At 71.2% G+C, this 56,593-nt stretch carries 48 protein-coding genes and 1 riboswitch (2 of these 49 running past the window's edge); of the genes, 38 read left to right on the top strand and 10 right to left on the bottom strand.

From position 1 onward, the window contains the following. The 3 genes from ACFZA2_RS05615 to ACFZA2_RS05605 all read right to left on the bottom strand — a co-directional run. Positions 1-66, bottom strand: the 5' portion of a protein-coding gene (locus ACFZA2_RS05615; protein ID WP_391401800.1) for a DUF222 domain-containing protein. Its footprint begins 1,284 nt before the window's first position; only the first 66 of its 1,350 coding nucleotides appear in the window; the start codon lies at positions 64-66; the stop codon falls past the left edge of the window. 269 nt (positions 67-335) lie between these two features. After that, positions 336-692, bottom strand: coding sequence for a GntR family transcriptional regulator (locus tag ACFZA2_RS05610; RefSeq protein ID WP_391401797.1), 357 nt, complete (start codon positions 690-692; stop codon positions 336-338). Between the two features lie 3 nt (positions 693-695). Next, a complete protein-coding gene (locus tag ACFZA2_RS05605; RefSeq protein WP_391401794.1) occupies positions 696-2,309 on the bottom strand; it encodes a D-alanyl-D-alanine carboxypeptidase family protein in 1,614 nt (537 codons plus the stop codon). 36 nt (positions 2,310-2,345) lie between these two features. Next, positions 2,346-2,456, top strand: a riboswitch (TPP riboswitch). On the opposite strand from ACFZA2_RS05605, the gene ACFZA2_RS05600 reads away from it, so the two are divergent. From ACFZA2_RS05600 to ACFZA2_RS05585, 4 genes are all read left to right on the top strand, one after another. Further along, positions 2,449-3,087: an ECF transporter S component gene (locus ACFZA2_RS05600; protein ID WP_315994349.1), complete on the top strand. Its 639-nt coding sequence runs from the start codon at positions 2,449-2,451 to the stop codon at positions 3,085-3,087. (Overlaps the previous riboswitch by 8 nt.) Next, entirely contained in the window at positions 3,087-4,535 is a 1,449-nt protein-coding gene (locus ACFZA2_RS05595) for an ABC transporter ATP-binding protein (protein ID WP_391401790.1), read from the top strand. Before ACFZA2_RS05600 ends, ACFZA2_RS05595 begins: the two co-directional genes overlap by 1 nt. Beyond that, complete coding sequence (locus ACFZA2_RS05590; protein ID WP_391401787.1) at positions 4,532-5,326, top strand: energy-coupling factor transporter transmembrane component T family protein; 795 nt, start codon at positions 4,532-4,534, stop codon at positions 5,324-5,326. Before ACFZA2_RS05595 ends, ACFZA2_RS05590 begins: the two co-directional genes overlap by 4 nt. 82 nt (positions 5,327-5,408) lie before the next feature. Beyond that, positions 5,409-6,410: a glycoside hydrolase family 26 protein gene (locus ACFZA2_RS05585; RefSeq protein ID WP_391401784.1), complete on the top strand. Its 1,002-nt coding sequence runs from the start codon at positions 5,409-5,411 to the stop codon at positions 6,408-6,410. A 7-nt stretch (positions 6,411-6,417) separates the two neighbouring features. Here ACFZA2_RS05585 and ACFZA2_RS05580 read toward each other — a convergent pair whose 3' ends face one another. After that, on the bottom strand, positions 6,418-7,644 hold the full coding sequence (locus ACFZA2_RS05580; protein WP_391401781.1) for an ROK family protein: 1,227 nt from the start codon (positions 7,642-7,644) through the stop codon (positions 6,418-6,420). 67 nt (positions 7,645-7,711) lie between these two features. Here ACFZA2_RS05580 and ACFZA2_RS05575 point away from each other — a divergent pair, with 67 nt between their 5' ends. The 9 genes from ACFZA2_RS05575 to ACFZA2_RS05535 all read left to right on the top strand — a co-directional run bounded on the left by ACFZA2_RS05575 (position 7,712) and on the right by ACFZA2_RS05535 (position 21,671). Beyond that, on the top strand, positions 7,712-8,560 hold the full coding sequence (locus tag ACFZA2_RS05575; protein ID WP_391401777.1) for a LacI family DNA-binding transcriptional regulator: 849 nt from the start codon (positions 7,712-7,714) through the stop codon (positions 8,558-8,560). Positions 8,561-8,659: 99 nt separating this feature from the next. Next, positions 8,660-11,851, top strand: a complete 3,192-nt coding sequence (locus tag ACFZA2_RS05570) for a cellulase family glycosylhydrolase (protein ID WP_391401769.1) — start codon at positions 8,660-8,662, stop codon at positions 11,849-11,851. 58 nt (positions 11,852-11,909) lie between these two features. Then, a complete protein-coding gene (locus ACFZA2_RS05565; protein ID WP_391401766.1) occupies positions 11,910-13,208 on the top strand; it encodes an ABC transporter substrate-binding protein in 1,299 nt (432 codons plus the stop codon). Positions 13,209-13,273: 65 nt separating this feature from the next. Then, complete coding sequence (locus ACFZA2_RS05560) at positions 13,274-14,218, top strand: carbohydrate ABC transporter permease (RefSeq protein WP_391401763.1); 945 nt, start codon at positions 13,274-13,276, stop codon at positions 14,216-14,218. Beyond that, positions 14,215-15,120, top strand: a complete 906-nt coding sequence (locus tag ACFZA2_RS05555) for a carbohydrate ABC transporter permease (RefSeq protein WP_391401760.1) — start codon at positions 14,215-14,217, stop codon at positions 15,118-15,120. Before ACFZA2_RS05560 ends, ACFZA2_RS05555 begins: the two co-directional genes overlap by 4 nt. Beyond that, positions 15,117-17,597: a glycoside hydrolase family 2 TIM barrel-domain containing protein gene (locus ACFZA2_RS05550; protein ID WP_391401757.1), complete on the top strand. Its 2,481-nt coding sequence runs from the start codon at positions 15,117-15,119 to the stop codon at positions 17,595-17,597. The genes ACFZA2_RS05555 and ACFZA2_RS05550 overlap by 4 nt, the downstream gene beginning before the upstream one ends. A 50-nt stretch (positions 17,598-17,647) precedes the next feature. Further along, complete coding sequence (locus ACFZA2_RS05545; protein WP_391401754.1) at positions 17,648-18,586, top strand: ROK family protein; 939 nt, start codon at positions 17,648-17,650, stop codon at positions 18,584-18,586. Beyond that, positions 18,583-20,304 carry an ABC transporter ATP-binding protein gene (locus tag ACFZA2_RS05540; RefSeq protein WP_391401751.1) on the top strand — a complete coding sequence of 574 codons (1,722 nt, stop codon included), beginning with the start codon at positions 18,583-18,585 and terminating at the stop codon, positions 20,302-20,304. Before ACFZA2_RS05545 ends, ACFZA2_RS05540 begins: the two co-directional genes overlap by 4 nt. Further along, positions 20,301-21,671, top strand: coding sequence for a carboxylesterase family protein (locus ACFZA2_RS05535; protein WP_391401748.1), 1,371 nt, complete (start codon positions 20,301-20,303; stop codon positions 21,669-21,671). Before ACFZA2_RS05540 ends, ACFZA2_RS05535 begins: the two co-directional genes overlap by 4 nt. A 151-nt stretch (positions 21,672-21,822) precedes the next feature. Here ACFZA2_RS05535 and ACFZA2_RS05530 read toward each other — a convergent pair whose 3' ends face one another. Further along, positions 21,823-22,317: a GNAT family N-acetyltransferase gene (locus tag ACFZA2_RS05530; protein WP_391401745.1), complete on the bottom strand. Its 495-nt coding sequence runs from the start codon at positions 22,315-22,317 to the stop codon at positions 21,823-21,825. A 143-nt stretch (positions 22,318-22,460) separates the two neighbouring features. On the opposite strand from ACFZA2_RS05530, the gene ACFZA2_RS05525 reads away from it, so the two are divergent. From ACFZA2_RS05525 to ACFZA2_RS05510, 4 genes are read left to right on the top strand one after another with little or no spacing between them, the layout of a single operon-like run. Beyond that, positions 22,461-23,429, top strand: coding sequence for a hypothetical protein (locus ACFZA2_RS05525; RefSeq protein WP_391401742.1), 969 nt, complete (start codon positions 22,461-22,463; stop codon positions 23,427-23,429). 46 nt (positions 23,430-23,475) lie between these two features. Then, a complete protein-coding gene (locus tag ACFZA2_RS05520; RefSeq protein WP_391401740.1) occupies positions 23,476-24,237 on the top strand; it encodes an SDR family NAD(P)-dependent oxidoreductase in 762 nt (253 codons plus the stop codon). After that, a complete protein-coding gene (locus ACFZA2_RS05515; RefSeq protein ID WP_391401737.1) occupies positions 24,234-25,010 on the top strand; it encodes an enoyl-CoA hydratase/isomerase family protein in 777 nt (258 codons plus the stop codon). The genes ACFZA2_RS05520 and ACFZA2_RS05515 overlap by 4 nt, the downstream gene beginning before the upstream one ends. Then, positions 25,007-25,837, top strand: coding sequence for an SDR family oxidoreductase (locus ACFZA2_RS05510; protein WP_391401734.1), 831 nt, complete (start codon positions 25,007-25,009; stop codon positions 25,835-25,837). Before ACFZA2_RS05515 ends, ACFZA2_RS05510 begins: the two co-directional genes overlap by 4 nt. A gap of 207 nt (positions 25,838-26,044) precedes the next feature. Here ACFZA2_RS05510 and ACFZA2_RS05505 read toward each other — a convergent pair whose 3' ends face one another. Beyond that, positions 26,045-26,887: a Cof-type HAD-IIB family hydrolase gene (locus ACFZA2_RS05505; RefSeq protein WP_391401731.1), complete on the bottom strand. Its 843-nt coding sequence runs from the start codon at positions 26,885-26,887 to the stop codon at positions 26,045-26,047. A gap of 309 nt (positions 26,888-27,196) precedes the next feature. On the opposite strand from ACFZA2_RS05505, the gene ACFZA2_RS05500 reads away from it, so the two are divergent. From ACFZA2_RS05500 to ACFZA2_RS05465, 8 genes are all read left to right on the top strand, one after another. Beyond that, positions 27,197-29,095 (top strand): beta-glucoside-specific PTS transporter subunit IIABC, encoded by a 1,899-nt coding sequence (locus ACFZA2_RS05500; protein WP_391401729.1) that lies wholly within the window; start codon positions 27,197-27,199, stop codon positions 29,093-29,095. Then, complete coding sequence (locus ACFZA2_RS05495) at positions 29,082-30,533, top strand: family 1 glycosylhydrolase (RefSeq protein ID WP_391401726.1); 1,452 nt, start codon at positions 29,082-29,084, stop codon at positions 30,531-30,533. The genes ACFZA2_RS05500 and ACFZA2_RS05495 overlap by 14 nt, the downstream gene beginning before the upstream one ends. Before the next feature lie 41 nt (positions 30,534-30,574). Continuing rightward, on the top strand, positions 30,575-31,405 hold the full coding sequence (locus ACFZA2_RS05490) for a PRD domain-containing protein (RefSeq protein WP_391401723.1): 831 nt from the start codon (positions 30,575-30,577) through the stop codon (positions 31,403-31,405). 21 nt (positions 31,406-31,426) lie between these two features. Further along, complete coding sequence (locus ACFZA2_RS05485) at positions 31,427-31,693, top strand: HPr family phosphocarrier protein (protein WP_391401720.1); 267 nt, start codon at positions 31,427-31,429, stop codon at positions 31,691-31,693. A gap of 229 nt (positions 31,694-31,922) precedes the next feature. Next, on the top strand, positions 31,923-33,224 hold the full coding sequence (rlmN, locus tag ACFZA2_RS05480) for a 23S rRNA (adenine(2503)-C(2))-methyltransferase RlmN (protein ID WP_391401717.1): 1,302 nt from the start codon (positions 31,923-31,925) through the stop codon (positions 33,222-33,224). Between the two features lie 103 nt (positions 33,225-33,327). Next, positions 33,328-34,341, top strand: a complete 1,014-nt coding sequence (locus tag ACFZA2_RS05475) for an aldo/keto reductase family protein (protein ID WP_391401711.1) — start codon at positions 33,328-33,330, stop codon at positions 34,339-34,341. Positions 34,342-34,706: 365 nt separating this feature from the next. Beyond that, positions 34,707-36,374, top strand: coding sequence for a DUF4407 domain-containing protein (locus tag ACFZA2_RS05470; RefSeq protein WP_391401710.1), 1,668 nt, complete (start codon positions 34,707-34,709; stop codon positions 36,372-36,374). After that, positions 36,374-36,859: an NUDIX domain-containing protein gene (locus ACFZA2_RS05465; RefSeq protein WP_391401708.1), complete on the top strand. Its 486-nt coding sequence runs from the start codon at positions 36,374-36,376 to the stop codon at positions 36,857-36,859. Before ACFZA2_RS05470 ends, ACFZA2_RS05465 begins: the two co-directional genes overlap by 1 nt. 164 nt (positions 36,860-37,023) lie before the next feature. On the opposite strand, the gene ACFZA2_RS05460 is transcribed toward ACFZA2_RS05465, so the two are convergent. Next, positions 37,024-37,998, bottom strand: a complete 975-nt coding sequence (locus ACFZA2_RS05460; protein WP_391401706.1) for a zinc-binding dehydrogenase — start codon at positions 37,996-37,998, stop codon at positions 37,024-37,026. Between the two features lie 161 nt (positions 37,999-38,159). Here ACFZA2_RS05460 and ACFZA2_RS05455 point away from each other — a divergent pair, with 161 nt between their 5' ends. The 6 genes from ACFZA2_RS05455 to ACFZA2_RS05430 all read left to right on the top strand — a co-directional run bounded on the left by ACFZA2_RS05455 (position 38,160) and on the right by ACFZA2_RS05430 (position 44,441). Further along, positions 38,160-38,735, top strand: coding sequence for a TetR/AcrR family transcriptional regulator (locus tag ACFZA2_RS05455; protein WP_391401703.1), 576 nt, complete (start codon positions 38,160-38,162; stop codon positions 38,733-38,735). A gap of 150 nt (positions 38,736-38,885) precedes the next feature. Then, the gene (locus ACFZA2_RS05450) at positions 38,886-39,515 is read left to right on the top strand and encodes a GntR family transcriptional regulator (RefSeq protein WP_391401700.1); all 630 of its coding nucleotides are present in this window, start codon (positions 38,886-38,888) and stop codon (positions 39,513-39,515) included. Next, positions 39,512-41,038, top strand: a complete 1,527-nt coding sequence (locus ACFZA2_RS05445; protein WP_391401697.1) for an MmgE/PrpD family protein — start codon at positions 39,512-39,514, stop codon at positions 41,036-41,038. Before ACFZA2_RS05450 ends, ACFZA2_RS05445 begins: the two co-directional genes overlap by 4 nt. Continuing rightward, a complete protein-coding gene (gene prpB / locus ACFZA2_RS05440; protein WP_391401694.1) occupies positions 41,038-41,937 on the top strand; it encodes a methylisocitrate lyase in 900 nt (299 codons plus the stop codon). Before ACFZA2_RS05445 ends, prpB begins: the two co-directional genes overlap by 1 nt. Before the next feature lie 141 nt (positions 41,938-42,078). After that, the gene (locus ACFZA2_RS05435) at positions 42,079-43,263 is read left to right on the top strand and encodes a bifunctional 2-methylcitrate synthase/citrate synthase (protein ID WP_391401692.1); all 1,185 of its coding nucleotides are present in this window, start codon (positions 42,079-42,081) and stop codon (positions 43,261-43,263) included. Beyond that, entirely contained in the window at positions 43,263-44,441 is a 1,179-nt protein-coding gene (locus tag ACFZA2_RS05430) for a thiolase family protein (RefSeq protein ID WP_391401689.1), read from the top strand. Before ACFZA2_RS05435 ends, ACFZA2_RS05430 begins: the two co-directional genes overlap by 1 nt. A 117-nt stretch (positions 44,442-44,558) precedes the next feature. On the opposite strand, the gene ACFZA2_RS05425 is transcribed toward ACFZA2_RS05430, so the two are convergent. After that, entirely contained in the window at positions 44,559-44,993 is a 435-nt protein-coding gene (locus ACFZA2_RS05425; RefSeq protein ID WP_391401686.1) for a GNAT family N-acetyltransferase, read from the bottom strand. Positions 44,994-45,102: 109 nt separating this feature from the next. Between ACFZA2_RS05425 and ACFZA2_RS05420 the strand changes: the two genes are divergently transcribed. Then, positions 45,103-45,819, top strand: a complete 717-nt coding sequence (locus ACFZA2_RS05420; RefSeq protein WP_391401683.1) for a Type 1 glutamine amidotransferase-like domain-containing protein — start codon at positions 45,103-45,105, stop codon at positions 45,817-45,819. A gap of 127 nt (positions 45,820-45,946) precedes the next feature. Here the strand turns inward: ACFZA2_RS05420 and ACFZA2_RS05415 are convergent, their stop codons facing one another. Continuing rightward, positions 45,947-49,423 carry a choice-of-anchor I family protein gene (locus tag ACFZA2_RS05415; RefSeq protein WP_391401680.1) on the bottom strand — a complete coding sequence of 1,159 codons (3,477 nt, stop codon included), beginning with the start codon at positions 49,421-49,423 and terminating at the stop codon, positions 45,947-45,949. Between the two features lie 196 nt (positions 49,424-49,619). Between ACFZA2_RS05415 and ACFZA2_RS05410 the strand changes: the two genes are divergently transcribed. From ACFZA2_RS05410 to ACFZA2_RS05400, 3 genes are all read left to right on the top strand, one after another. Further along, positions 49,620-50,339 (top strand): VIT family protein, encoded by a 720-nt coding sequence (locus tag ACFZA2_RS05410; RefSeq protein WP_391401677.1) that lies wholly within the window; start codon positions 49,620-49,622, stop codon positions 50,337-50,339. 79 nt (positions 50,340-50,418) lie between these two features. Further along, a complete protein-coding gene (locus ACFZA2_RS05405) occupies positions 50,419-51,597 on the top strand; it encodes an acyl-CoA dehydrogenase family protein (RefSeq protein WP_391401674.1) in 1,179 nt (392 codons plus the stop codon). A gap of 233 nt (positions 51,598-51,830) precedes the next feature. Next, complete coding sequence (locus ACFZA2_RS05400; protein ID WP_391401672.1) at positions 51,831-52,619, top strand: enoyl-CoA hydratase-related protein; 789 nt, start codon at positions 51,831-51,833, stop codon at positions 52,617-52,619. Positions 52,620-52,722: 103 nt separating this feature from the next. Here the strand turns inward: ACFZA2_RS05400 and ACFZA2_RS05395 are convergent, their stop codons facing one another. Next, positions 52,723-53,250 (bottom strand): MarR family transcriptional regulator, encoded by a 528-nt coding sequence (locus tag ACFZA2_RS05395; protein ID WP_315994384.1) that lies wholly within the window; start codon positions 53,248-53,250, stop codon positions 52,723-52,725. Positions 53,251-53,415: 165 nt separating this feature from the next. Here ACFZA2_RS05395 and ACFZA2_RS05390 point away from each other — a divergent pair, with 165 nt between their 5' ends. The 3 genes in view from ACFZA2_RS05390 to ACFZA2_RS05380 are tightly spaced (each overlapping or abutting the next) and all read left to right on the top strand, a layout consistent with a single transcriptional unit that may run on beyond the window. Then, positions 53,416-54,195 carry an electron transfer flavoprotein subunit beta/FixA family protein gene (locus ACFZA2_RS05390; protein ID WP_391401669.1) on the top strand — a complete coding sequence of 260 codons (780 nt, stop codon included), beginning with the start codon at positions 53,416-53,418 and terminating at the stop codon, positions 54,193-54,195. Next, on the top strand, positions 54,192-55,157 hold the full coding sequence (locus ACFZA2_RS05385) for an electron transfer flavoprotein subunit alpha/FixB family protein (protein ID WP_391401666.1): 966 nt from the start codon (positions 54,192-54,194) through the stop codon (positions 55,155-55,157). The genes ACFZA2_RS05390 and ACFZA2_RS05385 overlap by 4 nt, the downstream gene beginning before the upstream one ends. Then, positions 55,158-56,593: the 5' portion of a cytochrome b/b6 domain-containing protein gene (locus tag ACFZA2_RS05380; protein WP_391401663.1), read on the top strand. 394 nt of this gene lie beyond the right edge of the window; only the first 1,436 of its 1,830 coding nucleotides appear in the window; it begins with the start codon at positions 55,158-55,160; its stop codon lies beyond the right edge, outside the window.

Genomic DNA, 56,593 nt, shown 5'->3' with positions numbered 1-56,593 from the left:
GTCGAGCACCGCGGACAGGGATCGTGCCTGCCCGTCCGGGGTCGACGGGGAGGTGTCATCGTGCATGTGTGCATGCTATCGGTGACCTCCGACATTACCCCAGGTCAAGAGGCTCTTCTGTGGATAGATCGCCCGAGCGCTGGGTTGGGGAGGAGGGTCGCTGCCCGCCTTCCTCGGGCGTCTTTCGCAACGCAGCCCGGACGGACCGCCCACCGAACGCCCCTCCAGCGTCGATACCGCTCCTCAGGCGTCCGGCGACGGCTCCGTCGCCCACCGAGCGCCGCCCGGCTGCGCGACCGCCGACCACCCCATCGCCGCGCCGAAACCCCGCGCCCTCACCCCTCGCCGAGGGCCGCCCGCACCAGAGCCACCGCGTCCGTCGGCAGGACGCCCAGACTCCGGACCGTATCGGCGTACGTCTTCGCCGCCTGAGCGGCGCGCGACGCCGCCGCGTCGCCGCCGCGGACGATCGTGCCGGCGCGACCGCGGGTCTCGACGTACCCGGCCTCCTCGAGCTCGCGGTACGCCCGGGCGACGGTATTGGCGGCGAGGCCCAGCTCGGCGGCGAGGGTGCGGACCGGCGGCAGGCGCGTCCCCGCGACGAGGGAACCGTCATCGATCGCGGCGATCACCTGCGCCCGCACCTGTTCGTACGGCGGGGTGGGCGATTCGGCATCCAGGGAGAACTGCATGGGTCAGTCGTTCACCCCGAACAGGTCGAGCGGATGGGTCAAACGCCACCACGGGCTCGGCGGCTCGATCTCCGCCGCGAGTCGCACGTCGACGGTGGACGCGTCGACCGGCCCGGTCGCGGTGAAGGCCCCGACCGTCTCGCCCTCGTCGCGTGCTTCGCCGAGATCGAAGCGCGTGGAGGTCTGCGCGCTGGCGCCGTTCCACAGCACCACGGTCGCGTCGTCGGCGGTGACCAGATCGATGTCGTCGCTCCAGAGCGTCTCGACCTTGCCGACGACGGTTCCCGCGGTCACGGACGGGCTCGGCTGCAGCTCCTCCTCGAGGCGCGTGAAGAGGTCGCGAGTGGCCTGGTTGCGCGTGTCGGGTCCGGGCTGGCCGAGCACCGCCGCGTAAGCCCGGACCGTCGTCCCGGCGACCGTGATGTCTTTCGCGGTCAGCAGGTTCCACGCATCGAGGGTGCCGGTCTTGACCCCCACCACGCCGGGATCCCCCAGGAGCGCATTGCCGTTCTTCAAGGTGCCCGCACCCGGCAGGGTCAACTCCGGGGTGCGCACGATCTCCGCGATCACGGGGTTGGCCAGGGCCCGTTCGGCGAGCGCGATGAGGGCCGCGGGCGTCGCGGTGTTCCCCGCTTCGATGCCCGTGGGATTGACGATCGTGATGCCGTCGATGCCCCGCTCGGTGAGGTAGGTGTTCGCGGCGGCCGAGAACGCGGCATCCGTACCGAAGAGATCGGATGCCAGGCGCTGGGCGTAGTTGTTCGCCGAGGCGATCAGCATGCCCTGCAGCATCTGCAGCTGCGTGAGGCTTCCGTCGACGGGCACGTCGAGGGAGGATTCGCCGCGGGCGCGGTACTGCCAGTAGTCGGCGCTGTCGGCCTGGGTGAAGGCGTACGTCTTGCCCTGCTCGCCGGGTGCGAGGGGCAGGCGGTCGAGCACCACGAGCGCGGTGACCACCTTCGTGATGCTCGCGATCGACTCGGGCGCGCTCGCCGCCGATGACAGGGTGCCGGGCACGCCGTCGATCGCGATCGCCGCCTCTCCGTCGGCGGGCCACGCCGGTTGCGCCGCGGGCGCCGCCGCGGGCTCGACCGCGACCGCGCGGGTCGTGGGCTGCACGGCGTTCAGCGGCCACAGCAGGGTCGTGGCGACGTACGCGGCGAGCATGAGCACGAGCAGCACCGGGGGCACGACCGTGGCGGGCCGGAGTCGTCGGCGACGCGCGCCGGAGAGCAGATCGGCCTGTCGACTCGTCGCGCCCGACACGACGAAGGTCGGCGACGGACGCGGCGCCGACGCCTCGCCCGGATCGACCCACGACAGGGCTCCGAGCAGGACGGGGGCGTCAGCGGACGTCGGAGCAGCAGCCGTCGGCGCAGGGTCGGGCATGGTCGCCGGCGCGTCCGGCGCCGGGTCGGCTCCCGGGGCTGCCGGCGCCGGGTCGGCTCCCGGAACGGACGGCGCCGGTGCGGGTTCCGAGGCGGTCGCGGCGTCAGCGCTCGCCGGGGCGTCCGTGACGTCGGCGCCCGCCGGGCTTTCGGCATCCGTCGGGCTCTCGAGCGACGACTCGGCCGGGTCGCGCTGCGCGCGCCTCGCGGCCGGGGTCTGCTCGTGCACCCGCCCACGCTACCCCGGCCGCCTGTCTATACTCTTCAGCACAACCACGGGAGTCCGGTGAGCCGGGCTGAGAGGAAGCGAATCCACGCTTCGACCGTCGAACCTGATCCGGATCATGCCGGCGCAGGGAGGAGATCACATGCACACGTCCACGTCTGCCCGCACGGCCCCCGCTTCGGCCGCGTTCGCCGGGAACCGCTTCCGCTGGCGCGTCGTCGACATCGTCGTCGCCGCCGTCCTGGGCGTCGCGATCGGCCTGGTCTTCTGGGGCTGGAACACCGTCGGCGGGATCTGGTTCGGAGCCATGGATGCCGTGACCCCCGGCCTCGGCGGGATCGCCGTGGGCATCTGGCTCCTCGGCGGCGTGGTCGGTGGTCTCATCATCCGCAAGCCCGGTGCCGCGCTGCTCGTCGAGCTGATCGCGGCGATCGTCTCGGCCCTCATCGGCAACGTCTGGGGCATCACCACGATCTTCTCGGGTCTCGCGCAGGGCCTCGGCGCGGAGCTGATCTTCCTCGCCTTCCTCTACCTGCGCTTCACGCTCCCGGTCGCGATGCTCGCCGGCGCCGGCGCGGGGATCGGCGCGTGGGTGCTGGAGCTGTTCCTGACGCCGAACATCGTCAAGTCGCTCGAGTTCAACCTCATCTACCTCGGCACGCTCGTCGTCTCGGGCGCCGTGCTGGCGGGCGTGGTGGGCTGGTTCCTCGTGCGCGCGCTCGCCGCCACGGGCGCCCTGAGCCGATTCGCCGCGGGGCGGGAAGCACGCCGCGACGTCTGATGGCGCATCCCGCACGCGTCGACGTCGAGGGATGGGGCTGGCGCTACGCCGGTCGCCGGCTGCCCGCGACGCGCGGGGTCGACCTGCGCATCGAACCGGGGGAGCGGGTGCTGCTGCTCGGCGCCTCGGGCGCCGGCAAGTCGACCCTCCTCGCCGGCCTCGCGGGGCTCCTCGGCGGCAGCGACGAGGGTGAGGCGACCGGTCGCATCGTCGTCGACGGACAGGCGCCCGAGGCCCAGCGCGGCCGCATCGGCCTCGTCCTGCAGGACCCCGAGTCGGGCATCGTCCTGTCGAAGGTCGGTGACGACGTTGCCTTCGGCTGCGAGAACCTGGGTGTGCCCGCGGCCGAGATCCGGGCGCGGGTCGCCGAGGCCGTGGCATCCGTCGGGCTCGCCGTTCCCCTCGACCGCCCGACCAAGGCGCTCTCGGGCGGGCAGAAGCAGCGCCTCGCCCTGGCCGGCGTGCTCGCGATGCGCCCGGGGTTGCTGCTGCTCGACGAGCCCACGGCCAACCTCGATCCGGTGGGCGTCGCCGAGGTGCGCACCGCCGTCGAGCGGGTGGTCGAGAACGAGGGGACGACCCTCGTGCTCATCGAGCACCGCACCGCCGTGTGGGCGGACCTCATGACGCGCGTGGTGGTGCTCGCCCCGGGCGGCGGCGTGCTGGCCGACGGCCCGCCCGACCGCGTCTTCGCCGAGCACGGCGATGCCCTCGCCGCCGCGGGGGTGTGGGTGCCGGGGCGCCCGGTCGACCTCCCCGTCCTGCCGCCGGTCGATCGGAGGGATGCCGTGCTCTCGGCCCGCGGACTGTCGATCGGGCGCGAGAGGCGCGCCGTCGTGGCATCCGGGCTCGAGGTCGGGATCCCCGCCGGCGCGGGCACCGTGGTCACGGGACCGAACGGCGTCGGAAAATCGACGCTCGCCCTCACCCTCGCGGGACTGCTGCCGGAACTCGCCGGGGAAGTGATCGCGGCGCCCTCGCTCGCCGTGCGCGGGATCTCCCGGCCGTCCCGGTGGCGGTCCACCGAGCTGCTGACGCGCATCGGCACGGTCTTCCAGGAACCGGAGCACCAGTTCCTCGCCTCGACCCTGCGCGACGAGCTCGCCGTCGCCCCGCGGGCTCTCAAGCGGTCGGCGGCCGAGGTGGATGCGATCGTCGACGAACTGCTCGAGCGGTTGGATCTGGCATCCCTCGCCCTGGCGAACCCCTTCACGCTGTCAGGCGGACAGAAGCGCCGCCTGTCGGTGGCGACCGTGCTCGCGGCGTCTCCCGAGGTCATCGTGCTCGACGAGCCGACGTTCGGCCAGGACCGCCGGGGGTGGACCGAGCTCGTCGCGCTGCTGCAGCGGGAAATTTCGCGGGGACGCACGGTCGTCGCCGTCACCCACGACGCCGACGTGGTGCGCCACCTCGGTCAGCATCGGATCGTCCTGGGGGATGCCGCATGAGCCGCGCCGCGGAGACGGTGCCGGTGCGGGAGCGGTCCGCGTGGCTCGACGGGGTGAACCCGGTCGCCAAGGTGCTCGTCGCGCTGGTGCTGGCCGTGCCGCTGCTGGTCACCCTCGACGCGGTGAGCGCGAGTACCGCCCTCGTGCTCGAACTGCTGTGCGTACCGCTGACCGGACTGTCGTACGCGGTGGTGTTCCGGCGGCTCGTGCCCGTGCTGGTGTTCGCCCCCGTCGTGGCGATCAGCATGCTCCTCTACGCCCGCCCCGAGGGGACCGTCTACGGCACCTTCCTCTTCGCCACGGTGAGCGACGGGTCGATCGCCCTCAGCGTCGCGGTGCTGCTGCGCGTGATCGTGCTGGCGCTGCCGATGATCCTGCTCTTCGCCCGCACCGACCCCACGGAACTCGCCGACGCGCTCGCACAGGTGGCGAAACTGCCGAGTCGCTTCGTGCTCGGCGTGCTCGCGGGAGCGCGCACGGTGGGGCTGTTCGTCGACGACTGGCGAACGATGGCCCTCGCCCGTCGCGCGCGCGGCGTGGGCGATCGCGGCGCGCTGCGGCGGTTCTTCTCGATGGCCTTCGTGCTGCTGGTGTTCGCGGTGCGCCGCGGAACGAAGCTCGCCACGGCGATGGAGGCCCGGGGATTCGGCGCCGACGTCGAGCGCACGTGGGCGCGGCCCTCGACCCTCTCGGCCCGGGATGCCGTCGCCGTCGGCGGAGCGGTCCTGCTCGTGGCCGTGGCGCTCGGCGCGGCGGTGGCGGCGGGGGCGTTCCGGATCGTGGGGACGTAAAAATAAGAAACTTATAAAAGTCTGGCGCGAGGCGGGACGAGCCGCCATGCTGGAGCCCTCGACGAAGAGAGGGGCTCCGCCCATGAAACGAACGCGAACGCTCGGTGCCATCGGATTGGCGGTGGCCGCGGTCTGCGCGGCCGCGGTCTCCCAGCCGCCCACCCCCGCGGAGGCCTTCCAGCCCTCCACGCGGGCGAGCGTCATCCAGTACTTGCACTCCGTCACCGGGAACGCCGTCGTCTCCGGCCAGCACAACAAGGAACCCGCGTCGCAGCCGGCGCAGTACACGCAGCAGGTGAAGGACATCACCGGGCAGTATCCCGGGCTCTGGGGAGGCGACCTGTTCTTCTCCGCGACCGATGCCGCCAACCGCCAGAGGGTCGTCGACCAGGCCAAGACCGAATGGCGCAACGGCTCCCTCGTGACGCTCGCCTGGCACGCCTGCCCGCCGACCGGCCCGAGCACCTGCGCTTTCGACGGCGGTGTGAAGAGCACGATCTCGGACGCGCAGTTCCAGCAGGTCATCACGGGCGGAACAGCTTTGAACGCCACGTGGCGCCAGCGCATGGCCGAGGTCGTTCCCTATCTCCGGCAGCTGCGGGATGCCGGGGTGCCCGTGCTGTTCCGCCCCTTCCACGAGATGAACGAGACGTGGAACTGGTGGGGTGGGCGCCCGGGCGTGAACGGCAGCGCGAAGATCTTCCAACAGATGAAGGACTATTTCGACGCACAGGGACTCACGAACCTGATCTGGGTGTGGAACGTCCAGGACAACCCCAATGCGAACTGGGCGAGCTACTACCCCGGGTCCTCGTACGTCGACGTGGTGTCGCTCGACGTCTGGTACAAAAGCTTCCCGAGCTCGAGCGACTACGCGCAGATGCAGAACATCGCGGGCGGGAAGCCCATCGCGATCGCCGAGATGGGCAAGGCGCCGACGGCGAGTCTGCTCACTTCGCAGACGCGCTGGTCGTACTTCATGATCTGGTCGGAGCAGTTGCGTCAGAACAACACGAACGCCGAGATCCAGGCGGCGTACTTCCACCCCCGGGTGCTCAATCAGGGCGAACTCGGGCTGCCCTGAGGCGCGTTCACGGCCCGGCGAAGGTCAGCGCCGGGCCGTGGCCGGGGGTCAGCTGCCCCTGGAGGGTCAGGGCCGCCGCGCCGATGGCGGCGGAGTCGGTGGGATTGATCGACAGATCCACGACGGTCGGATGGGCTTTCCGCGCGAACGCGCGCCCCAGGGCGGCGCGCACCTCGCGCACGTAGATCGAGCCGGCCGTGGCGATGCCCGGCCCCGACAGGACGATCTCATCGAGGTCGAAGAGATTCGTCAGGCTCAGGGCGGCACCGGCGACGGCGCGTGCACTCTCGGTCACCAGAGCTGCCGCTGCCGGATGCTCCTCGAGGGCGGCGCGAGAGAGCAGCTCCCAGTTCTGGGCCACGGTCGCCCGCGGGTCGAGATCGAGCGAGCGGGCTGCCGCAGCATCCGCCAGGGCGAGAGCCACCGCGACTCGGGGGGCCGCGACGACCTCGAGACACCCGTTATTGCCGCAGAAGCACTCCGGGCCCCGCGAATCGACGGTGATGTGTCCCAGCTCGGCGGCATTCGAACTGGCTCCGCGGAAGAGTGCACCGTCGCTCACGACGCCGGCGCCGATGCCCGACCCGATGTAGATGCACGCGAAGGTGCGATAGCGCGAGACCCCGCGGCTCCAGAACTCGCCGAGCGCGGCCGCGCTGGCGTCGTTGTCCACGAGTACCGGCATCTGCAGGGCGGTCTCGAATTCCGCCCGGAGCGACACGTCGCGCCAATGCGGGAGGGTGGGTGCCTCGATGGTGGTGCCAGGCCCGGATCGCATCGGGCCCGGGAGCACGACGGCGACGCCCGCGACGCTCGTGGCCGGGATGTCGGCGGCCGACATGAACCGGTGCAGCGCCTGGGACAGTCGCGTGATCACGTCGGCGGGGTCGTCGGTCCCCGCGCCGGGGAGGCGCTCACGGGCCACCACGCCGCCGTTGGTGTCGGTGGCCACGAGGGTGACCGATTCGAAGCCGAGCTGCATGCCGACCCCGTGGCGCGCCCGCCGGTTGATGTCGAGGAGGCGGCGCGGCTTGCCGCCGGTCGACGGCACGGTTCCCGCTTCGACGATGACCTCGTCGTCGAGGAGCTTGCGGACGATGAACGAGATGGCGGGCTGCGTCAGTCCCGTCGCCGTCGTCAACTCCGTGCGGCTGATCGGCCCGGCCGAGCGGATGAGGTCGACGACGAGCGCCCGGCTGCCGGGGGACTCCGGGGTCGCCTGCGGCCGTGCCATCGTCTCGCCTCCCGCGGCGCTGGGTAGATTACGCAGGGCCTGGATGAACCCCGAGAGGATCGTACCCGTGACGCACTTGCGACCCCCCATCGGCATCGCGCTCGTGCGCGACGCCGAGATCCTCGGCGCGGAGCCGTACTTCCACGACCTCATCGTCGGGATCGAGGAGGTGACCCTTCCGGAGGGGTATCCGGTGCTGCTGCGCGTGCTCGCCACCCGCGCGGAGGAAGAGCGGCTGTACCGGGCGTGGGCCGGATCGTCCGACGTGACGGGCGTCCTGCTCGTCGACATCGATGAGGATGACACGCGTCCGGCGCTCGTGATCGATCTCGGGCTGCCCGCGGTCGTGGTGGGACCGCCGGTCGCAGAGGAGCTCATGACCGTCTGGACCGACGACGACGCCGCGATGGGCCTGGCCGCGCGCTACCTCGTAGAGCAGGGGCATGCCGAGATCCTGCACGTCGGGGGGCCGACCCATATTCGTCACTCCCTCTCGCGGCGCCGCGCGTTCGAGCAGAGCTGCGCGGAGGGGGACGTCGTCGCCCGCACAGCGACGGGGGACTACTCCCGCGCCTCGGGGCGGGCCGCGACGGCCGCCGCTCTCGCCGCGCACCCCGGCATCACCGCCGCGGTCTACGACAGCGACCTCATGGCGCTCGGGGGTCTGGATGCGGCTGCGGCCGCCTGCATCGAAGTGCCCGACGGGCTCGCGATCGTCGCCTGGGACGACTCCACGCAGGCGCAGTTGTCGACCCCGCCGCTGAGCGCCATCGCGCGCGACACGCGCGCCGTCGGTCGTCTCATCGGGCGGGCGATGCTTGACGTCGTGGCGGGGGCACCTGTCGATGTGCGCCACGCGGCCGACGCCGCCCTGCGGGTCCGACGGAGCTCCAGCCGTGACGAAGCCGTTACATAAATTATTTATCTAACCTCTTGACCTGCTCCGACTCCTCGCGGATGCTGGGTTCATCGCCGCACGGCGAAACCCCGTCCGCCGGTCGAAGGAGCCTGGTCGTTGATCCATTCCCGTACCCCCGTCCGCGGTGTCGTCGCCGCGGGACTCGGCGCCGCTGTGATCGCCGCGTCGCTGTGGGCCGCCCCCGCCGTCTCGGCTGAGCCGACGGCGTCCGCCCTTCCCCTCGTGTCGCAGAACACGTCGTTCGTGGAGCGTGACGGCTCCCGACTGACGCTCGACGGTGAGACGTTCCGCGCGAGCGGGACCAACATCTACTGGCTCGGACTCGACGAGAACGTCGGCGGCGTGGACTACCCCACGTACTTCCGCATCAAGGACGCGCTCGACACCGCGCACCGGATGGGCGTCAACGTCGTGCGCTCGCACATGATGACCTCGACCGGCCAGGACGACGCCAACCCGCTCGCGATCATGCCGCGTTTCGGTGAATACAACGACGCCGCATTCCAGACGATCGACTTCGCCGTCGCGTACGCCGGGAGCCTCGGAATCCGCCTCATCCTGCCGCTCACCGACGAGTGGAGCTACTACCACGGCGGGCACCGCGATTTCACGACGCCGCTGGGGTTGGAATCCGATGATTTCTACACCGCGCCCGAGGCGGTTGCCGCCTACCAGCAGTACGTCGACGTCATCCTCTCGCGCACGAACGCGCTGACCGGCGTGAAGTACGTCGCCGATCCCACCGTGCTCGCCTGGGAGCTCGGCAACGAGCTCGAGGGCATGACGCTCGACTGGATCAATGCGCAGGTGGACTACATCTCGGAGCGCGCGCCTCAGCAGCTGGTCGCCGCCGGTCGCCGCTTCGACATCGACCCCGACACCCTCGCCGCGCCCGACCTCGACATCGTCGACGTGCACTACTACCCGCCCACGGTCGACAAGGTGACGGCGGACGCCGCGTCCGTCGCCGCCGCAGGCAAGGTCTACATCGCCGGCGAGTACGCCTCGACGGCCGCGTCGAGCGAACTGCTGGACGCCGCAGCCGCGGACGACAACGTCACGGGCATGTTCTTCTGGTCGCTGTTCGGCAACAACGACCGGGGCGGTCTCGTCCCCCACGACGACGGTTTCACCTTGCACTACCCGGGCGACACCGACCGCATGCGTCAGTCCGTCCAGGCGATCGGCGCGTACAGCCGTGACCTCGGCCTGACCGCGGGGGACGGTGCTCCCGACGCGCCGCTCATCGTCTCGATCGAGCAGACCAACGCCATCAACCGGATCGCCTGGCGCGGGTCGGCCGGCGCGCAGGCGTACCGCGTGCAACGCAACGTCGACGGAGGCGGCTGGAGCGACCTGACGGCCGAGCCGGTCGGGGCCGCGGGCTCGCCGGTGACCGATCTCGACTCGCCGCCGTCCGCCGCGTACCGCGTCGTGGCGGAGTCCGCGCAGGGCGACGTCACCGCGTCGGAGGCAGTGCGCGCCGAGGGGGCGACGGTGACCGTCGACCCTCTGTCGGACTGGCGCCTCACGGCGGACCACAGCGGCGCCGACCTGATCGCTCCCGAGGGGGCGCGGGCGGTCGAGGAGACCGCGACGGCGACGTGGCGTGCCGCGGGTGTGCGCACGGCCGTCTTCCGGCTCAGCGAGGCGGACGGTGTCGAGGTCGGTATGAGCCTCGACGGGTCGACCTGGACCCCGGCGACGACCACGACGCGCCCCGTGGACGGAGCGACCGAGGTCGTGGCATCCGATCTGTCGGGTGAGTACGTCCGCGTGTCGTGGGCGCGGGGCGCGGTGCTGGAACGGGCGACCGTGACGAACGAAGCGCCGCGCGTCGCCCTCTTCGATCCGATGGACGACTTCAGCCGCACGACCGCGCACAGCGGCAGCCTGTCGTTCGACACCAGCAATCCGGGGTCGTTCTCGGGCGACTCCTCGCGCCTGAAGCGCGACGCGGCCGACGGCGACGAATCGGTGACCTGGGCCTACGACGACATCTCGGGGGTCGACCTCGTCGCCTACTACTGGCCCGACCAGCCGGTGATCCCCCTGACTCTGTCGGGCTCGACCGACGGCCGGCAATGGCGCACGCTCCAGCCGACCGTCGAGGGCGGTGGCGGCAATTGGAAGCGCTACGTCTACCGGCTGCGCGACCTCCGGGACGTGAACCAGCTCCGCGTCTCGTGGGAGGGCGCGACCGGCGAGGTGTGGACCCCGCAGCTGTCGCAGGTGTCGCTCTTCTCCTCGAACGCGCCCGAGCTCGGTGCGCCCGGCGCCGTCGTCGCGCAGGCCCCCGCCGACGGCACGACCGACGTGCGTGCGACGCCCACGTTCCACTGGCTGCCGGCACAGGATGCCGCCTACTACCGCTTCACTCTCGCGACCGACCCCGACCTGGAGACCATCGTCGCGGCCGAGACCGGGCTGACGGGCTCGTCGTTCCGGCCCGCCATCGATCTGGATGCCGAGACGACCTACTATTGGCGCGTCGAGGCGGTGAACGGCCTGGGGATGTCGTCCTCGCCGACCTGGAGTTTCACCTCGGCGGCGCGCCCGACGAGCGACCTCGTCGTCGACGACTTCGAGTCCTACGCCGATGACGCCGCGTTGTCGACGGCCTGGGTGCGCAACACCGGCGGCGGAGAGGTCGTCCCCTCGCTCGTGGCGCAGGACGGCGACCATGCGGGACGGTTCACCTTCGACCTGGGCTCACCGGGGTACGCGGGAGTCGTGCGGACCCTGTCGGAGCCGGTCAGCTGGTTCGGCTACGCGGGAGTCGGGCTCACCCTCGACGCCCCCGTCGGGACGACGGCCACCGTGCAGTTCGTCGCATCCGGAGGGTACTGGGAGGCGCAGGTGCCGATCGAGGAAGCCGGAGCGCACCGAGTCGAGGTGCCCTTCGACCGCTTCGCTCCGCCGGCGTGGGCGGGGGAGTCTCGCCTCGACCTGTCATCGGTCACACAGCTCGCGCTCTACGTGGCGGACACCGCGCAGGGCGACCTGACCGTCGATGACATCGTCGCCCTCGCCCCCGCCGTCGAGCCCGCTCCGGAGCCCGAGCCGACGCCCGGTCCGGACTCGTCTCCCGGCGCCACCGCCGCCCCTGATCCGACATCGGCCCCGGCCGAGTCGCCGACCCCCGGCATCCCGGCCGACCCCGACGCCTCCGGTCCGCTCGCGAACACGGGCGCAGCCGCCCCCGTCGGCCTCGCTCTCCTGGGAGGCCTGCTCCTGCTCGCCGGTGCCCTCGGCGTCATTCATCGCCGTCGGCGCACACGTTCCTGAACCACACACCCCCGGTGCGGCGGCGACGTCGCCGCCGCACCACCCCGAAGGAGAACCCATGAAAAGGCATGTCATCACCGTCGCGGGCCTGGCCACCGTGGCCGCCCTCGCCCTGTCCGGCTGCTCGGGCGGTGGCGGATCCGCCAGCAGCGACGGGGACCCGTCCGGCGAGATCACCGTGCTCACCAACCGCACGGACATCGTCGACACCGTCCTGAAGGACTACGTCACCGAGTTCCAGAAGACGTACCCGGATGTGCAGGTGAAGTTCGAAGCGCTGACCGACTACGAGGGCGATGTCCGCATCCGCCTCAACTCGCGGGACTACGGCGATGTGCTGCTCATCCCGACGTCGAACGTCACGCGGGACCAGTACCCGCAGTTCTTCGAGCCGCTGGGCGACGAGCAGGAGCTGTCGCAGACCTACCGGTTCACGAACGACGGCGCCTACGACGGCACCGTGTACGGCCTGTCGACGTTCGGATCCGCCATGGGTTACGTCTTCAATCGCGATGTGTGGACCGCGGCCGGCATCACGACGCCGCCGGCGACGGAGGAGGAATACCTCGCCGACCTGCAGAAGATCAAGGACACGGGCGTCACGCCGTACTACACGAACTACAAGGACGGTTGGCCCCTGTCGTCTCTCGCCGGCAACATCGGCGGCGTCACGGGCGCGTCCGCGCTGAACGACATGACCACCGACGGCGCGCCGTGGACCTCGGGGACGGACATCGCCGAGATCGACGGGCTCCTCTACGACACCGTCGCCGCCGGGCTGAGCGAGGCCGACCCGACGACCACGAACTGGGAGGAGTCGAAGACCCTCCTCGCGAACGGGCAGATCGGCTCGATGGTTCTCGGCTCGTGGGCGGTGTCGCAGATGCAGGATGCCGCGGAAGCCGCCGGCAAGCCGCGTGACACCATCGGCTTCTGGCCGATGCCGTGGCAGACGGACGGTCAGTTCACCTCGGTCACAGCCACCGACAAGCTGCTCGCCGTGAGCAAGTTCTCGGAGAACAAGCCCGCGGCCAAGGCCTGGGTCGACTGGTTCGAGAAGGAGTCCGGCTTCGCCGAGAGCCAGGGAGCGATCAGCCCGCTGAAGGCCGACGACGCCCCGGCGACGCTTTCGGACTTCACCGAGCTGGGAGTGCAGTACATCGAGCTCGACCCGCGTCCCCAGGGGCAGGAGAGCCTGATCACCGACATCGCCAACGCGGCGGAGATCACCCTTTTCGGAGAGAAGTACCGGCAGGAGCTCATCGACACCGCCCGCGGTGCGCGTGACGGCGACAAGCAGTCGTTCTTCGCCGATCTCAACTCGCGCTGGGGCCAGGCGGTCGCCGACACCCAGTGACGCCCTGATGCGGGGCGGACACCCGAGTCCGCCCCGCATCCTCCCCTGACGGAAAGGAGTGCGAGATGGCCATCGCCGAAGGCACCCCCCTCGAAACCCTCCCCGCCCGCCGACGCCTGCGTCGAGCGGGCCCCCGGCGGTCCGCCGCGCGCGGCTGGCAGATCACGCCATGGCTGTTCCTCCTCGTTCCCCTCGGATTTCTGGTCCTGTTCACCTACGTACCCGTGGCGAACTCGTTCTGGTACAGCGTTACCGACTGGGACGGGCTCGACCCGCAGCAGACCTTCGTCGGTCTGGACAACTACGTCCAGATCTTCACGCGCCCCGAGTACTTCCAGGTGTTCGCGGTGAGCCTCTTCTATCTGGTCGGCGCGATCGCCCAGCTGGGGCTGGCGCTGCTGTTCGCCGTGCTGCTCAGCTTCCGCACTCGCTTCAAGAATCTCTTCAAGGGCGTCATCTTCTTCCCGTACCTCATCAACGGGGTCGCGATCGGTCTGATGTTCCTGTTCTTCTTCCGACCCGGCGGAACGCTCGACAGCGTGCTCGCGGCGTTCGGCGTCGCCGACCCGCCGCAGTGGCTCGGTGACCCCTCGATCGTCAACGTGTCGCTCGCGGCCACGTCGGTGTGGCGATACATGGGGTTGAACTTCGTGCTCTTCCTCGGTGCCATCCAGTCAGTGCCCGCGGAACAGTACGAGGCGGCCGACCTCGACGGCGCGAACTCGTGGCAGAAGTTCCGCTTCATCATCCTCCCCAGCATCCGTCGCATCCTGGGTCTGTCGCTCATCCTCGCGGTGTCGGGTGCCCTCTCGGCCTTCGAGATGCCGTACATCATGACCGGCGGAGCGAACGGATCCGAGACGTTCGTCATCCAGACCGTCGACACGGCTTTCCGCTACGCCCAGGTGGGGCTGGCCTCCGCCATGGCTGTCGTCCTGCTCGTCATCGTGCTGCTCATCACCGCGGTGCAGCGACGGTTCTTCCCCGACGAGAAAGCGAGCGTGCAATGACCGGCACCCTCATCCCCGCTCCGACACCGACGCGGCCCTCGGCGGCCCGGCCGGAGCGACCACGCCGGCATCGCGCCGATCTCGGCTGGATAGCGACGGTGCTGAAATACGCCGCGCTCGTGGTCGCGTGCCTGTTCGCCCTGCTGCCGATCGTCACGATCTTCGCGCTCGCGTTCAAGACGCCGGAGGAATACCGCACGACGGGTCCACTCGATCCGCCCGGGAACTGGCTCAACCTCGACAACTTCGTCATCGCCTTCACACAGGGCGGCATGCTGACCGGCTTCGTGAACACCGCGATCATCCTCGTGGTCTCGATCACGGGCACGATCTTCATCGGCACGATGACGGCCTACGCCGTGGACCGGTTCCGCTTCCGCGGACGGGCCCTCGTGACCGGGGTGTTCCTGCTCGCCACCCTCGTGCCGTCGATCACGACCCAGGTCGCCACCTTCCAGGTGATCAGTGCCCTCGATCTCTTCAACACCCGATGGGCGGCGATCGTGCTGTTCACCGGGACCGACATCATCGCGATCTACATCTTCCTGCAGTTCATGCAGAACATTCCGGTCGCCCTCGACGAGGCGGCGATGATCGATGGCGCCAACCGCTTCACCGTCTACTGGCGCATCATCCTGCCGCTGCTCAAGCCCGCCATCGCGACGGTGGTGATCATCAAGGGCATCGCCGTCTACAACGAGTTCTACATCCCGTTCCTCTACATGCCGTCGAGGGACCTCGGGGTGATCTCGACCTCGCTCTTCCGCTTCATGGGCCCCTTCGGCTCGCAGTGGGAGGTCATCGCCGCCGGCACGATCCTCGTCATCATCCCCACCCTCGTCGCCTTCCTCTTCCTACAGCGATTCATCTACAACGGACTCACCTCTGGAGCCACCAAATGACCGACGTCACCACCGCACGCCCCGCCGCCGCCCGCACCGTCGCTCTCCCCGAGGTGTGGAGCCTGCGCGCGCTCGACGGTCCGGTCCCCGCCGGCATCGCCGGGCGGACGGTTCCCGCCGTCGTCCCCGGCCTCGTCCACGTCGCGCTGCTGGAGGCGGGGCTGATCCTCGACCCCTACCTCGATCGCAACGAGACCACGGTGACGTGGATCGGTCAGAGCGTCTGGGAGTACGCGACCCGCTTCGAACACGCACCCGATGGTCACGACCGTCACGACCTCGTCTTCGAGGGACTCGATACCTTCGCCGACGTGGCCCTGAACGGGCGAAGCCTCGGCCGCACCCGCAATCAGCACCGCACGTACCGCTTCTCCATCGACGACGCTCTCCGCGAGGGCGAGAACGAGCTGGTGGTGACGTTCGCCTCGCCGGTGGCCGAGGCCGATCGGGCAAGTCTTGCTATCGGCTATCGCCCGCACACCTACTTCCATCCGTTCAACGCCATTCGCAAGGCCGCCTGCAACTTCGGCTGGGATTGGGGATTGGATGCCGCGTCGTCAGGGATCTGGAAGCCCGCGCGCATCGAGGCGTGGTCGGGGGCGCGGCTCGCTGCGACGCGACCGGTGGTCACGGTCGACGGCTCCGACGGCGTCGTCGCGGTTCACGTCGAGATCGAGCGCGCCGACGACGCGGACTACGGCGTCTCGATCTCCCTCGCCGACGGCCGCGAGGCGCGGATCGACCTCGCGGCGCACGAATCCACGGGTGTCGTCGAGCTGCGTGTCGCCGATGTCGCCCTGTGGTGGCCGCGCGGGTTCGGCGAGCAGCCGCTCTACGACCTCGCTGTGTCGTTGGTGCGTGACGGCGACGTCTTGGCGGAGCGCACGCATCGGATCGGCTTCCGCACGATCGACGTCGAACTCGATCGCGACGAGGAGGGCACCTCGTTCCGCTTCGTCGTCAACGGCGAGCCGGTGTGGATCCGCGGGGCGAACTGGATCCCCGACGACGCGTTCGTGACGCGGGTGACCCGCGAGCGTCTCTCGCACCGCCTCGATCAGGCGGAGTTCGCCAACATGAACCTGCTGCGCATCTGGGGCGGCGGCTACTACGAGTCGGACGACTTCTACGACCTCTGCGACGAGCGCGGCATCCTCGTCTGGCAGGACTTCCTCTTCGCGTGCGCGAGCTACGCCGAGGAAGAGCCGTTGTGGTCGGAGGTGGAAGCCGAAGCCCGCGACAACATCACGCGCATCATGCCGCACCCCAGCCTGGCGCTGTGGAACGGCAACAACGAGAACGTCTGGGGCTATGAGGAGTGGGGCTGGGCGAAGCGTCTGCAGGGGCGCACGTGGGGTCTCGGTTACTACCTCGACCTGCTCCCGCGGCTTGTCGCCGAGCTCGACCCCTCGCGGTCGTACACGCCGGCGAGCCCCTGGTCGGGAGACCCGGAGATCTTCGCGAACGACCCCCGGCACGGCTCCGTCCACCTGTGGGAGCACTGGAACCGCGTCGATTATCCGACCTACCGCGACGTGCACGCGCGCTTCGTCGCCGAGTTCGGATGGCAGGGACCGGCGACGTGGTCGACGATCACCCGGGCGATCTCCGACTCACCGCTCACGCCCGAGTCCCCCGGCATGTTCCACCACCAGAAGGCGATGGACGGCAACGACAAGCTCACCGACGGCCTCGTCGCCCATCTCCCCCTTCCCGACGACACCGAGGACTGGCACTGGGCCATGTCGCTGAACCAGGCTCTGGCGGTGACGGTTGGCATCGAACACATGCGCTCCGAGTCCCCGCGCTGCATGGGGTCGGTCGTGTGGCAGCTCAACGACTGCTGGCCGGTGACCTCGTGGGCGGCCGTCGACGGTTATGGGCGCGCCAAGCCGCTGCTCTACGCGCTGAAGCACGTGTACGCCGACCGGCTACTCACCATCCAACCCCGGGAGGGCGGACTCGCGGCCGTGGCGATCAACGACGCCCCCGCGAGCTGGACGGGACCCCTTGCTGCACGCCGACTGTCGTTCGACGGGACGGTGCTGGCCGAAGCGCAGCTCACGGCCGACATCGACGCCCGCGGTGCGCACACCTTCCCGCTCCCCGACGCGCTGGCCACGCCCGCCGAGGCGGCGAGCGAGTTGATCGTGGTGGAGTCGGAGGGCGTGCGCGGCTTCTGGTTCTTCGCCGAGCACCGCGACTCCACCCTCGCCCGTGCCGAGCTCACCACGAGCGCTCGTCGCGTGGCATCCGGGGTCGAAGTGAAGGTCGAGGCCGGGAACCTCGTGCGCGACCTCGCGCTGCTGGTCGACAAGGTCGATCCGGATGCCGTCGTCGACGACATGCTCGTCACGTTGCTGCCGGGCGAATCCGTGACCTTCCAGGTGCGCAGCGAGACGGAGGGAGATCCGGAGCGCTTCTGCGCCCCCGACGTCCTGCGCACGTCGAACCAGCTCGTCGCCGACTGGAACTGATCGCTCACGGGGAGGGGAATCCCCCCTCCCCGTGAGCCGAGGGAACACTCATGCCTGCACCCTTCGTCCTGGCCGTCGACATCGGCGGCACCAAACTCGAGACGGCGGTCGTCGATGCGGCGGGTCGCATCGTCGCGGGGTCGCGCTCCCGGCGGCCGACCGGTCGCGGACGCGACCGCGCGGAGGTCGTGACGGCGCTCCGTGAGAGCGTCGACCAGAGCCTCCGCGCGGCACCGGCCGGTGTCTCCGCGGCGGGCATCGGTTCGGCCGGCCCGGTGGACCTGCCGACCGGGACCGTGAGCCCGCACAATCTGCCGCTACTGCGCGGACTGCCGGTCCGCGAGATCGTCGAGAATGCCGCCGGCGTGCTCACGGTGCTCCGGCTCGACGGCACGTGCATCGCGGTGGCCGAGGAGTGGCTGGGCGCGACCCGCGGCAGCCGTGTGTCGATGAGCATGGTCGTGTCGACGGGCGTTGGCGGGGGCGTCATCGCCGACGGTGCACCGCTCGCGGGGGCCTCGGGAAACGCGGGCCACGTCGGACAGATCCATGTGCACACGGGCGCACCGCGAACCGCCGTCGAGGACAGCACGCTCGAGGCCGTGGCATCCGGACCGGCCGCTGTCCGTTGGGCGAGGGAGCGCGGGTGGGAGGGCGCCAGCGGTGAGGATCTCGCGCGCGGCGTCCTGCTGGGCGATCCCGTCGCCGAGCAGGCGACACGCCGATCGGCGTATCTCGTCGGACAGGCCGTCGCGAGCGTCGCCACGTTGCTCGACCTCGAGGTGGTCGCGATCGGCGGGGGGTTCTCGCGTGTGCGCGAGGACTACGTCGATCTCGTTCGGCGCTCGGTCGCGGAGAACGTCCTGTTCCCGTACGCCGCGCGCGTGCGTGTGTACCGTTCGGGCTTGGGCGACGAGGGACCGCTCCTCGGGGCGGCCGCCCTGGCTCTGCGCGTCGGCGACGCGGTGCGCACGTCTGCGGTGCCGTGAGCGCCGCCCGCCCGATGCGGCCCTTCCTCCGGCCGCATCGTCTGCGCATCGCGATCGCGGCTCTAGCCTTCATCGTCAAGGACAGCCCGCTGTGGGTCCTCCCCATCGTGACGGCCGAGGTGATCGACGCCCTCATCGCGGAAGCCGCGCCCGCGGCGCTCGTGCCCTGGGCGTTCCTGGCCGCGGCGGTCATGATCGTCAACGTCTCGGCGAACGCCGTGTACGTCCGCGCGTACTTCGCGGCCGTCCGCGGGCTCGGGGCCGATCTTCGACGGAGTCTCACCCAGCGGCTCCAGACCCTGTCTCTCAGCTACCACTCGCGCTCGGCGAGCGCGCTGGCGCAGACCAAGCTGGTGCGTGACGTCGAGAACGTCGAGCTGATGCTCCAGCAGAGCTTCGGGCCTGTCCTCACGGCGGCCACCGTCCTCGTCGGTGCCAGCGTGACGATAGGCGTGCGTGCACCGGCGTTCCTGGTCTTCTTCGCCGTCGCCGTGCCCCTCGCGGTGCTGCTCATCCGCTGGCTGCGTTCGCGGACGTCGGCGGCGAACGAACGCTTCCGCCGCGAGGTCGAGCGCTTCTCCACGCGCATCAGCGAGATGGGGTCGCTGCTGTCCGTCACGAGGGCCCACGCGCTCGAGGCCGTCGCCGTCGAGCGGGTCACCTCGAGTGCCGAGCGCGTGCGGGTTGCGGGCTTCGACCTCGACCGCATCAACGGACGGTTCGGGGCGATGTCGTGGGCGAGCTTCCAGGTCCTGAGCCTCGCGTGCCTGTTCGGGGCGGTGCTCGGCGCCCTCACCGGGGTCGTGGCGGTGTCGGCGGGGGATGTCATCCTGCTCAGCAGCTATTTCGGGCTGCTCACCGCGACGACGGTCGCCGTCTTCCAGCTCGCTCCCCTGCTCACCCGCGGGCGGGAATCCATCTCCTCGATGCAAGAACTGCTCACAGCCGACGAGGTCGAGCAGAACGAGGGCAAGCCCGCCCTGTCGAGGATCTCCGGTGATATCCGCTTCGACGCGGTGACCTTCGCCTACGCCCGTGAGCCCGTCCTCCACGACGTCGATCTGACCGTCGCGGCGGGAGAGACGGTGGCGTTCATCGGTCCGTCTGGGTCGGGCAAGTCGACTCTCCTGCACCTCGCACTCGGACTCATCAGTCCCGACCGGGGACGGGTGTCCATCGACGGACACGATCTCGTGGACATCGACCGTCGGACGTATCGACGATTCGTGTCGGTCGTGCCGCAGGAGCCCGTGCTCTTCGCCGCGTCGATCCGCGAGAACGTCGCCTACGGCCTGCCCGACCTCGACGACGACGCCGTCTGGAATGCGCTCGCGGGGGCGAATGCCCAGTCGTTCGTCCGTCAACTGCCCGAGGGGTGGGACACCGTCGTCGGCGAGCGCGGGGCGAGCCTGTCCGGCGGGCAGCGACAGCGTCTGGCCATCGCGCGCGCGCTCGCGCGCGATCCCCGCGTGCTGCTTCTCGACGAGGCGACGGCGGCCCTCGACGGCGAGTCCGAGGCGGCCGTGAACGACGCGCTCGCGACCCTTCGCGCCGGACGGACGACGCTCATCGTCGCCCACCGCCTGTCGACGATCCGGGCGGCCGACCGCATCGTCGTCCTCGACGCGGGCCGCGTCATCCAACAGGGGGATCACGACGCGCTCGCCGCGACCGAGGGCTACTACCGCACGATGCTCCAGCGCGCGGTGGCGACGTGAGCGCCGCCAATGCCGAGCTCACGGTGCGTGTGGTCCGCGGCATCCGGTACGCTCGCGCGCGGCGCTTCGAACGTCCCGTCCTGGAGTCCCCCGGTCCGGATCGGCTCGACGCCCGCGCGCCTCAGCCCGGCGTCGAGGGTTCGGAGGACTGCCTGCACCTCACGGTCTGGACCCCGGAGGGGGTGACGGCAGTGCCCGTGCTGGTCTGGATCCACGGCGGCGCGCACGTGAGCGGCGGCGTCGACGATCCCGTCACGGATGGCTCGCACCTGGCCGCAACGCAGGGTCTGGTCGTCGTCGCGGTGCAGTACCGGCTCGGCGCCCTCGGACACCTTCTCGGCGACGGTACGGAGGTGGGCCAAGATGCCGCGAACGCCGCGCTGCACGATCAGCTCGCGGCGCTGCGTTGGGTGCGGGACCACATCGCGACGTTCGGCGGCGACCCGTCGGCGGTGACCCTCATGGGCCAGTCCGCCGGTGGCGTCGATGTGCTCGCGCACCTCGGCGCCTCGACGGGTGAGGGGCTGTTCCACCGTGTCATCGCGCACAGCTGCACGGCGGAACGGGCGATGTCCCTCGCGCACGCGGCGCGTGTCCGCGACGCGTTCCTCGGCGCCGCCGGCGTCGGGTCGGTGCGTGAAGCGGCGGACCTGCCCGTCGCCGCGCTCATGGCGGCGCAGACCCGTGTCATCGACCGGCTTTCGGCTGCTGCTCCGATCGACGCAATCCCCTTCCGGCCCGTCATCGACGGGCGCCTCCTGCCCGAGCGCCCGCTTGAGGCGATCGCCTCCGGCGCCGGTGCCGACATCCCGCTGCTGATCGGGTCCGCGCGGCGCGAGGCCGTGCCGTGGATGGCGAAGGGTGTCGCGGAGGAGCACGCCCTCGCCGCCGTGCTGAGGGAGGTCGCGCCGTCGGCGTCGATCGCCGAGCTCTCGGCCGCATACGAGATCGACCGCGGTCGGCGGTCCGCGCAGGGGGAGCTGCGAGAGGCCGTGCTCTCCGAGCTGATGTACCGCTCGCCCGTCGACAGGGTGGTCGGGGCGCGCGCGGCGGCGCACGGCGCCGCCGCGACCTTCGTCTTCGACTTCGACCCCGCCGGGCTCACCGGCGTCGATGCCGGGCACTCGGGCGAGCTGCCGATGGTCTTCGGGACGTCGACGGCGCCGGCTGCGACTGAGCTCATGTCCCGCATGGTCGATGCGTGGGGCTCCTTCGCCCGTGGCGGGCGGCCGTCGAGCGAGGCGAGCTGGTGCGATGCGTCGGAGGGGGTCTTCCGCTGGGGCGCTCACCCGCAGATGATCCCCGCGAGCGATCCGGCCCTCCGTGCCGCCCTCGCCGCGGCCGGCGCGGTATGCGACCGGTTGTGAGTACGCCGCATCACCCGAGGCGGCGCTGCGGCGTTCCGGGCGTGGGCACTCAGTCGTTCCGCCCGTCGAGTGTCCAGGAAACGCCGTGCCCCGCGGAGTCGATGCGGCGTGTCGTGGACACTCGACGCGCGCGGGGCGGAGGGTCTGCGGGTCAGAACACGTACTCGAAGCACAGCGAGCGCGGCATCGTCTCGATATAGGGCTCGTACACCGGGATGGGGGTGAAGCCCGACGCGGCGTACATGCGCAGCGACTCGGCTTGCATCCTGCCGCTCTGCAGGATCACGCGGGACGCGCCGCCGCGGCGGGCGAGGTCGACGACCTGGGCGGTCAGTGCTCTCCCGACGCCGCGCCGACGGGCGGTGTCGCGCACGATCAGGCGCTTGAGTTCCCACTCGTCGCCGAGGCGCCGCAGCATCACGTGGCCGATCGGGCTGTCGTCGGCGTCGATCGCGAGCAGTGTCGCGACGATCTGCTCGCGATGCACGGCCAGCGCGGCGGTCCGCTTCGCGGCGAACTCGGGGGTGTCGTCGGCGTCGGCCTCGCGGTACCGCTCGTCGAGATCGTCGTCGAGGATGCCACGCAGGTACACGGCACGAGGGTCGTCGACGTCGACGGACTCGAGGCGGAAGGCGGGGGCGTTCACTCGTCGAGCCTAGCTTCGCGCTCGTCGCGGATGAACGCGCCGTGGCCGCGAGGCGACCCGATGGCGGGCCGCCGCACCCGCACGGCGCGTCGCGGACGCCGTCGATGCGGCGAGGCAGAATGAGGAGGGGGGAGGTGCGCAACGTGGAGCTCGCGCTGGGATTGGTGGCGGTGAGCGCGGCCGTGGCGACGGTCGTGTTCTTCGTCGCGATGCCGCGCATCGGAACCCCGGGCCGCACCACGCTCTTCCTGCGCTTCGCCGCCGTCGCCGGAGTGTGCGCCGTCGGATCGAGCGCGATGTACTTCATCTACACGGCGGGCGGTGGCATCCTGAGCCTCGTCCTGGGGGACGTGGCGATGGTGCTCGCGCCGTCGCTCCTGCTCGTCGCGGTGAGCGTCCTCGACGGCCGCAGCGCCCGGCGCACCTCGGCGGCCATCGTCGCCCTGGCGCTGCTGGTGGCGATCGTCACCGCGATCGTGCCGCTGCCCGGATCGCTCGCCGTCAAGGCCCTCGCGCTCGCACTCGCGTGCGGGGCCTGCGCCGTCGCCGCGTTCCGTGCCGACATCGACCCGCTCGCGCCGGTGCGACTCATCGCCGTGACGACGGCGGTGTTCGCCGTCTACTGCGTCGTCCGGGTCGTCGTCGGAGCTGGCGCGGGATGGGACTCGCTCGTCTACCTCGTGGGCTTCTCCTACGCCCCGGCGACGGTGCTGGGCGCCGCGGCGGTGGTTCTCTGCGGGGCGGCCGTCATCCGCCTGCGTTTCGGTGCACACGCGCACGAGAAGGAGGTCGAGTGCCCCAACGGCTCGCTCGTCGTCGTCGGAGACTGGGAACTGGCCGTCGCGGCGTACGGCGCGGATCGCGTGCACGAGCTCGTCGGTCAACTCCGGCAGGCGGCTCGCGGCCTCGACCCCCGCGCGCTCGAGGTTCCGCGCGGCGTCGAGCTGACGATCCCCGACCCGCTGTCGACGGTCAGCACCTGCCTGAAGAGCGACTACGGCTGGAAGGCCGAAGACGTGATCCTGCTCGTCGACGGCACCTCGACCGCGTCGATCCGGACGCAGACCGGCACCGTCCCGCGTCGGCGGTGGTGGAGGCTGAGGCGATCCTGAGTCTCGGCTAGGGTGGGACCCGGTTTCAGCTTTCGAAGGAGAACGCATGGATGTCTCAGGAGCCTCCGCCCTCGTCACCGGCGGTGCCTCGGGATTGGGCCTCGCCACCGCGCGACGCCTCGCAGGTGCCGGTGCGCACGTCACCATCGTCGACCTGCCCTCGTCGTCCGGCGCCGAGATCGCGGACGAGCTGGAAGGCGCCTTCGCCGCGGCGGACGTCACCGACCCGGAACAGATCGCCGCGGCCGCAGCCCGGGCGGCCGAGGCCGGCCCGCTCCGCGTGGTCGTGAACTGCGCCGGGATCGCCCCTCCCGCGAAGGTGCTCGACCGCGACGGAGCGCCCTCGTCGCTCGCCGACTTCGAGCGCGTCATCCGCGTCAACCTCCTCGGCACCTACAACGTCATCGCGCAGGCGTCCGCCGTCATGGCGAAGACCGACCCGATCGACGGGGGTGACCGGGGCGTCATCGTCAACACCGCGAGCGTCGCCGCGTTCGACGGCCAGATCGGCCAGCCGGCGTACTCGGCGAGCAAGGGTGGCGTGCACGCGATGACGCTGCCGATCGCCCGGGAGCTCGCGCGCCACGGCATCCGGGTGTGCACCATCGCGCCGGGCATCATGGAGACCCCGATGTTGAAGGGGCTGCCGCAGGCCGCGCAGGATTCGCTCGGTCAGCAGGTGCCCTACCCCTCGCGCCTCGGCGCCCCCGACGAGTACGCGCGACTCGTCCTCGCGATCGTCGACAACGGCTACCTCAACGGCGAGACGATCCGCCTCGACGGCGCGATCCGGATGGCGCCGAAATGACCGACGGCATCCTGCTCCACGTCGAGGGCGGGTTCGCCCGGGTCACCTTCGACCGCCCCGCCTCGCTGAACGCGATGGACTTCCCCATGGCCCGCCGCTGGCGCGAGGTCGCGCACGAGGTCACCTCCGACGCGTCGGTCGGGGCGGTGATCCTGGATGCCAACGGCCCCGCGTTCTGCGCCGGCGGCGACGTGGTCGCCATGTCGACGAGCGGGTCGTCCGGGGCCGAGGTCACCGAGACCGCCACAGCGATCCACGACGGCATCCGCACCTTCGCCGAGGCGCCGCTGCCGATGGTCGCCGCGGTGCAGGGGGCCGTGGCGGGCGGGGGTCTCGGGCTCATGCTCACCGCCGACTACGTCGTCGCGAGCGAGAACGCGCGGTTCGTCAGCCGGTACGCGAACATCGGGCTCACGCCCGACCTCGGCGTCTCGACCCTCCTGCCCGCGGCGATCGGGCAGCGCCGCGCGCTGCAGCTGCTGCTGCAGGATCGGATGCTGGATGCCGCGGAGGCCAGGGACTGGGGCCTCGTCGCCGAGGTCGTGGCATCCGCCGACCTCGCGACGCGGGTCGGGCAGATCGCCCGGTTCTGGCTCGACGGGGCGACGGCCGCGTTCGGGCAGGCCACACGCCTCGTGCGCGTCGGCGCGGGTCGCACGTTCGCCGAGAACCTCGATGACGAAGCCGCCACGATCGGCGCGGCCTTCGACACCCCCGAGGCGCGGGCGCGGGTCGCCGCGTTCGCCGCCGCCTCCGCGAAAGGACGCTCGTGACGCTCTCCGGGAAGACCATCCTCATGTCGGGCGGCAGCCGCGGCATCGGCCTCGCGATCGCGCTGCGCGCGGCCCGCGACGGAGCGAACATCGCGATGCTCGCCAAGACCGACACCCCGCACCCGAAGCTCGAGGGGACCGTGCACACCGCCGCCGAGGCGATCCGCGCGGCGGGCGGCCGCGCGCTGCCCATCGTCGGCGACGTGCGGGACGAGGCATCCATCACCGAAGCCGTGATGCGCACGGTGGGGGAGTTCGGCGGCATCGACATCGTCGTCAACAACGCCAGCGTGATCGACCTCTCGGGCTCGCTCGAGCTCGCGACGAAGAAGTACGACCTCATGCAGGACGTCAACGTGCGCGGTACGTTCCTGCTCTCGCGCGCGGCGATCCCGCAGTTGAAGGATGCCGAGAACCCGCACATCCTCTCGCTGTCGCCGCCCCTGAACGTCTCGGCGAAGTGGCTGGGCGCGCACACGGGGTACAGCCTCGCGAAGTTCGGCATGACGATGGCGACGCTGGGCCTCGCCTCCGAGTTCGCCGGCGACGGGATCGCCGCGAACACCCTCTGGCCGCGCACGACGATCGCGACCGCCGCCGTGCAGAACGTCATCGGCGGCGATCGCCTCATGCGCGTGTCGCGCACACCCGAGATCTACGCGGATGCGGCGTACGAGGTGCTGACCGCGCCGGCGCGCGAGCAGAGCGGGCAGACGCTCATCGTCGAGGACGTGCTTCTCGCCGCCGGGGTCACCGACTTCTCCGGCTACGCCGCGGTGCCGGGGACGCCGGATGAGGCGATGTACCCGGACATTTTCCTGGACTGACGCGCGGCGCGGCGTGCGGACGGGGCGGCGCGCGCCTGACCCGCGATAAACGCTCGCTGCACTCGGAAACGCTCTCGGCGGACGTTTCCCAGTGCAGCGAGCGTTTATCCAGCGGGCGCCGCGGCCAGCGGGCGCCGCGGGCCGGTGACCGGCGGATGCCGCGGCCGGCAGCAAGCGCCCGGCCCGGCGGCCGGCAGGCCCACGGCCTCAGATCAGGCCGAGCTCCGCGAACGCGTTGTGCACCCCGTCGTCGAGCACGGCGGTGGTGACCCGCCCCGCGAGGTGCTGGAGCTCGGGCACCGCGTTGCCCATCGCGACCGGCGTGCCGACGACCTCGAACATCTCGACGTCGTTCCAGCTGTCGCCGATGCCGATGGCATCCGCCGCCGACAGGCCCAGCTGGGCGAGGACGGACGTGATCGCAGAGCCCTTGGTCACCCCGGCCTGCCCGATCTCGCCGTTCGACCCGCCGGGCAGGGGAATCGACCCCGGGATGACGTGGAACCCGTCGCCGAGCGCCGCGGCAGCGTGGGCGACGGTGTCGGTCGAGGGGCTGACGAACACGGCCTTCGCGACCGCGTCGCGGTCGACGTCCGACACGGGGCGCGGTTCGCGCCACAGCGGCTGCTCGGCCGGCAGGCCCTGGGCCTCGAGCTCGGCGGCGCGCTGCGCGTGACGCTCGCGTCGATATTCCGTCATGACCGGCCCCATGCCGTCGCTGGCATACACCCCGCCGTGGGTCTGGAGGAAGTAGTGGATGCCGTGGGCCTCGAAGTAGCGTTCGAGGGCCTCGACGTCGTTCCGCGGCATCGGGCGTTCCACGATGAGCTCATCGTCGCGCATCGCGTAGGCGCCCCCGTTCGTGATGGCTCCGTCGAAGCCGATCGCGAGCACGTCGGGATGGATGTCGCCCGCCGACCGCCCGGTCGAGAGCCACACGAGGTGGCCGTTCTCGCGCGCGCGGCGGATCGCCGTCGCGGTCGAGGGGGCGATCACGGAGCCGTGCTCGAGGATCGTGCCGTCGACGTCGAGGAAGGCGATGCGGGTCATGTGCGCTCCAGGGAGGATCGACTGCGGGCCGTGCGGCCCGGGCCGATCCGGTCGGGGGAAGGGATGCGTGGGGGTGCGCCACCGCGGGGCGCTGCCGTGGTCACCGTATCGCGTTCCGTCCCGGGGGAGCGCCGGGTGGTCCGGCATCCGTCGCTCATCGTGTACAGTCGCCGGTGGACATGTGACTGGTCATGCAGGCAGGATCCGAACGCAGTGCGAGAGCACCGCCTTCGGGTCCTTTTTTGTTTGCCCGGGCGACTTCGGAGTCGACGTCGCGACGCGTGTCCTTCGATCCAAGGAAGGACTTCGATGACCACTCAGGACAGCGCCCGCGCGATCCTCGAGCACGTCGGGGGAGCGGCCAACGTGGCCTCGCTCCACCACTGCTCGACCCGCCTCCGCTTCACACTCGCCGATGACTCGCAGGCCGATGAGGCCGCCCTGAAGGCCACGCCCGGCGTCATCGGCGTGGTGCTCGGCACCCAGACGCAGGTGATCGTGGGCTCGGGCGTCAACGACTTCTTCCGCGAGATCGAGAAGATCCGCGGCGGAAGCGGGACCCGTTCCGCCGCACGCGCGGAGACGACGAAGCCGAAGCTGACCCTCAAGCGCGCCGGGTCGGTGTTCATGGACTTCGTCGTCGGCGTCTTCACCCCGATCATCCCCGCCGTCGCGGGTGCGGGCATCTTCAAGTCGTTCCTCATCCTCGCGGTGGCCCTCGGCTGGCTGCAGACGACCGATCAGACCTATCAGGTGCTCACCGCGATCCCCGACGCGGTCTTCTTCTTCCTGCCGCTGCTCGTCACCTACACCGCGGCGAAGAAGCTCGACACGAACATCCCGCTCGCCCTGGGCATCGTGGGTCTGCTCGTCTTCCCGACGTTCGCCGGCCTGCTGACGCAGGAGGGCGGTGTCGCCCTCTTCGGACTGACCGTTCCCGCCATCGCCTACAACGCTCAGGTCTTCCCGCCGATCCTCGCCGTGCTGCTGCTGGCGGTGGTCGAGCGTCTCGCGCGCCGCATCAGCCCGAGCGTCATCAGCACGTTCCTCGTCCCGCTGATCTGCTTCATCGTCGTCGCCCCCGCCACGATCTTCCTGCTCGGCCCGCTCGGCTTCTTCCTCGGAACGCTGCTGACGGGGGCGATGCTCTGGCTCTACGGCACGCTCGGCTGGATCGCCGTGGCCCTGATGGCCGCCGCCCTGCCGTTCATCGTCTCGGTCGGCATGCACAAGGCGTTCATCCCGCCGACGGTGGCCACCATGGCATCCGCGGGTCGGGAGAGCTTCTACCTCGTCGCCTCGCTCGCCCACAACCTCGCCGAGGCGGGCTCGAGCCTCGCGATCGCCGTGCGCACGAAGAACAAGACGCTGCGGGGAACCGCGATCTCCTCGGGCATCTCGGCCTTCTTCGGCATCACGGAGCCGGCCCTGTACGGCGTGACGCTGCAGAACCGTCGCGCGATCATCTCCGTCGTCATCGGCGCGTTCGTGGGTGGTTCGTACCTCGGCATCGCGGCGATCTCGGCCTTCGCGCTGGTCAGCCCGGGAGCCGCGTCCATCTCGATGTTCATCGACATGGCCAACCCGTGGAACCTGCTGCACGCCGTCATCGGCGCCCTCGTCGCCATGGTGACCTCCTTCGTCGTGTCGCTGGTGATCTGGAAGGACTCCGATTCCGCCACCGTGCGCCTGCTCGAGCAGCAGTCCGGCGCGTCCGTTCCCGTCGCCGACGCCGCGGGCGGGGTGGTCGCACCGATGACCGGCGAGATCGTCGCGCTCGGTGCCGTCGACGACCCGGTGTTCTCGGGCGGCATCCTCGGACCCGGGGTCGCCATCCGTCCCACGGACGGCGAGGTGCGCGCCCCCATCAGCGGCGTCGTGTCGAGCCTCCTTCCCTCGCGCCACGCCCTCGGCATCCTCGGCGACGACGGCCTCGAGGTGCTCGTGCACGTGGGCCTGGACACCGTGCGACTCGAGGGTGCGCCGTTCATCGCCCACGTCGAGCAGGGCGACCGGGTCGAGGCGGGCCAGCGCGTGCTCACCGCCGACCTCGCCGCGATCGAAGCGGCCGGACTCGACATCACGACGCCCGTCGTCGTGCTCAACGGCGACGCGTACGACGTCGCCCCCCTCGCCACCGGACGGGTCGCCGCGGGCGACGCGCTGCTGGCCATCGACGCGAAGGAGACCGCGAATGGGATTGCCTGACGGATTCCTCTGGGGCGGCGCCCTCGCCGCCAATCAGGCCGAAGGGGCCTGGAACGAAGGGGGCCGCGGCCCCGCCGTGTCGGACGTGGCGAAGTACCGCCCGAACGTCGACCCCCGCGAGTACGCCGTGCACCACCAGCACACCCTCGACAGCATCGCCGCGGCCATGGCGGACGACGACATCTCGCTCTATCCGAAGCGACGCGGCATCGACTTCTACCACCGCTACCGCGAGGATCTGGCGTTGTTCGCCGAGATGGGGTTCTCGGTGCTGCGCGTCTCGATCGCGTGGTCGCGGTTGTACCCGACCGGTGAGGAGCAGGAGCCGAACGAGGAGGGCATCGCCTTCTACCTCGATCTCTTCACGGAGATGCGCCGTCTCGGCATCCGACCGCTGGTGACGCTGTCGCACTACGACGCGCCCCTCGCCCTCGCGCTGAAGAACAACGCCTGGGTGGACCGCGGCACGATCGCGCTGTTCGAGCGGTTCTCGCGCACCTGCTTCGAGCGGTTCGGCCACCTCGTCGACCTGTGGCTGTCGTTCAACGAGATCGACGGGATCATCCGCCACCCCTTCACCTCGGGCGGCATCATCGACGAGACCGTCGAGGGCTCGCTGGAGCAGGCCTGCTACACGGCGCTGCACCACCAGTTCGTGGCGTCGGCATCCGTGACGAAGATCCTCCACGAGCTGTGGCCGGCGTCCGAGATGGGCTGCATGCTCACCATGCTCACCACCTACCCGAATACCTGCCACCCCGACGATGTCGCCGCCACCCAGGCCAAGGAGCGCCTGCTCTACCTGTGCACAGACGTGCAGGCCGGCGGCGCCTACCCGCGCCTGGCGCTGAAGGCCCTGGAGGCGAAGGGCATCGTCATCCCGTTCGAAGAGGGCGATGTCGAGCTGCTGCGCGCGCACCCCGTCGACTACATCTCCTTCTCCTACTACATGACCCTCACCGAGTCGGTGCGACCGGATGCCGAGCGCACCCCGGGCAACACCGTGCTCGGCGTGAAGAACCCGTTCCTGGAGTCCAGCGAGTGGGGCTGGCAGATCGACCCGGTCGGGCTGCGCATCTCGCTCATCGACCTCTACGACCGCTACGGCAAGCCGCTGTTCATCGTCGAGAACGGCCTGGGCATGCGCGACGAGCTCACCGACGACGGCCGGATCCACGATCCGTACCGCATCGACTACTTCCGCTCCCACTTCGCCGAGATGATCCGCGCCGTGGATGAGGGCGTCGACCTGCGGGGGTACGCGAGCTGGGCGCCGATCGACATCATCAGCGCATCGTCGTCGCAGATCTCCAAGAGGTACGGTTTCATCCACGTCGACCAGGACGACCTCGGCAACGGCACCGGCGAACGACGTCGCAAGGACTCGTTCTTCTGGTACCGCAAGGTCATCGCCTCGAACGGGGCCGACCTGGCGTGATCGCCACCGCGGCGCATCCGCCGGGGTCGACGGAGACACCCATGCAGATCATCAAGAAGGTGCTGAACTCCAGCGTCGTGCTCGTCGAGGACGAGCGCGGTGTGGAGCGCGTGCTGCTCGGCAAGGGCATCGGCTTCGGTGCCAAGCCGGGCGCCACGGTCGCGCCCGAGGACACCGACCGCGTGTTCGTCGCGCTCGACGACACCGACCAGCGCAACCTCGTCGAGCTGCTCGCCCAGATCCCGGGGGAGTTCGTCGAACTGACCCGTTCGATCGTGATGGATGCCGAGGACGGTGGCATCCAGCTCGATCCGCACATCTATCTGACGCTCACCGATCACCTGCACTTCGCGGTGGAACGGCTGCGTCGGGGACTGCGTGTCACGAACCGGCTCGCGTGGGAGGTGCGCACGGTCTATCCCGCGGAGTACGAGGTCGGCCTGCGTGCCCTCGCGCTGCTGCGCGAGCGCACGGGGGCGGCCCTCCCCGACGAGGAGGCGGCCAACATCGCGTTCCACCTCGTCAACTCCGAGGTGGGTCGTCCGGCCGTCGATTCGATGCGGGTGGTCGGCCTCATCTCCGACATCACCACGATCGTCACGCACTCCGGGGGAGTGGCCCTGGATGCCGACGACCTGCACACGCGCCGATTCCTCACGCACCTGCAGTTCTTCGCCGAGCGCCTGTTCTCCGGCCGGCTCGCGGCGCAGGACGACGACCTGCTGTTCGCGACCATGACGGCCAAGCACCCGCGCGCGGTGGCCACGGCCGAGCGCGTCCGCGCGTTCGTGCTCCGCGAGCATCAGGTCGCGATCTCCGACGAGGAGGTCGGCTATCTCGCCCTCCACATCGCTCGCGCACAGTCGAGCTGAACACCTGAAAGGTCCCTCCCCATGGCACAGCGCACCGCCGTTTTCGGCTCCCCGTCCGGCCTGCATTCCCGCCCGGCGGCCACCATCGCCCGTGCGGCCGCGGCATCGAAGCACACGGTGACCCTCGCCGCCGGCGACACCTCCGTCGACGCCCGCAGCATCCTCGCGCTGCTGCAGCTGGGTGTGAAGACGGGCGACGAGGTCGCCCTCGAGGTCGACGGGCCCGAGGCCGATCGCGTCGCCGATGAACTCCGGGCGCTGCTCGAGCGGGATCTCGACGCCGCCTGACCCTGACGGCGCGAGGGGTCGGTCGGGAGTCTCCCCCCGACTTCGGTGGTCGGCCCCTCGCGCTCTTCCCTCCCCGGCCGTCCGAGCGGGGGACGTGCGCTCCCACGGGGTCTTCCCGGGGCGCTCGTCGGCGGCACCGGCGTGGGGCGGGGCGGGCGTCCGCTTTTCGCGCCGGTGCCCGGCTCCGCGCCCAGCCGCGTCGCAGCCGCGCCCCGGTACCCTGGAAATCATGACCGATCAGCCCCCCGTGCGCTCCACCACGCCCCGGCAGGCGCGCCCCGCGGGGGCGCCGGCCGACACCGGCATCCGCGAGACGAAGCCGAAGACCGGACGCCAGGTCCGCCCCGCGACAGAGGGATGGCAGCAGGCCAAGGATGAGACCGGCCGGCCGCTTCTGCAGTTCGCCAGCCCCAAGCGCGGCAAGCCCCCGGTGCACCTCGCCGACCTGACCGCCGACGAGCGCGTCGCCAAGGTGAAGGAGCTGGGGCTCCCCGGCTTCCGCGCGAAGCAGCTCGAGAAGCACTACTTCACCCACTACACGTCGGACGCCGCCGACATGACCGACCTCCCGGCATCCGGTCGCGAAGAGCTCGTCGCCGGCATGCTCCCGCCGCTGCTCACCGAGGTGCGGCGCCTGGAGACCGACCGCGGCGACACGATCAAGTTCCTCTGGAAGCTGCACGACGGCGCCCTCGTGGAGTCCGTGCTCATGCGCTACCCCGGCCGCATCACGCTGTGCGTGTCGAGCCAGGCCGGCTGCGGCATGAACTGCCCGTTCTGCGCCACCGGTCAGGCGGGGCTGACCCGCAACATGTCGGCCGCCGAGATCATCGAGCAGATCGTGCGCGCCAACGCGCTCATCGCCGCCGGCGGCCTCGGCGGCAAGAAGCGCGACGATCACTCGCTCGATCGCGTGTCGAACATCGTCTTCATGGGCATGGGCGAGCCGCTCGCGAACTACGCGCGGGTCATGCAGGCCGTGCGCGTGATGGTCGACAAGGAGCACGGGCTCGGCATGAGCGCGCGAGGCATCACGGTGTCGACCGTGGGCCTGGTCCCGGCGATCAAGAAGCTCGCCGACGAGGACATCCCGGTCACCTTCGCCCTCTCGCTGCACGCGCCCGACGACGACCTGCGCGACGAGCTCATCCCGGTGAACTCGCGCTGGAAGGTCGACGAGGCCCTGGATGCCGCCCGCGCCTACTTCGACAAGACCGGGCGTCGCGTGTCGATCGAGTACGCCCTGATCAAAGACATGAACGATCACGCCTGGCGCGCCGACCTTCTGGCCGACAAGCTCAACGCCCGCGGTCGGGGATGGGTGCACGTCAACCCGATCCCGTTGAACCCGACTCCGGGGTCGATCTGGACGGCATCCGAGGTGCCCGTGCAGAACGAGTTCGTGCGTCGTCTGAACGACGCCGGCATCCCGACGACCCTGCGCGACACCCGCGGCAAGGAGATCGACGGGGCGTGCGGCCAGCTCGTCGCGACGGAAGAAGACGAGGCCGTGGCGGCCGCGACGTCATAGACGGGTGTCCCGAACGGCTCGACGAGCGAAGCGGGGAGTGACCGCCGACGCACCTACGGCGGCCGGCGGCCCCGCTGTCGGTGGCCGGGGCTAGCGTGGAATCATGGTCGCTTATCGCTATCTCGGTAACAGTGGATTCAAGATCTCGGAGATCACCCTCGGCAACTGGGTGACCCACGGTTCGCAGGTCGGAGACGACGCCGCCATCAAGACCGTGCACGCCGCGCTCGACGCGGGGATCACGACCTTCGACACCGCCGACACGTACGCCAACACCGCGGCGGAGACCGTGCTCGGCAAGGCGCTGGACGGCCAGCGCCGCGAGTCGCTCGAGATCTTCACGAAGGTGTACTTCCCCACCGGTCCCGGTGGCCCCAACGACACCGGCCTCAGCCGCAAGCACATCATGGACTCCATCAACGGGTCGCTGAAGCGCCTCGGCACCGACTACGTCGACCTCTACCAGGCTCACCGGTTCGACTACGAGACCCCGCTCGAAGAGACGTTCCAGGCGTTCGCCGACGTCGTCCGCCAGGGCAAGGCGCTGTACATCGGCGTCTCCGAGTGGACCGCCGAGCAGCTGCGCGAGGGCCACGCGCTCGCGAAGCAGCTCGGCATCCAGCTCATCTCGAACCAGCCGCAGTACTCGATGCTGTGGCGCGTGATCGAGGGCAAGGTCGTGCCGACGAGCGAGGAGCTCGGCATCTCGCAGATCGTCTGGTCGCCCATGGCGCAGGGCGTGCTGAGCGGGAAGTACCTGCCCGGTCAGCCCGTGCCGGAGGGTTCGCGCGCCACCGATGAGAAGAGCGGCGCGAACTTCATCAAGCGGTTCCTGAACGACGACACCCTCGAAGCGGTGCAGCGCCTGAAGCCCATCGCCGACGAGGCCGGGCTCACGATGCCGCAGCTCGCGATCGCGTGGGTGCTGCAGAACCCCAACATCGCCGCCGCCCTGGTCGGAGCCTCGCGTCCCGAGCAGTTGCAGGACACCGTCAAGGCGTCGGGCGTCACCCTCGATGCCGACGCCCTCGCGGCCATCGACGCCGCGCTGGGCGACGCGGTGTTCTCCGACCCGGAGAACACGTACGAGGTGTCGCCGAAGAAGCGCCTGGTCTGACCTGGACGGAAGGCGGGTCGGGCGTTCGCGCTCGGCCCGCTTTCGCGTCCCCGCCCGTGCGGCGGAGGTCGCCGAGCTCGTCGGGGCCCGGGCGCCCCGTCCCCCGGCCCCCGGCGCGCCCACGCCCCGCCCCCGGCGCGCCCCGTCCCCGGCCCCCGGCGCGCGGCGTCGCAGACGAAACCGCCTCGCGTTGTCCAGACCGCATGCGCGTGCGAACCGCCGGATGCGGTCTCGAGCAACGGATGCGGTCTCGCCGTGCCGAGCCCGCCCCCGGGTGGCGCGCGATGTGACCGCGGCCGGCACCGCTGGGCCGCGCCACAGCCCCCGTACAGGAGAGGGCAGGGTCGACGTCGTACCCTCTGCGAATGTCCTTTTCCGCTCACCGACCCGGCCGTTTCGGCTCCGACGGTCGCATCGAGTTCACGACGGACGAGGAACGCGTGCAGTACCTCGACGACATCCTCGCCGCACAGAACGCCGCCGCGCGCCCCGCCGACGCGCAGGAGCACGCCTCCGAGCCGTGGGGCGCGCCGCCCGCCGACGACGAGCCGCGCGATCCCTTTCTCGACGACGGAGAGGGCGAAGTCCGCGGCGCCGACCCCCACCGCGACCCGCGCGACGACGATGCGACCGACGCGCACGACACCCTCGTCATCGACCGTGCGCACGCCGACGCCGACGCCGACGCCGACGCGGAGACCGAGGTCGCCCCCGAGGCGGTCCTCGCGGCTCCCGCCGTGGCATCCATCCCGGTGACCTCCGAGCCCCGCCAGCCGCGCTTGCGGCGCCACGACCCCCGTCGACCGCGTCTGTCGCTGATCCGGCGCATGGCCGTGCTCGGCGGTGCCGACAACGACGTGCTCGACGAGGTGCCCGAAGAGGTGCCGCGCTTCGTGCAGATGTTCCTCGTGCTCGCCGGCACCGCGCTCGTGTCCGCGCTGTCGATGATGTTCGCGCTCCTCACGGGCGTGCGGGTCAGCCTCCTGCTCGCGATCCCCCTCGCGATCGTGTGGGGCCTGATCATCTTCAACCTCGACCGCTTCCTCACCTCGACGATGCGCTCGACGAAGAACGTCTTCCGCCTGCTCGGGCTCGCGATGCCGCGCGTGATCATGGCGGCGCTCATCGGCGTCGTGGTCGCCGAGCCGCTCGTGCTGCAGATCTTCCAGAACGACATCAACCGCGAGGTCAACGCGACCAACATCACGCAGGCCCTGAGCGATCAGGATGCCGTGACCAACGGCCCCGAGAAGCAGGCCCTCGACGCGGCCACGGCCCAGGTCTCGGCGCTTGAGAACCAGGCCGCGACCGGCATCGTCACCGGCACCTCGTCGACCTCGGCCGAGTCGGCCGCCGCCCAGCAGACCGTCGACCAGCTCACGCAGCAGCTCGCGGCGCAGCAGAGCGTGATCGACCAGGCACGCGCGGTGTACCAGTGCGAGCTGACCGGGCAGGGCGCCGGAACGGTCCCGGGCTGCACCGGTGTCGCAGGCGACGGCGCGAGCTCCGACGCCGCCCAGGCGCAGCTGCAGCAGGCGCAGACGGCGTACGACGCGCTGTCGACCCAGTTGCAGCAGGCGCAGTCGACGCTGGCCGCCGCCAACACCGCGGGCGTTGCGGCTGCGGCATCCTCCGCCGAGGCGAACAAGCAGCAGGCCGAAGACCAGCTGCCCGCCGCTCGCGCGCAGTACGAGTCGGCGCTCGCCGCGTACAACGCCCGGGCGTCGTCCGTCGCCGACGGCAACGCCGGCGCCGTGGGCCTGCTGAGTCAGATCACGGCGCTCGAGCGCCTGTCCGACCGCGAGCCGGTGCTGCGCTGGGCGCACTACCTCATCGCCGCGCTGTTCTTCATGATCGAGCTGCTGCCCGTCCTCGTGAAGGTGCTGACCGGTTTCGGCGGCCCCTCGCTGTACGAGAAGGCGGAGAAGATGCGCGGGCAGATCGCCCTCGACCGGGTGTCGGCTCGCACCTTCCGCAAACGCGCCGACATCATCGCCGACGAGGCCCACCGCGTTCCGGCGGTCACGGCCTGATGGTTGCCTGGAGCGCGGGGCTGCTGCTGTACCGCCTGGGCCCCGCGCCCCAGGTGCTCATCGCCCACATGGGCGGCCCGTTCTGGGCGAAGAAGGAGGCCGGCGCGTGGTCGCTCCCGAAGGGCGAGTTCGACCCCGCCGCGGAGGGGGCGTTGGATGCCGCCCACCGGGAGTTCCGCGAGGAGCTCGGCATCGAGCCGCCCGAGACGGACTGGGCCGAGCTCGGCACCTTCGCCTACAGCAGCGGGAAGAAGGTCGTCGTCTTCTGCGGTGACGGCGCCGGGTTCACGGCATCCGGAGAAGACTTCGTGTTCGGGGAGTTCGAGATGGAGTGGCCACCGCGCTCCGGCCGCACGGCGTCGTTCCCCGAGGTCGACCGCGCCGAGTGGATGGACCTGGATGCCGCGCGCGACGCGCTCGTGAAGGGCCAGCGCCCCGCGATCGACGCGCTCGAGAGGGCGCTGCAGGAGCTCGCCGGCGCGTGACGCGCCCTCGCGCTTCCGCGTCCCCAGCCCGGGCGCGCTGCTCGGATGCGGCGCTGCGCGGCGCCGCGCGAGCTGGTCGAAAGTCCAAGACACGCCGCTCCGACGGGCGGAATGCGGCGTGTCCTGGACACTCAACGAGGGTCGAGTCTCGCGGGGCGATGCGCTCAGGGGCGCAGCAGCACCTTGCCGACGCGGGGGGAGTCGCTCGCGCGGGCGGCCTCGCGGGCGTCCTCGAGCGCGAAGGTCGCCGCGACCGGGAGGGTCAGGGTGCCGTCGGCGAGGTAGCGCGACAGTTCGCCGAACAGGGCGCCGCGGGTCTCGGCATCCATCGTCTTGCTGACGACGCTGCCCCAGAAGCCCTTCACGGTGGCCTGGCGGAAGATGATGTCGCCGGCCGAGAGCTCGAGTGTGCCGGCGCCCATCGAGCCGAAGATGATCAGCGTGCCGTTCTCGCTGAGCAGCGACAGCACGTCGTTGCTGGCCGAGCCGCCGACCGAGTCGACGCCGGCGACGATGCGCGCACCGTCGGCGAGGGCGAGGGCCGCGTCGCGCCACCCCTCGGCGTCGGTCGACACGACGTTGTCGATGCCCTGCTCCGCCAGCTCGGCGACCGCGCTCCGGCGACGCACGAGGCCGATCACGTGGATGCCGCGGGCCTTCGCGATCTGCGCGACCATGCGGCCGACGGCGCCGTTGGCGGTGTTCTGCACGATCCAGTCGCCCGCCTTCAGGTCGAGCGAGTGCAGCAGGCTGATGGCGCTGAACGGCATCGAGACCAGCTGGGAAGCGACCTCGTCGCTCAGTCCGTCGGCGACCGGGATGAGGCCGGCGGCCTTCGCGACGACCTGCTCTGCCCAGACGCCGAAGGTGCCGCCCGTGGCGACGCGCTGGCCGACGGTGAGGCCCTCGACGCCCTCGCCGAGCTCCTCCACCACGCCCACGGCCTCGGTACCGGCGCGCGCGGGCAGCTCGGGCTTGAAGCCGTAGGTGCCGCGGATGGTCCAGAGGTCGTGGTTGTGGATGGGCGACAGCAGCACGCGCAGGCGTACCTCGCCGGGGCCGGGGGTCGGGGTCTCGACCTCTTCGACGCCGAGGACGTCGGCGGGCTCGCCGAACTCGTGGTGGATCACTGCGCGCATGGAATGCCTCCGGTGGTTATTTTGTAACGACCGGTCTAATATAGACCTCGACGCTGCGAATGCAACCGGAAGGCGTCCGCAACCGGTGGCTTCGACGGGCTCGGCCACCTCCGCCGGACGCCATCGCGAGGCACAGGGAGAGAACAGGGAACATGGGCAGGATGCCGAGCTTCGACCGCTCCGCCGTCGTCGACGCCGCGCGCGACGTGTTCTGGCAACGCGGGTACGCCGAGACGGGCATCGCCGAGCTCGAGGACGCGACCGGGTTGACCCGCTCGAGCCTCTACAACGCCTTCGGCAGCAAGCGCGGGTTGTTCGACGCCGTGCTCTCCGCCTACCTCGACGACGTCGTGCGCACCCGCCTGCGTCCGCTGGGCGGGGGAGATCCGGGCGCGCTCGAGGCCTACGTCGACGACATGAGCGCGGCGATCGAGGCCGACTCCCCGCGGGCCCGCCTCGGCTGCCTCCTTCTCAACGCCGGATCATCGCCCCTGGCGAGCGACGATGCAGACGTGCGCGCCCTCGTCTCGGCTTACGCGGCCGAGATGCGTGCGGCCATCCGCGCCGCGGTCGCCGACCGGCGCCCCGACCTGGCCCCGGATGCCGTCGACGCCCTCGCCGCGGTCTGCGCCTCGCTCGTGGTGGCCGGCCTCACCCTCGCCCGCGCCGACCGCGACGCGGCGCTCGGCACGCTGGCATCCATCCCGACGACCCTGGAGTCGTGGGGACGCGCCTGATCGCGCGAGTCGCCGAGAATCGTCGCCTCGGGTGCGGTCCAGGGATGATCTCGGTATCTCTTTGTATACGTTCGCAGCGCTCCAGGGGGTGAAAACTATCCCTTGGGCGCCGCAGTGCATACACTGGGAGGGCGACGAAGGAGGTGCCGCATGCGAGCGAGCGAACGCGCGTACGCGACCCTCCTCGACGAGATCCAGACCGGCGCCCTTTCTCCCGGCACGGTTCTCGGCGAGGTGGAGCAGTCCACGCGTCTCGGGGTGAGTCGCACCCCGCTGCGCGAGGCGCTGCGCCGCCTGGCATCCGACGGGCTCGTCGCTCAGGCCTCGCCGCGGGTGACCGTGGTCGCGGGCATCGACGCCGACGACATCCGCGCCCTGTTCGACCTGCGTCGCGCCCTCGAGACGGAGGCCGCACGGCTGGCCGCGCAGCGCGGCGACCGACGGGTCTTCCACGCGCTGGCCGCCGAGTTCGAGCGCGTCGACACCGCCGCCGCCGACGACTACTACGCGCTGATCGCCCGATTCGACGCGGCGATCGACGCCGCCGTCGACAATCCCTACCTCTCCGCGGCCCTGCGCAGCGTCCGCACGCACCTCGTGCGGGTACGACGCATGGCCCGCGACAACCCCCTCCGGCTTTCCGCCTCGGCGCGAGAGCATGAACTGATCGCCCGCGCGATCGGCGGCGGCGACCCCGAACTCGCCGCCCACGCCACCCACGTGCACTTGCACAACGCCTTCACGACCATCCTCGAAGCCCTCACGGAGGACCCCTCATGACGATCACCCATCACGTGCGCGTGCACCGCAGCGACGAGAACCTCGCCCGCGAGGGCCAGCTCGCCTGGGCGCTCGCGCGCGTCGCGGTCGACCCGGTCGCGGTCGACGACGACGTGATCGACATGATCGTCAACCGCCTGATCGACAACGCCGCCGTCGCCGCGGCATCCCTCACCCGTCAGCCGGTCAGCGCCGCGCGCCAGCAGGCGCTCGATCACGCGGTGTCGATCGGCGGACCCGGTGCGACCGTCTTCGGCTGCCTGCTCGAGCGCCGCACCAGCCCCGAGTGGGCCGCGTGGGCGAACGGCGTCGCCGTGCGCGAGCTCGACTATCACGACACCTTCCTCGCCGCCGACTACTCGCACCCCGGCGACAACATCCCGCCCGTGCTCGCTGTCGCCCAGCACACCGGCCGCGACGGCGCCGCCCTCGTGCGCGCGCTCGCCACGGCCTACGAGATCCAGATCGACCTCGTCCGTGCGATCTCGCTGCACACGCACAAGATCGACCACGTCGCCCACCTCGGCCCCGCGGCGGCCGCCGGCATCGGCACCCTGCTCGACCTCGACCAGGAGACGATCTACCAGGCCATCGGCCAGGCGCTGCACACCACCACCGCCACGCGCCAGTCGCGCAAGGGCGAGATCTCGACGTGGAAGGCGCACGCCCCCGCCTTCGCCGGGAAGATGGCGATCGAGGCGGTGGACCGCGCGATGCGCGGGGAGACCAGCCCCTCGCCGATCTACGAAGGCGAAGACGGCGTCATCGCGTGGATGCTCGACGGCCCCGACGCCTCCTACGACGTCCCGCTGCCCGGCGAGGGCGAGAGCAAGCGCGGCATCCTCGACTCGTACACGAAGGAGCACTCCGCCGAGTACCAGGCGCAGGCGTGGATCGACCTCGCGCGCCGCCTCGGCACGGACCGGCCCGATCTGCGCGACCCCGCCAACGTGGCATCCATCGTCCTGCACACCAGCCACCACACGCACTACGTGATCGGCTCGGGGGCGAACGACCCGCAGAAGTACGACCCGACCGCCTCGCGCGAGACGCTCGACCACTCGATCCCGTACATCTTCGCCGTCGCCCTGCAGGACGGCGCGTGGCACCACGTCGACTCCTACGCCCCCGCGCGCGCCGGCCGCGCCGACACCGTCGCCCTCTGGCACAAGGTGACGACGGCGGAGGATGCCGAGTGGACGCGCCGCTACCACTCCGAGGATCCGAACGAGAAGGCCTTCGGGGGCCGCGTGGTCATCACCCTGACCGACGGCTCGGTCGTCGAGGACGAGATCGCCGTCGCCGACGCCCACCCGCTCGGCGCCCGCCCGTTCGCGCGCGAGGACTACATCCGCAAGTTCCGCATCCTGGCCGAGCCCGTGCTGCTGCCCGAGGAGATCGAGCGCTTCCTCGAGCTCGTGCAGCGTCTGCCCGAGCTGACCCCGGCCGAGGTCATGCAGCTCACGATCGTCGCTAAGCCCGGCGTGCTGGCGCTGGCCCCCGCGCCGAAGGGGCTGTTCTGATGCTCTACGCCCAGAGCACCCCGCAGCAGAAGCGTCGCGCGCTGCGCGAGAAGCTGGCATCCGGAGAGCTCGTGCGGATGCCGGGAGCCTTCAACCCGCTCTCGGCCCGGCTGATCGAGCGCAAGGGCTTCGACGGCGTGTACATCTCCGGCGCGGTGATCTCGGCAGACCTCGGCCTGCCCGACATCGGCCTGACGACCCTCACCGAGGTCGCCGGACGCGGGCAGCAGATCGCACGGATGACGGAGCTGCCGGCGATCATCGACGCCGACACGGGATTCGGCGAGCCGATGAATGTCGCCCGCACGATTCAGACGCTCGAAGACGCGGGCCTCGCGGGCACGCACATCGAGGACCAGGTGAACCCGAAGCGCTGCGGCCACCTCGACGGCAAGAGCGTGGTCGATGCCGACACGGCGATCAAACGCATCCGCGCGGCGGTCGACGCCCGGCGCGACCCCGACTTCCTCATCATGGCCCGCACCGACGTGCGCGCCGTCGAGGGGCTCGATGCCGCGATCGACCGCGCGAAGGCCCTGGTCGACGCGGGCGCCGACGCGATCTTCCCCGAGGCGATGCGCGACCTCGGCGAGTTCGAGGCGATGCGCTCGGCGCTCGAGGTGCCGATCCTCGCGAACATGACCGAGTTCGGCAAAAGCGAGCTGTTCTCGACCCGGCAGCTGCGCGACGCCGGCGTGAACCTCGTCATCTGGCCGGTCTCGCTGCTGCGCCTCGCGATGGGCGAAGCGGGACGGGGCCTCGACGCCCTGGCATCCGAGGGACACCTTCGCGACAAGCTCGGGCAGATGCAGCACCGCGCCGACCTCTACGACCTCATCGACTACGAGGGCTACACCCGCTTCGACGCCGACGTGTTCGACTTCACCGTCGAGCGCTGAGGCTGCGCGGGCCGGTGAGGTGACCATGTCCCGATCTGCGCAGACCATGTCCCAGAAGTGGTCGTCTGGACAAGGCTCAGACCGCCGAAATCGGGACATGAGCCCCCGTACGAACACCGCACACGACTCAAGGGAGAGACGATGACCGACATCAAGAAGGGCCTCGCCGGGGTCACGGTCGACGAGACCGCCGTCAGCAAGGTGAATCCCGAGACCAACAGCCTGCTCTACCGCGGGTACCCCGTGCAGGAGCTCGCGGCCACGCAGCCGTTCGAGGCGGTGGCGTACCTGCTCTGGAACGGAGAGCTTCCGGATGCCGACCAGCTCGCCGACCTGCGCACGGTCGAGCGAGCGCACCGGGCCTTGACCGACGACGTCCGCGCCGCAATCGACCTGCTGTTGACCAGCGCCCACCCGATGGACGAAGTGCGCACCGCCGTCAGCGTCATCGGCGCGCGCGAGACCGCCGGGATCTCGAACGTGATGGATGCCGTGGGCACCCCCGCGGAGAACCTCGAGCGCGCGATCCGCCTGTGGGCGCAGCTGCCGGCCGTGGTCGCGTACGGCCAGCGCCGCCGCCGGGGCGAGGAGCTCGTCGAACCGAGAGACGACCTCGACTACGCGGCGAACTTCCTCTGGATGACCTTCGGCGAGGAAGCCGACGAGGTCGTCGTCGACGCCTTCACCCGCTCGATGATCCTGTACGCCGAGCACTCCTTCAACGCCTCGACCTTCACCGCGCGCGTGATCGCGTCGACCCTCAGCGACCTGTACTCTGCCGTCGTCGGCGCGATCGGCGCCCTCAAGGGCCCCCTGCACGGCGGCGCGAACGAGGCCGTGCTGCACGTGTTCACCGAGATCGGCTCGGCAGAGAACGTCGAGCCGTGGCTCGACACGGCCCTCGCCGAGAAGCGCAAGATCATGGGCTTCGGTCACCGCGTCTACAAGCGCGGAGACTCGCGCGTCCCCACGATGAAGGCCGCGCTCGACACCCTGGTCGCGCACTACGACCGCCCCGACGTCGCCGCCCTCTACGACGCCCTCGAGTCGCAGTTCGTCGAGCGCAAGGGCATCTACCCCAACCTCGACTACCCCTCGGGCCCCGCCTACGACCTGATGGGCTTCGACACCCTCACCTTCACCCCGCTGTTCGTCGCAGCGCGCGTGACGGGCTGGACCGCGCACATCCGCGAGCAGCAGGCCTCGAATGCACTGATCCGCCCGCTGTCGGAGTACGTCGGTGCCGACGAGCGGCACATCGAGGGCTACGTTCCGGATGCCGACGACCTCGAGGCTCAGGAGCGCCCCGAGGAGGCCGCGGGCTGATGTCGGCGCCCAAGATCGTCCTCGTCGCGGGAGCGCGCACGCCCATCGGGTCGTTCGGCGGCGCCCTGTCGGGCATCGACGCGTACGAGCTCGGCGCGGTCGCGGTGTCGGAGGCCCTGCGGCGTGCCGGAGTCGCGAAAGACGACGTCGACGAGGTCGTCATGGGCTGCATCGCCCAGAACGGCCCCGACGCCTACAACGCCCGCCGTGTCGCGCTCGCCGCGGGACTGCCCACGCGCGTGCCCGCCTTCACCGTGAACCGCCTCTGCGGCTCGGGCTTGCAGGCGATCTGGTCGGCGGCGCAGGAGCTGCGCTGGGGCGGCATCGACGTGGCCGTGGCCGGTGGCGACGAGAGCATGTCGCGCACGCCCTTCCTCGAGTACGGCGCCCGCGGCAATTCCCGCCTCGGCGACCGGACCTTGCTGGATGGCACGCTGGCGATCCTCACCGACCCCTTCAGCGGCCGGCACATGGGAACGACCGCCGAGGTCGTGGCATCCCGATACTCCGTCTCTCGAGAAGAGCAGGACGCCTTCGCCGTCGAGAGTCAGCGCCGGGCGGCGACGGATGCCGCGCGCGCGGCCTTCGCGCAAGAGATCGTGCCCGTGACCACCGGTGGCCGGAAGCCGGTCGAGGTCTCGGTCGATGAGCACCCGCGGTCGGGGACGACTCTCGAGGCGCTGGCCGGGTTGCGGCCCGCGTTCGAGAAGGGCGGCTCGGTCACCGCCGGCAACTCCTCGGGCATCAACGACGGGGCGGCGGCCATGGTGCTGATGCGCCAGGACGACGTGCGCGAGCGCGGCCTGACGGGTCTGGCGACGCTTGAGGCGGTGACCACCGCGGGCGTCGACCCCGAGATCATGGGCTACGCGCCCGTCATAGCCTTACAGCGACTGTGGGAGCAGACGGGGCTCAGTCCCGCCGACGTCGACGTCATCGAGCTGAACGAGGCCTTCGCGGCCCAGGCGGTCGCGGTGATCCGCGACGGTGGCCTCGACCCGGCGAAGGTGAACCCCTACGGCGGCGCGATTGCCCTCGGCCACCCGGTCGGCGCGACGGGCGCGATCCTCACCGTGCGCGCGGCCCTCGACCTGCAGCGCCGCGACCTCGAGTACGCGGTCGTGACGATGTGCATCGGCGGCGGCCAGGCCCTGGCGGCGCTGTTGCGGCGGTACTGACGGGTCGCGCGCTCCCGCGCTCGCGCCATCGCGCGATCGCGCGCGGGAGGGGTCAGAAATTGTCGCCTTGCCGCGTTCCAGGCGACAGAAAGCGACTCCTCACGCGGGGTGCGGCGCTCACGCGCGCGGCGCGAGAGTCAAAAAGACGTCGACCTCGTCCTCGGCGTCGAGGGTGAAGCCGGCGCGCTCGTACAGGCGGCGGGCGGGGCTGCCCTGCAGCACGTTCAGACGCGTCGGACCGTGGTGCGGTTCGGCCAGCACCTGTGCCAGCACGGCGCCGCCCACGCCGCGACCCTGCAGAGCGGATGCCAGGTAGAAGTGCTCGATCCAATGGGAGGCCCCGTCGGGTCGGACCGTGATCGAGCCGGCATCCGCCCCGTCGACGACGATGATGCGCGTCCACTCCGGGCGGAAACCGTCGCGCAGGCGCTGGCGCACCCGCTGCTCGTCGAAGCGGCCGAGGCGTTCGAGGTCGGCGCGGAGAACCTCGGCGCGCAGCTCGACGAGCCACTCGATGTCGATCGCGACGGCCGGGCGCAGGCGGAACTCCATCCGTCGAGCGTAAGCCGCGTGAGTCGCCGCGAATCGTCGCCCGGCCGCCGGTCGAGGCGACGAAATGCGGCAACTCACGCGGGGGATCGGCACCCGGAATACTGGGCACATGAGTGTGTTCCTTCTCGGCGGCGGCCGCGATGTCGCCGTCTGCGGGTCGTTGCTGGAGACTTTCGTGAGCGAGGCTCGGCAGCGGGCCGCCGACCGTGCGCCCGCGATCGCACTGCTGCTCGTGCTCGAGGCCGACGACGACGCCTCGGTCGACCGGTTCCGCGAGGTGCTCGAGGCGGCCGGCGCGGAATCCGGCGAGATCCGCGTGCACGCGATCGTCGAGGGCGAGAGCTTCACGGATGCCGCGGTCGAGGCCGACGGCCTCTTCGTCGGCGGGGGCCTGACTCCGGCGTACGGCGACGCGTTCGGCGGCATCCGGGATCTGGTCCGCGAACGGGTCGCGAGCGGCATGCCGTACGCCGGGTTCTCCGCGGGAGCGTCCATCGCCGCGGGTCCGGCGCTCGTCGGCGGGTACCGGGTCGGCGGGGTCGAGGTCGTGTCGGAGGACGCGGGCGAAGAGCTGGACGCCGTCGAGGTGCGCCCGGGCCTCGGGCTCCTCGACTTCGCCGTCGACGTGCACGCCGCCCAGTGGGGCACCCTTTCGCGTCTCGTCGCCGCGGTCGACGCCGGTCTCGTCACCGACGGTGTGGCCATCGACGAGAACACGGCCCTGGTGATCTCGGCGCAGGCGGCCCCAGCCGTGTGCGGCAGCGGTCAGGTCTGGCGCGTCGAGTCCACGGCATCCGGGGTGCACGTCCAGGTGCTCCGCGCCTGACGCGCCACCCGCGCGTGAGGGGTCGGAAAGTGTCGCCGGGCGCACCTCTCGGCGACACTTATCGACCCCCCACGCCAACGGGAACGGCCCCCACCCGCGAGGGTGAGGGCCGTTCCGGCGTCCGGCGTCAGACCGTGCGGCGCTTGCGCAGGGCGAACGCGAGGCCGCCCGCGACCACGAGGAACCCGCCCGCCAGGGCGAGGCCCCACGGCGCCTCGACACCCGTGTTGGCGAGGCCGCTGCCGGGGCGCTCTCCCGCGGGCCGGCCGGGCTGGTCCGGGGCGGGAACCGGCGTCGGCTCGGTGCCGGGCTCACCCGGCTGCGGAGCGGCATCCGTCGTGAGGACAGCGCGACCGAGCGGCGCGGGGTCGACCACGGGGGTGGCCTCGAAGTAGGCCAGGGTCGCGTCGAGGTCGATCTGCCCGGTGTCGGTGCGGTCGGTGCCCGCGGCGAAGGTCGGGAAGCCGTCGCCACCGTTCGCGAGGAACGAGTTCGTCACGACCGTGAACGTGTCGGTGTCGGCGATCGCGCGGCCCTGGTAGGCCATCGAGACGACCGCGCCCACCCGCGGGTTCGACGGGTCCTGCGTGTACGTGTACGTGAAGCCGTCGGACACGCCCAGGTGCAGCTTCGGGCGGTCGCCCTCGGCCTTCCACTGCTCGTTCAGGATGCCGCGGAGCTGCTCACCCGTCAGCGTCACCGTCACGAGCGTGTTGGCGAACGGCTGCACGAGGGCGGCCTCCTTGTAGGTCACCACGCCGTCGTCGCCCTTCAGCAGGTCGGCGCGGAGGCCGCCCGGGTTCATCAGCGCGATCTGGGCGGTGGTGCCGGCGTAGGCCGGGTTCTTCGACGTCGCCCAGAGGTACACGTCGGCGACCCAGTTGCCCATCGACGACTCGACGCCGCGGTCCGCTCCCGAGGGGGTGCCGCCGCGCAGGATGTCACCGCTGATCTCGCCGACCGGCTTCGCGCCGATGACGTCGGCCTGCGCGACGTACTCGGCGACCTTGGCCGCGATGTCGGCATCCGGAGCCGCCGCGCCCGCGAGCGGGAAGGTCGTCCCCGAGATGGATGCCAGCGAGTCGCTGCGCGTGTCCCAGCTCAGCGACAGCTGCCCCATGGCCTTGCCGTACTCCGAGGCCTGGATGACGGGGCGCGTCCGGTCGGTGCCGGCCACCGGCAGGTCGCACGCGTAGGTCTGGTGCGTGTGCGCCGAGACGACGGCGTCGATCTCCGGAGAGGCGTTGACCGCGAGGGCGCCGAAACCGGCCTGGTCGGCGGCGATGGCCGCGCAGTCGTTCGAGGTCGCAGCTCCCGAGTGCGTCAGCAGCACGATGACGTCGGCGAGGTCGCCCGCCGTGATCTCGTCGGCCACGCGGTTCGCCGCCTCGAGCTGGTCGCCGAAGTCCAGGTCGGCGATACCGGCCGGGTCGACCATGGTCGCGGTGTCGGGGGTCACGGTGCCGATGAAGGCGACGCGCACGCCGTCGACGTCCTTGATCGCGTACTCGTCGAGGACGGGCTCCTTCGTGCCCTTCTTGTAGACGTTGGCGCCGAGGCCGAACTCGCCGCCGCCGTACTCGGGGAGCACGCGGTCGGTCAGATCGGCGAAGCCGCGGTCGAACTCGTGGTTGCCCACGGCCGAGACGTCCAGGCCCGAGGCCTTCAGAGTGTCGATGGTGGGGGAGTCGTCCTGGATGAGGGAGGTGAAGGTGGAGGCGCCGATGTTGTCGCCCGCCGAGACGAACAGCGTGTTCGGGTTGGCGGCCTCCTTCGCCTTCACGGCGCCGGCGAGGACGGCCGCTCCGGCCTCGCCCTGCGAGCCTGCCTCGAGGCGGCCGTGGAAGTCGTTGATCGTGAGGATGTCGATGTCCTTCACGTTCGGGTTCTCCACCGCGAACACGGTGGTGGTGCCCGAGACCTCGTTGCCCACGGCCACGAGCGGGCGGCCCGTCGGAGAGTCGGCGGCGGAGATGAACTCCACGCCCTCGGGACCGAGGTCGCCGGCCTTCGCCAGCAGCTCGCGGTCGGCGGTCTCATCGCCGGACAGCTGGTCTTCGACCGAGACCGAGAAGTCGCGGTTGTTGACGTACCCGGCGTAGGTCGCGTTCTCCGGGTCGGTGATGTCGTAGGTCATCACGCCGCCGACGCGCTCGAGGCCGATGAAGGCGTACGTGCGCCCGTCGACCTCGCCGATCGCGAGGTTTTCGGGCTCGGGGCCCTTGTCGTCGCTGCGACCCTCCAGGTTCGACTCCGAGTGGTTCGAGTTGAAGAAGTCGGGGTTCGCATCGTGCGTGATGCGCTCGAAGTCGGAGCCCGAGTCGAAGACCTGCGCGCCATCGGTCGTCCAGACCGAGAAGCCGCGGCCGCCGAAGGTGTACAGCGCGGAGTAGCAGGAGCCATCGGCGTTCAGCCCCATGTCGGTCGCGACGTTGAGGCGACCGAGGGCGGCGTCGTCGAGCGAGCCCGCGAGCGGGCTGCCGGCGCACACGGGAGCGAGGCCCTTGGCGCCGAGGTCCTTCACGCGGGCCGTGTCGGTGAAGTCGCCCCATGAGCGGCCGTCACCCTCGTTGGCGGTGACGAGGTAGGTCTCTCCGCCGGACTGGTAGGCCTGGATGCCGTCGGGCATGTACATGCCGAACAGGCCGGGGTAGCTCTTCTCGTTGTAGGTCGGGGCGTCCTTCGGGTCGCGGTCGCTCGCGTCGAGCGTCTCGACGCCGTAGTCCTTGAAGCCCAGGGACCGGATGCCGGTGACCTCCGCCGTCGCCAGGTCGACGGTCGCGACGGCGTTGGCCTCCTGCAGCGCGACGTACGCCGTGGAGCCGGCGATCGCGACGTACTCGGGCTCGAGGTTGCGGCTCACGCGGTTGGCGGCGAGCGGCGTGGAGCCCTGGTCGGGGGCGGCGACATCGGGGCCGAAGACGCGGACGGCGGGGTCGAGGGACTTCGAGCCGCCCTGCTCGAAGGCTCCGAATCCGGCCGTGCGAACGGCATCCTGGGTCGGGGCGGTCTTGGTGCTCGGCAGCGCGACGACGCCGACGGACCCCTCGGGGTCGGTCGTGAAGTCGTCGGCGGGCTCGCCCTCGTTCGCGACGACCGCGAAGGAGCCGTCGTCGCTGATCGCGACCATGTCGGGCAGAGCGCCGACCGTGACCTCTCCGAGGATCGTGGGCGCGGCGGCATCCGCGTCGAAGAAGACCAGACGCCCGGGCGCGGTCTTGTCGGTGCTTTCCAAAGCGATGACGCCCAGGCCGTCGGCGCGGACGGCGAGGGAGTTCGCGATCCCGGTGCCGGCGATCGCGTACAGCTTCGTCGGGGCGGCGGGGTTGCCGTTGTCGAGCACATCGACGGCCCCGGCCTGCGCGTTCACGACGAAGAGGCGGTTCTTGTACGCGTGCACGATCTCGGCGGCCGACTGATCGAACACCCCCGTCTCGTACGTGCCGAGCGGACGCAGCGACACCGCGCCGTCGGCGGCGACGTCACGCACGGGGTCGGAGACGAGAGCGGCGGATGCCGCGGTGGCGCTCGACAGAGCGAGAGCGCAGACCGCCGCGGTGGTCGCGCTGAACGCGACCGCGCGGCGGAGGAAGGGCGAAGGCATGGCTGTGTCCTCGGATGCAGGGGGGAGCTCGCGCGTCGAGAACGGCGCGAGGACGCCGCGGGGGCGGCGATGGCGAGGAGTCTGCCCGCGGGCGGTGTCGCCCGAGTGAACGACGGGGGAACGGCGGACCCGCACGGCTCGTCGACGTCGGCGCACGGGCGTCCGCGCGTCGGCGGCCGGGGATATCCTCACGCCCATGACCACCGCGAACGGCGCGCACGCCGACGAACCGCACCGCCAGGGACTCTCGCAGCGCCTCAACGGGCTGAGGGCCGGAGTCCTCGGCGCCAACGACGGCATCGTCTCGACCGCCGCGGTCGTCGTCGGCGTCGCGGGAGCGACGAGCGACACCGGTCCCGTGCTGATCGCCGGGCTCGCGGCCCTCGTCGGTGGCGCGATCTCCATGGCACTGGGCGAGTACGTCTCGGTGTCGAGCCAGCGCGACAGCGAGCACGCGCTCATCCAGAAGGAGAAGCGCGAGCTGGCCGACGACCCCGAGGCCGAGCTCGCCGAACTGGTGGGCATGTACGAGGCGCAGGGCCTCTCGCGCGACACGGCGACGCGTGTGGCGACCGAGCTCACGGCATCCGATGCCCTCAAGGCGCATCTCGCGGTCGAGCTCAACATCGACGCCGACGACGTCGTGAGTCCGTGGGCTGCCGCCCTCGCTTCGGCGGTCGCCTTCACGATCGGTGCCCTGCTGCCGCTGGCGACGATCCTGTTCGCACCCGTCGAGATCCGGGTGCCGCTGACCTTCGTCGCGGTGCTCATCGCGCTCGCGATCACCGGCTACGTCGCGGCGTACATCGGCGGGGCCCGGCGGGGGCGGGCGGTGCTGCGCACCGTCATCGGCGGGGCGCTCGCGCTCGCGGCGACGTACGCCGTCGGCGCGCTGTTCGGGGTGTCGGCGGGTTGATCGACCCCTCTACCATTTACTAGGACGTCCAGGTAATCTGAGCAGGCGACGACGCCGTCGCCTCACGAAGGAGAGCCGCATGGACACCACCCCTGCTCCCGCGCTCGACGCCTCACCGGTCAGCACCCTGTCCGCGGATGAGCGCGCCGCGATCCTCGACGCCGTGCGCGATTTCGCCGCGACCGAGTTCGCCCCCCACACCCTCGAGTGGGATGCCGAGAAGCATTTCCCCCGCGACGTGCTGCGCCGCGCGGGGGAGCTGGGTCTCGGCGGCGTCTACGTCAACGACGACGTCGGCGGCGCCGGGCTGTCTCGCGCGGATGCGGTGGCGATCTTCGAGGAGCTCGCCTACGGCGACCCCACGGTGACGGCGTACATCACGATCCACAACATGGTCGCGTGGATGATCGACACCTACGGCACCGCCGCCCAGCGCGAGCGGTGGTTGCCCTCGCTCGTGGCCATGGACGACCTCGGCGCCTACTGCCTCACCGAACCGGGCGCGGGATCGGACGCCGCGGCGATCGCCACCTCCGCGATCCGCCACGATGACACGTACGTGCTCACGGGCGTGAAGCAGTTCATCTCGGGCGCCGGAGAGGCATCCGTCTACGTCGTCATGGCGCGCACCGGCGAGCCGGGGGCCCGCGGCATCAGCGCGTTCCTCGTCCCCGCCGACGCCGCGGGCCTGTCGTTCGGGCCGAACGAGAAGAAGATGGGCTGGAACGCCCAGCCCACCCGCCCGGTGATCCTCGACGAGGTGCGGGTCCCCGCGGAGAACCTGCTCGGCGGCGAGGGGCGCGGGTTCTCGATCGCGATGAACGCGCTCAACGGCGGGCGGCTCAACATCGCCACGTGCTCCCTCGGGGGAGCGCGGTGGGCGCTGGACCGGACGGTCGCGTACGTGCACGAGCGGTTCACCTTCGGTGAGGCCCTCAGCGAGAAGCAGTCCGTGATCTTCGCCGTGGCCGACATGGCGACCGAGCTCGACGCCGCGCGTCTGCTCGTGCGCGACGCCGCCCGGGCACTGGATGCCAAGGCGCCCGACGCCGCGACCCGCTGCGCGATGGCCAAGCGTTTCGCGACCGATGTGGGCTTCCGCGTCGCCAACGAGGCGCTGCAGCTGCACGGCGGCTACGGCTACCTGCAGGACTACGGCATCGAGAAGGTCGTGCGCGACCTGCGCGTGCACCAGATCCTCGAGGGGACGAACGAGATCATGCGCCTCATCGTCGGCCGCAGCGTCCTCGCGGCGTGACACCGCCCGGTGCGGTCCTTGGGACGCGAGATGACACGCGCGTGCCGAGAAGACCGGCGATTCGCGGCAACCGGGGGTCACGTCGGCGAACGGAGGTCCTTTCGGCGGCTCGTGGCATCTCGGGCAACGGGATCGTCCGGCGGAGCGGCGCAAGGAACCCCCTCGGCGGAAGTCGGGGGCGCGTGCGAGCATGCCAGGAGCGGGGCCGACCGCGGTGACACGACGGGAGTGACATGACGGACCAGGATGCCGAGTACGAGACGATCCGCGTCGAGCAGCGGGGCCGCGTCGGGTGGATCACCCTCGACCGACCCGAGGCTCTCAACGCCTTGAACACGCAGACCATGCGAGACGTCGTCGCGGCGGCGGAGGCGTTCGACACCGACGAGGGCGTGGGGGCGATCGTCGTCACGGGCAGCGAGAAGGCGTTCGCGGCCGGAGCCGACATCAAGGAGATGGAGCAGAAGTCGGGACTCGACATGATGCTCACCGATCACTTCGGGGCCTGGACGCGGTTCGCCGCGGTGCGCACGCCGGTCATCGCCGCGGTGTCGGGCTACGCGCTGGGCGGCGGATGCGAGCTCGCCCTCATGTGCGACGTGATCCTGGCATCCGATCGCGCGAAGTTCGGCCAGCCCGAGGTGCAGTTGGGCGTCATCCCCGGAATGGGCGGGACGCAGCGGCTGGTCCGCGCGCTCGGGTACTACAAGGCCGCCGAGCTGGTGCTCACGGGGCGCATGATGGACGCCGCCGAGGCGGAGCGCGCGGGCCTCGTGTCCCGTGTGGTGCCGGCCGCCGAGCTGCTCGACGACGCCGAGAGCACCGCACGCACCATCGCCGAGAAGCCCCTGCCGGCGCTCTACGCCGCCAAGGCCGCGCTCGATGTCGCTCTGGAGTCCACGCTCGCCGAGGGCGTGCGCTTCGAGCGGCAGGCGTTCGCGGCGCTCTTCGACACCGCCGACCAGAAGGAGGGGATGGCGGCGTTCCGCGAGAAGCGGTCGCCGTCGTTCACGCACCGATGAGCCCCGTCAGCCCGGCCCGCGCAGGCGACCACGTCGCCTCGCGTATCGGCGCGCCCGCGGGCGACCGGCGGCCGGGGGCGTGCGACGCGTCACCCGTCGGTGCTCAGAGCGGGTCGGGCACCGGGGCGGGGTCGGCGAAATCACCGGCGCCCTTGCGGAAGCGCGCGATGATGCGCACGAGAGCCGTCGCATCGTCGTCGTCGAGGCCGAGGTCGGCGAACACGTCGTTGAGCGCGGTCGTCGCCTCATCGACCCGTCGTCGGCCGGCGTCCGTCAGCGCGAGCAGTGCGGCGCGCCCGTCGGTGGGGTGCGGCTCACGCGTGACGTACCCGTCGCGGGCCAAGCGCTCGACGGTGTTGGTCACGCTCGTCGGATGCACCTGCAGGCGCGCGATCGCGCTCGCCATCGGCATCCGTCCCTCGCGGGTGAAAGCGAGCAGCCGCAGCATCTCGAAGCGCGAGAACGACAGATCGAAGGGCTTCAACGCCCGGTCGATGGATGCCATGAGCAACTGGTGCGCCCGGATCACCGAGGTCACGACCGTCATGCCGTCGGCCGCGTCGTCCCACCCGTGCGCGAGCCACTGGCGCTTGGCCTCGGCGATCGGGTCGACCGGCAGTCGTCGCGTCATGGATCCTCCTCGCCTGTCACGGTACCGCTCGAGCGGCGCGGCGGCCCGCTCTCCGCGGGGGCGGTCCGGTCGGCGGGGCCAGCGACTCCCGGGCCCGCCCGTGAAGCCGTCATCCCGTCGCCGCGACGTCGCGGCGCCCGTCCCCCGAACGAAGGAGCCGCGTCGATGAAGATCGTGGTGCTCATCAAAGAAGTCCCCGACACGTGGGGCGACCGTCGTCTCGACCTGGAGACGGGTCTGACCGACCGTTCCTCGTCGGCGCCGGTGCTCGACGAGATCGACGAGCGCGCGGTCGAGGCGGCGCTCGCGCACGCCGACGCGCACCCCGGCACCGAGGTCGTCGTCGTCACGATGGCCCCCGCCTCGGCCATGGCGACCGTGCGCAAGGCCCTGGCGATGGGGGCGACCTCGGCCGTTCACGTCGTCGACGACGCTCTGCGCGGCGCCGATCTGCTGCTGACCGCCGACGTGCTCGCCGCGGCGATCCGCCGCACGGGCTTCGACCTCGTGATCGCGGGCAACCTCTCCACCGACGGCGGGGGAGGAGTCGTCCCCGCCATGGTCGCCGAGATGCTCGGCGTGCCGCAGCTCACGGCGTTGTCGAGCCTCGAGGTCGCCGACGACTCCGTGTCGGGCGACCGCGTGAGCGATGCCGGGACGACGCGGGTGTCGGCATCCCTCCCCGCCGTGGTGTCGATCACCGAGGCGCTTCCGGAGGGGCGCTTCACGACCTTCAAGGGCATCATGGCCGCCAAGAAGAAGCCCTTCGAGACGTGGGATCTCGCCGAGCTCGGCGTCGAGGCCGACGACCCCGCTCAGGCGCGCTACATCATGCTGTCGGTCGCCGAGAGACCCCCGCGCGCCGCCGGTACGAAGATCGTCGACGAGGGCGATGCGGGCGAGAAGCTCGCCGCCTTCCTCGTGGCCGAGGGGGTGGCGTCATGAGCGTCGCGCTGGTCCTGCTCGAGGTGATGCCCTCGGGCGCACTCGCCGCCTCGTCGGCCGGGCTGCTGGTCGCCGCCGCGGAAGCGGGGGAGCCGGTCGCCGTCCTCGCGGCTCCCGCCGACGTGCTCGATCGTGCGGCGGAGCAGGCCGCGGGGTTCGGCGCGGTGCGCGTCCTCACCGCCGAGGTCGATCCCGCGGTGCTCACCGGCCCCGTCGTCGATGCGCTCGCCGCGGCGGTGGCCGCCGAGAGCCCCGACCTCGTGCTCGCCTCGAACGCGATCGAGTCGCGCGATGCCGCGGCCCGCCTCGCGGTGCGATTGCGCCTGCCGCTCGCGACCGACGTCGTCGGGGTCGCGCGCGACGACCTCGGCGTCGTCGCCCACCACGCGGCCTTCGGCGGTGCGTTCACGGTCGACGGGGCGCCGACCTTCGGTCCCCTCGTCGCGACCCTGCGCCCCGGGGCGGTGGATGCGCGGCTCGAGGCGCAGCCGCTCGCCGTGCGCGGCCTGCAGGTGACGGCATCCGGGGCTCCGTCCGCCCGGGTCGAGGACTTCTCCGAGACCGCGGCCCCCTCGACGCGGCCCGAGCTGCGCGGAGCGGGCGCGGTCGTCGCCGGTGGCCGAGGGGTGGGCTCGAAGGAGGACTTCGCGCTCGTCGAGCATCTCGCCGACGTGCTCGGCGCGGCCGTCGGCGCCTCGCGCGCGGCCGTCGACGCGGGGTACGCCCCCGCCAGCACGCAAGTGGGACAGACCGGGGTGTCGGTGTCGCCGCGGCTGTACGTGGCCCTGGGCATCTCGGGGGCGATCCAGCACCGGGCCGGGATGCAGACGGCCGGCGTGATCGTAGCGGTCGACAAGAACCCCGACGCTCCCATCTTCGACATCGCCGACTTCGGTATCGTCGGAGACCTGTTCACCGTCGTCCCGCAACTCATCAGCGCGCTAGAGGCCCACAAGAAGTAGATGGCGTCCACACCCCGCACTCCGCGACGCGGGCTGCCGCGCGTCCCCGGTGGGGAGCCCTGGCCGCCCGCGGGTTCCGGCGCGTCCGTGGGCGACGGCGCGGATGCCGCGGTGGCTGCGGAGCAAGACGCGGGCTCTGCCGCGACCCCGCGAAGCGGTGCGGAGCTCGCAGACCCCGGGCCGCGGGATGCGGGGGGTGCGACGACGTCCGAGGGGCGGACGGAGGATGCGCGCCCCGAGCCCGGCTCGCTCGAGGAGCGGGGCGCTGCGGTGCCGACGGTGCGCCGGGGCCTCCCCCGCGAGCCGGGCGGCGAGCCGTGGCCGCCGGCATCCGCCTCGCCGGGAACGCCCTCCGCGGGATCCGCTCGGCGCAGCGGGATCGCAGCGGAGACACCCTCCCCCGCGGATCCGGTGCTCGCCTCCGATGCCGTCGAGCCCTCGGGCGGTGCCACCGACTCCGACCCGGCCGTCACCCCTCCGGTGGCGGATGCCGCGACCGGAGGCGTGCGCCGTGGGCTCCCGCGCACGCCGGGCGGCGAGCCCTGGCCGCCGGCATCCGTCGCGGCGGGCACGCAGCCGACGCCGGAATCGGGCCGGAGCGGCGGGATCGGATCGGGGGCGTCCGCGGAGGCGACGTCGCGGCAGTCGTCCGAGCCCGGCGTCGTGTCCGCGGCGGAGACGGCCGAGCCCGGGGCGCGCGCGACTCCCGCGCCCCTCATGGCCTCCGCGCCCTCCGCGCCCGCGGCCCCGCGCCCTCCGCTCACCGTTCGCCGCACCGTCTGGCCCGGAGCCGCCGCGCGCCGAGCGGCCGCGGGGCGAGACACCGTTCCCGGAACGGCCGCCCGCGCGGCATCCGTCCCCACCGGTGGCGCGGCCCGGCCGGCCGCGGCGTGGTCGCCCCCGGCCGCTCTCCGCGATTACTCGCCCGCGCAGCTCCTCGGCTCGGCCGCCGTGCTCGGCGTCTTCGCGCTCGCCCTCGTCGGCACCGTGGTGCTGCTCGCGCGTTTCGTGCTCGCGCTCGGGCCCGGGCGGGAGTTCCTCGCAGCGTTCCCCGGCGAGTACCCCCTCCCCGCATCCGCGCCCGTCGGTCTGCCCGCGTGGCTCAACTGGTCGCATTTCCTCAACAGCTTCTTCCTGCTGCTGATCATCCGCACCGGCTGGCAGGTGCGTCGCGAGAAGAGACCCTCCGCCTTCTGGTCCCCGCGGAACAACCGGAAGCGGCGCATCAGCCTCGCCCTCTGGTTCCATCAGGCGCTCGACATCCTGTGGATCGCGAATGGCGTGGTGTTCGTCATGCTGCTCTTCGTCACCGGGCAGTGGATGCGGATCGTGCCGACCTCGTGGGAGGTGTTCCCGAACGCCCTCTCGGCCGCGCTCCAGTACGTCTCGCTCGACTGGCCCACCGAGAACGGATGGGTGAATTACAACAGCCTCCA

Source organism: Microbacterium sp. NPDC007973 (assembly GCF_042958465.1).
Taxonomy (GTDB): domain Bacteria; phylum Actinomycetota; class Actinomycetes; order Actinomycetales; family Microbacteriaceae; genus Microbacterium; species Microbacterium galbum.
Note: the sequence above shows the minus strand (reverse complement) of the source record. Positions and strands in the feature narration are given on the sequence as shown.

What these genes read in the sequence shown, in the direction of transcription:
- ACFZA2_RS05610 (WP_391401797.1), bottom strand. Translation starts at nt 692, where the DNA reads ATGCAGTTCTCCCTGGATGCCGAATCGCCCACCCCGCCGTACGAACAG.
- ACFZA2_RS05600 (WP_315994349.1), top strand. Translation starts at nt 2,449, where the DNA reads ATGCACACGTCCACGTCTGCCCGCACGGCCCCCGCTTCGGCCGCGTTC.
- ACFZA2_RS05595 (WP_391401790.1), top strand. Translation starts at nt 3,087, where the DNA reads ATGGCGCATCCCGCACGCGTCGACGTCGAGGGATGGGGCTGGCGCTAC.
- ACFZA2_RS05590 (WP_391401787.1), top strand. Translation starts at nt 4,532, where the DNA reads ATGAGCCGCGCCGCGGAGACGGTGCCGGTGCGGGAGCGGTCCGCGTGG.
- ACFZA2_RS05585 (WP_391401784.1), top strand. Translation starts at nt 5,409, where the DNA reads ATGAAACGAACGCGAACGCTCGGTGCCATCGGATTGGCGGTGGCCGCG.
- ACFZA2_RS05580 (WP_391401781.1), bottom strand. Translation starts at nt 7,644, where the DNA reads ATGGCACGGCCGCAGGCGACCCCGGAGTCCCCCGGCAGCCGGGCGCTC.
- ACFZA2_RS05565 (WP_391401766.1), top strand. Translation starts at nt 11,910, where the DNA reads ATGAAAAGGCATGTCATCACCGTCGCGGGCCTGGCCACCGTGGCCGCC.
- ACFZA2_RS05560 (WP_391401763.1), top strand. Translation starts at nt 13,274, where the DNA reads ATGGCCATCGCCGAAGGCACCCCCCTCGAAACCCTCCCCGCCCGCCGA.
- ACFZA2_RS05555 (WP_391401760.1), top strand. Translation starts at nt 14,215, where the DNA reads ATGACCGGCACCCTCATCCCCGCTCCGACACCGACGCGGCCCTCGGCG.
- ACFZA2_RS05550 (WP_391401757.1), top strand. Translation starts at nt 15,117, where the DNA reads ATGACCGACGTCACCACCGCACGCCCCGCCGCCGCCCGCACCGTCGCT.
- ACFZA2_RS05545 (WP_391401754.1), top strand. Translation starts at nt 17,648, where the DNA reads ATGCCTGCACCCTTCGTCCTGGCCGTCGACATCGGCGGCACCAAACTC.
- ACFZA2_RS05520 (WP_391401740.1), top strand. Translation starts at nt 23,476, where the DNA reads ATGGATGTCTCAGGAGCCTCCGCCCTCGTCACCGGCGGTGCCTCGGGA.
- ACFZA2_RS05515 (WP_391401737.1), top strand. Translation starts at nt 24,234, where the DNA reads ATGACCGACGGCATCCTGCTCCACGTCGAGGGCGGGTTCGCCCGGGTC.
- ACFZA2_RS05505 (WP_391401731.1), bottom strand. Translation starts at nt 26,887, where the DNA reads ATGACCCGCATCGCCTTCCTCGACGTCGACGGCACGATCCTCGAGCAC.
- ACFZA2_RS05500 (WP_391401729.1), top strand. Translation starts at nt 27,197, where the DNA reads ATGACCACTCAGGACAGCGCCCGCGCGATCCTCGAGCACGTCGGGGGA.
- ACFZA2_RS05495 (WP_391401726.1), top strand. Translation starts at nt 29,082, where the DNA reads ATGGGATTGCCTGACGGATTCCTCTGGGGCGGCGCCCTCGCCGCCAAT.
- ACFZA2_RS05490 (WP_391401723.1), top strand. Translation starts at nt 30,575, where the DNA reads ATGCAGATCATCAAGAAGGTGCTGAACTCCAGCGTCGTGCTCGTCGAG.
- ACFZA2_RS05485 (WP_391401720.1), top strand. Translation starts at nt 31,427, where the DNA reads ATGGCACAGCGCACCGCCGTTTTCGGCTCCCCGTCCGGCCTGCATTCC.
- rlmN (WP_391401717.1), top strand. Translation starts at nt 31,923, where the DNA reads ATGACCGATCAGCCCCCCGTGCGCTCCACCACGCCCCGGCAGGCGCGC.
- ACFZA2_RS05475 (WP_391401711.1), top strand. Translation starts at nt 33,328, where the DNA reads ATGGTCGCTTATCGCTATCTCGGTAACAGTGGATTCAAGATCTCGGAG.
- ACFZA2_RS05470 (WP_391401710.1), top strand. Translation starts at nt 34,707, where the DNA reads ATGTCCTTTTCCGCTCACCGACCCGGCCGTTTCGGCTCCGACGGTCGC.
- ACFZA2_RS05465 (WP_391401708.1), top strand. Translation starts at nt 36,374, where the DNA reads ATGGTTGCCTGGAGCGCGGGGCTGCTGCTGTACCGCCTGGGCCCCGCG.
- ACFZA2_RS05460 (WP_391401706.1), bottom strand. Translation starts at nt 37,998, where the DNA reads ATGCGCGCAGTGATCCACCACGAGTTCGGCGAGCCCGCCGACGTCCTC.
- ACFZA2_RS05455 (WP_391401703.1), top strand. Translation starts at nt 38,160, where the DNA reads ATGCCGAGCTTCGACCGCTCCGCCGTCGTCGACGCCGCGCGCGACGTG.
- ACFZA2_RS05450 (WP_391401700.1), top strand. Translation starts at nt 38,886, where the DNA reads ATGCGAGCGAGCGAACGCGCGTACGCGACCCTCCTCGACGAGATCCAG.
- ACFZA2_RS05445 (WP_391401697.1), top strand. Translation starts at nt 39,512, where the DNA reads ATGACGATCACCCATCACGTGCGCGTGCACCGCAGCGACGAGAACCTC.
- prpB (WP_391401694.1), top strand. Translation starts at nt 41,038, where the DNA reads ATGCTCTACGCCCAGAGCACCCCGCAGCAGAAGCGTCGCGCGCTGCGC.
- ACFZA2_RS05435 (WP_391401692.1), top strand. Translation starts at nt 42,079, where the DNA reads ATGACCGACATCAAGAAGGGCCTCGCCGGGGTCACGGTCGACGAGACC.
- ACFZA2_RS05430 (WP_391401689.1), top strand. Translation starts at nt 43,263, where the DNA reads ATGTCGGCGCCCAAGATCGTCCTCGTCGCGGGAGCGCGCACGCCCATC.
- ACFZA2_RS05425 (WP_391401686.1), bottom strand. Translation starts at nt 44,993, where the DNA reads ATGGAGTTCCGCCTGCGCCCGGCCGTCGCGATCGACATCGAGTGGCTC.
- ACFZA2_RS05420 (WP_391401683.1), top strand. Translation starts at nt 45,103, where the DNA reads ATGAGTGTGTTCCTTCTCGGCGGCGGCCGCGATGTCGCCGTCTGCGGG.
- ACFZA2_RS05415 (WP_391401680.1), bottom strand. Translation starts at nt 49,423, where the DNA reads ATGCCTTCGCCCTTCCTCCGCCGCGCGGTCGCGTTCAGCGCGACCACC.
- ACFZA2_RS05410 (WP_391401677.1), top strand. Translation starts at nt 49,620, where the DNA reads ATGACCACCGCGAACGGCGCGCACGCCGACGAACCGCACCGCCAGGGA.
- ACFZA2_RS05405 (WP_391401674.1), top strand. Translation starts at nt 50,419, where the DNA reads ATGGACACCACCCCTGCTCCCGCGCTCGACGCCTCACCGGTCAGCACC.
- ACFZA2_RS05400 (WP_391401672.1), top strand. Translation starts at nt 51,831, where the DNA reads ATGACGGACCAGGATGCCGAGTACGAGACGATCCGCGTCGAGCAGCGG.
- ACFZA2_RS05395 (WP_315994384.1), bottom strand. Translation starts at nt 53,250, where the DNA reads ATGACGCGACGACTGCCGGTCGACCCGATCGCCGAGGCCAAGCGCCAG.
- ACFZA2_RS05390 (WP_391401669.1), top strand. Translation starts at nt 53,416, where the DNA reads ATGAAGATCGTGGTGCTCATCAAAGAAGTCCCCGACACGTGGGGCGAC.
- ACFZA2_RS05385 (WP_391401666.1), top strand. Translation starts at nt 54,192, where the DNA reads ATGAGCGTCGCGCTGGTCCTGCTCGAGGTGATGCCCTCGGGCGCACTC.